The organism is Clostridium sp. D46t1_190503_E9 (assembly GCF_015555225.1).
Lineage (GTDB): Bacteria > Bacillota > Clostridia > Clostridiales > Clostridiaceae > Clostridium.
This window is the reverse complement of record NZ_JADNKB010000003.1, coordinates 243,835-301,505: the sequence shown is the minus strand read 5'-3', so window position 1 is coordinate 301,505 and position 57,671 is coordinate 243,835. Positions and strand designations below refer to the sequence as shown.

The following is a 57,671-nucleotide window of genomic DNA, read 5'->3' as shown; positions in this document are numbered from 1 at the left end:
AATTATTTTAAGGATAAGGAATTACCTTATTATAGAGTTATGAAAAGAGAAGGCTACTTAAGACACTTAGTTATAAGAAAAGCAATAAATACTGGTGAATTAATGGTTAATATAGTCACTACGACGCAAATAGATTTTGACTTATCAGAGTATGTAGATTTACTAAAATCACAAACTTATAAAGGAAATTTAGTATCTATATTACACACTGAAAATAATTCCTTTTCAGATGCTGTAATACCTGAAAAAGTAAATTTATTGTTTGGAAAAGACTATATAACAGAAAATTTATTAGGTTTACAATTTAAGATATCACCATTTTCATTCTTCCAAACTAATACTAAGGGGGCTGAAAGCCTTTATAGTATAGTTAGAGATTTTATGGGAGAATCAAATGATAAGGTTGTTTTTGACCTTTATTGTGGAACAGGAACTATAGGTCAAATTGCAGCTTCGAACGCTAAAAAAGTAGTTGGAATAGAACTTATAGAAGAAGCTGTAGAAGCAGCAAAAGAAAATGCAAAGTTAAACAATTTAAATAACTGCGAGTTCCTAGCAGGTGATGTTGCAGAAATAATAAAAACTGTTAAAGATAAGCCGGATATCATAATCCTAGATCCACCAAGAAGTGGAGTACATCCAAAAGCATTAGAATATGTAATTAAATTCAATGCTAAGGAAATAATTTATGTATCATGCAATCCAAAAACTTTAGTAGAAAACCTAAAGGATTTAATAGATGCAGGATACAAAGTTGTCCAAAGTACAGTTAAGGATATGTTCCCTAACACTCCTCATGCGGAGGTTGTTGTTAAGTTAGTGAAATAAATACAAGAGTTAAGCAAGATAATTGCTTAACTCTTTTTTTTATAGTGTATTTGACTAGACTAAAGTTTCTTCAGTAATTCCACAATTCCACAATTCCACAATTCCGCAAGCCCTCCTAAAGATATATAAAAAATTACATTTTCTACTTTTGTACGTATACCTGATTCATGACTAGCATCGTGAATCAAAGATTCAATTGTAATATCATTTCTAATGTATAGAGATCCAATGTTTTTAGGAGCATAAAGTTTATGTTCTGCCTAATGGATTTAAAGCTGTAAGTTTAGAGGGAATTGCATATGAGTGGATTGATCAGTATGGAGATGAGTAGATATATATTTTTTAGGTATATATAAATTAAGAATACTTATTGAATGATAACTTTAAAAATTAATTTAGTTCCGTGGAAACGAATTATGATGAATAAAATAAATGAATATATAATATAAATATTTTGTGATTGTAAATAACAAATTTGAATTTGTTATTTTATTATATGACGATAGAAAACTTTTATTTTTTACTGAGAGTATCATTGTTAGTAGACAAAGAAAATTTTTTAGAAAGGATGTGATCTAGAAGTTCATGTAATAACATAGGAAAAGCAATTTACTGAAAAGAAAATGACGTAAAATATAAAAAAAGTAATTATAAAAGGTAATATTCAAGTAGTATGTAGGTGAGTAGCAACAAATAGAAATATTTTGGTTTTTAAAGTAACTAAATAAATATAATTAGGGGGAAATTTAATAATGAAAAAAAGAGGATTAAAATTATTTTTATCATCATTGATGTGTTGCACACTTGCGCTTTCAGTTGTAAACGTAAAAACAACACAGGCAGCTACAGACTACTGGCAAAATTGGACTGATGGCGGTGGAACAGTAAATCCTGTTAATGGTTCAGGCGGTAATTATAGTGTTACATGGTCAAATTGCGGTAATTTTGTTGTTGGTAAAGGATGGAATTCGGGATCATACACTAGAGTAGCAAATTATAATGCTGGTCAGTTTCAACCTTCTGGCAATGCATATTTGACTCTATATGGATGGACAAGAAACTCACTTATAGAATATTATGTTGTTGATAACTGGGGAACTTATAGACCTACAGGAAATTATAAGGGTACTGTAACTAGTGATGGAGGCACATATGATATATACCAAACTACTAGATATAATGCACCTTCAATAGATGGTACTGCAACTTTCCAACAATTCTGGAGTGTTAGGCAATCAAAAAGATCACTTGGTACTAATAATTCTATAACTATGAAAAATCATGCTGATGCATGGGGAAGTAAGGGAATGAGTCTAGGCTCTAATTGGTCTTACCAAGTAATAGCAACAGAAGGATACCAAAGTAGCGGAAGTGCTAATGTAACAGTGTGGTAATGGCCTTTCTAGAAATAGGAAATTTATTGTTAACAAACTATTTTTAGAGTTACTAAGAATGCTTTTTATTGATTGCTACGGCTAATTAATATTATAAGCAAAAGTTATTAATTAAGGTAAAATCAAAAAAATAACGAATCAAATTACAACTCTATTTTCCGAAATATTGCACTAATACATTCATATAATAAGCCTTTTTATTAGGCTAATATAGATTCTTATCGTACGAAATATATATGATAAATTTGAATTGTTATTCTATATACCTAAAAGAAATACTTATCTGCATATTACTTAAATATTATCTAAAGGAAAATTTAAAGGAGATATATCAATGAAAAAATTATTGATTATATTTACAATTACAATAATGGTTGTTTTGGGAGTGAAATCACAAGCAAAACCTAATGACCTTGTATTAGTTAAAGGTGGAACTTTCATTAATACAAAGTCTAATTATTATGGGAAGGATGTAACAATATCGAACTTTTATATTGGGAAATACGAAGTAACTCAAAAAGAATGGATTGATGTAATGAGAAGTAATCCATCACAATTTAAAGGAAAGAATTCGCCTGTAGAAATGGTGAGCTGGTATGACTGCATTGAGTACTGCAATAAAAGGAGCATAAAAGAAGGATTGAAGCCATATTACAATATAGATAAGAATAAAAAAGATCCGAATAATAAGAATAATAATGATGATATAAAGTGGACAGTATCAATTAATGAAGGAGCTAACGGTTATAGATTGCCAACAGAAGAGGAATGGGAATATGCAGCGGGCGGAGGGCAACTTAGTAAGAGTTACACATATAGCGGAAGTAATGATTCAGATGAAGTAGCATGGAATTGGAGAAATGCTGGAGATGAATATCTAGCAGGAGACTGGAACTGGCCTGCTATAGAAAAAAACAATAATAAAACTAAATCAATTGGAAAGAAGAATTCAAATGAATTAGGTCTTTATGATATGTCAGGTAATGTAAGGGAATGGTGCTGGGATTGGTATAAAAGCTTTGATATTACTAGTATCTCAACCCGAGTTTGTAAAGGGGGCGGATGGATTGGTGATGTCATCTGTTGCGAGTCTTCTTTCATAGGAAAGTACGATGCAAATGGTAAGGGGCCAGATCAAGGATTTCGTGTATGTCGTAGCGAGTAGAGGTGAAATTACTTATATTATAAATTGATCATATGTTACTAGACTTAAATAAAAGATAAATCCTTTTTATTTTACATTAGCTTCTCCAAGGGGAGGTTATATAGGTGTATAGAATTCCTTCGTTCTCTATTTAAGTATGAAGGAATTCCATACAAGCGTTATCATAAATATAATTTCCGATATTTAATATATCTTATTAATGTAGAAATATATTATTTAGTTGTATATAATTAAATAATATATTTGAAAGTTTATAGTATATGAGATTGCTGTCAAGTTTGAAAAAAATATACTAGAAATTGCAATTTCTAGTAACATAAAATAATAAATATGTAAATTTGTTATTCTCTCGTATAAGTAAGAAGAATATATTTTGAATGCTATGTAATATAGATATAAATATAGTTACTGTAGATTATATTTAAGAATTCACATCATAAGAATCAGAAGCAATTTCTATAAAATACTCTTCATCTAATATTTTATAATACTTACCTGTTTTACTTAACTTACCATTATTACAAAAAGCATTGAGAACTCTTAATAAATGCCTATAACTAGTACATAAAAGTTCAGCACATTCAGTTAAATTATAGTGAAAAATATTATCTTTAGAGTTTTTTAGTATAAATGAAGCTAAACGATTTTCCAATGAATCAAACATAGTGATACAAGTATTACTATTCATATAGCTAAGCCTCTCGCCAAGGTTCATACAAGTATATCTTAAAAATTTCACATCATTTAAAAGAATTTCTCTATATCTTATAAGAGATATTCCTATACAGTATCCATTAGTGGTAGCTTGAACTGAAGCAGTAGGTGCTTTTTGCCATAGGCTGCAGGTTTCTCCTAAAATTTGTAGGGATTTAAAATGAGAAACAAACATTACTTTTCCAGAGCTAGAATGAGAAAAGACTTTCATTTTCCCGCTGACCAAAAAAAACAAATAATCCGAACATTCACCTTCATTTATTAATATATCACCTTTATTGAAATGGAAAAAATCCATTTTATCAATCATATCATTTGAAAATATATCTAAAATGTTAGTTTCACTCACATATTTATTAAAAAGAGAGTTACTTTCAATTTTTTCCATAAGACCTCCAAATATATAATATTATTAAGTAATAAATATTTTATCATAAGGTTCTTTAGCATTCAATTAGTCTAAAGGTTTTAATTAGATAATTAAATAATAAAGCAAAGTGTAAAAAATATCCTGTTGAAAATCACGAACGTTTTTGATAAAAATAATATGAATATATAGTTTTTTCGAAAAATATGACCTATGTCATATTTTTTATGTTCAACAATTATTATAATAAAGGCATAAGTTGAATACGGAGGATGAGTTATGAAAAAAATCATGAAGAAATTTACTATTTGTTTATTATTTATTATGTCAACTCTTGTTTTTGCAGGATGCTCTACATCAGCTAATGGTACATCAGTTGAAAACGCATTTTCTAACGGAGATTATTCAAAATTAAGAGTAGCATTGATTTCAGACACAATTGGAACAGAGCAATTTATTCTTCAAGCTTATAATGCATTAAAAGATGCAGCAGATAAGTATGGATTCCAATGGACATCAATTGAATGTACAGACACAGCTGCTTGGGAAGAAAATACAAGAGCAGCATCAAATGAAGGTTATGATTTAATAATAGGTATTGGTTGGCAAGCAGCAGATCCATTTAGTGAAGCAGCAGATGAATTTGAAAATACTAAATATGCGGTTATAGATACAACAGCTTCTAATGAGAAGGTTACAAGTATAGGATTTAATGAAGCAGAAGGTAGTTATGTACTTGGAACTATGATTGCAACAGCTTTTCCAAATGAAAGTTTATATGGATATGTCTCATCATTCCAATCACAAGCTACATATAAATATAGATATGGTTTTGCAGAAGGCGTAAAATCTGTTAATCCAAATGCAAAGTTTATGTATAACTATACAAACTCTTATAATGATACAAGCTTAGCATATGAATATGCATTACAACAAAAAGCAGCAGGAGCAAATTTCATATTTGGGGGAGTTTCTGCTAGTGCAAATTCAGGTATATATCAAGCAGCTCTTGAATTAGAAAAGAAAGGTACACCTATTTATACAACAGGATTAAGCATTGACCAAACAACAGCTGATAATAAACATATTATTGGTGGATTAATAAAGAATACAGCAGCATGTGTAAATACTGTAGTTGATGAATTCTTAGCAGGAGAATTAAAAGGTGGAGCACAAATACTTGGATTAAAAGAAGGTGCTTTTGGAGTTGTAGGAGTTTCTCCAGAAAATATGAATTACAGAAATACTGATGTTATAACAGATGAAGTTATTTCAGTAGGAAAAGAAACAGCTGACAAATTTATATCAGGAGAGCTTTCAATTGAAGTTCCTGAAGAAGCTTCAAGATAATAAAATAATAGATATATTATATTTAGTTAAGGGCTTTAGCAGTTTGCTTTGCCCTTGTTTTATGCTTGAAACCACTTAGAAAGGAAGAGATTTATTATGCTTTTAGAAATGAAAAATATTGTTAAAAAATATGGAAATGTATTAGCTAATAATGGGATAAATATAAATCTTAACAAGGGTGAAATTCTGGCTATAGTAGGTGAAAATGGAGCTGGAAAATCGACAATAATGAAAATACTCTATGGATTAGAAAGACCAGATTCAGGTGAAATATATATTAATGGAAAAAAGATGGACTTTCATAATCCTTCAGATGCTATGGAACAAGGGATTGGAATGGTTCAACAACATTTCATGCTTTTTAATTCAATGACAATTGCAGAAAATATAGTTTATAAGAATGAAATTAAAAATGGAGTGTTCTTTGATTACAAGAAGAATATTGAAGTAGTAGAAGAACTTTCTAAGAAATATATGTTAAAGGTTGATCCAAAGGCTATTATAGAAGATTGTCCTGTTGGACTTCAACAACGTGTTGAAATTTTAAAAATTCTATATCAAAATGCAGATATTATTATATTTGATGAGCCATCAGCAGTTCTAACTCCTATTGAGGTAGACGAGCTTTTAAAAACAATGAAACAATTAGCTAAGCTAGGAAAAAGTATAATTATTATTACTCATAAATTAAATGAAGTTATGGAAGTTTCAGATAGAGTTGTAGTAATGAGATCTGGGGAAGTAGTAGCAGAAAAACTTAAAAAGGATACAAACATAGAAGAATTATCTTATCTAATGGTTGGAAGACAAATATTAACAAGAGTAATTCCAGATAAAGAGACAAATGAATTAGTATTAGAAGTTAAAGATTTAACTTTAAATGGAGAACACCAAAAGAAAATATTAAATAAGATTAATTTACATATAAAAAAGGGCGAGATTGTAGGTATCGCAGGTGTATCAGGAAATGGTCAATCAGAGCTTATAAGATGTATAACTGGTCTTGATCACGTGGATTCAGGAGAAGTAATACTTAATGAAAAGAATATTACAAATAAAAAGGTAATGGAAATTAGGGATGCAGGAATTGCACATATTCCAGAAGATAGATATTTCTGGGGAAGTGCACCAGAAGCTACTTTATCAGAAAATGCTTTAATGGGATTTGAAGATAAAGATGGGTTCTCAAAAAGAGGAATATTAAATATTAAAAAGGTTACAAGCCACGCAACAGAATTAATTTCTAAATTCCTTGTGAAAGCTGATTCGCCTAATCAAAAGATTAAAGAACTTTCAGGTGGTAATGCACAAAAACTTATTGTAGCAAGAGAAATTGCTATGGACACACCGCTTCTTATTGCATGTGAACCAACAAGAGGAATAGATATTGGAGCTATGGAGTTTATTCATGACCAACTTGTGGAAAAAAGAAATAATGGAGATAGTGTTTTACTAGTTTCTTCAGAATTAAGCGAAATAATGAGCTTAAGTGATAGAATTTATGTTATTTATGAAGGCGAAATTGCTGGAGAATTTAAAAGAGGAAGTATCGATGAAAAAAGACTTGGTCTTTTAATGGTAGGAGGAAAAACAAATGAAAAGTAAAAGTTCATTAGCAAAAAGTAAATTTATTACTTTATTTGAACCATTAAAACATCCATTACAAGCAATAGTTGTTGGATTAATATTAGGTGGAGTAATTATTGCTTTTTCAGGATTTAATCCTTTTGAAGCAATTATAGGAATGTTTAAAGGTGGATTCGGTTCACTGTACTATTTAACAACTACTTTAACACGTTCAGTTCCTATTATTTTTGCTGGTCTTGCAGGAGCCTTAGCTTGGGGATCTGGATACTCAAGTCTTGGTGCAGCAGGACAAATGGTTTTAGGAGCATTTACATCAGCAGTTGTGGCTGCTAATTGCCCAGGACCAGCAGTATTTGTTGTAATTGTAGCTCTTATTACAGGGGCAGTGGTAGGGATATTATATTCAATGCTTTCTGCTTATTTAAGTGAGAGATTTAAGCTTGATTTACTTATAATAACTCTTATGCTTAATTATGTTGCAGATTATATTGCATCATATTTTACAACATATGTAGTAAAAGATCCATTAGCAGTAGATTCTTCTGCTATTCAAACACAAAAGTTAACAGATACAATACTACCCAAGATATTTAAGGGTTATTCATTACATTGGGGATTTGTAATTGCATTAATTGTAGTATTATTAATACTATTTATCATGAAGAAGACAAGCTTTGGATACAAGGCCAAAATGGGAGGATTAAATTCAAACTTTGCAAATTATGGTGGAATTAATAGTACAAAGATGATGTACTTTGTATTAATGTTAAGTGGAGCTATAGCAGGTCTTGGAGGCGCTTGTGAGGTTTTAGGTTCAAGATATCGTTATGTAGACTCTATGATAACATCTCCAGGATATGCATGGACAGGTATTATAGCCTCATTAATGTCTAGCAATCATCCTATTGGTATTTTAATTAGTGCTATATTCTTGGCTGGGATTACAACAGGTGGTAGCACAATAGAAAGAAGTATGGGAGTGCCATCAGAAGTAACTACAATTATTCAAGGAATTATAACTTTATTAATTACTGCAAAGTTTGTGGTTAAGTGGTATAAGAAAAAGAAAAATATATCAACTAAGGAAGGAGTTCAATAAAAATGGAATTGAATATAGATTATTTAGCAGTAGTAGTAAACTCTACTATTCGTATGATGACACCTATTTTATTAGTAACTCTTGCAGCAGCAATATGTACTAAAGTTCGTATTTTTAATATTGCAATGGAAGGAACTATGCTAACAGGAGCATTTTTTAGTATTGTTGCTAATTACTATACTCATAATGTATTTTTATCTATCCTTGCAGGAGCAATAAGTGGAATGATTGTTTCAGCAATAGTTGGTTTTTGTATCATTAAGCTAGAGGCTTCTCCAGTTGTTGTTGGTATGGCGACTAATACGATGATGGGTGGCGTAACTACATATTTACTTTATATAATATTTAAGACTAAAGGAGTATTTACTGATCCAAGCTTAGTTAGTCTTACAAAGATAGACATACCTTTTGTTAAGGATATACCAGTACTTGGAACGATGCTTTCAGGTTTAACAATAATTGATTATTTAGCATTTATACTAGCGATTGGAATGCATATATTTTTATATAAAACAGTTTTAGGATATAGATTAAGAGCAATAGGAATAAATAAAGAAGCAGCAAGAAGTCTTGGAACTCCAGTAGAAAAATATCAATTCCTTACAATAAGTTTATCAGGTTTATTATGTGGTCTAGGCGGAGTTTTACTATCAATGGGAAGTGTAACTTTATTTATACAAAATATAACTTCAGGACGTGGATATATAGCCATGGCCGCAAATAATTTAGGAAGATCAAATCCGATAGGAGTATTATTATCAAGTTTATTCTTTGGATTTTCACAAGCAGCAGGAAATGTACTTCAAAATACATCTTTAAAAACACAAATAACAGCATCTATTCCGTATGTAGCTACAGTAGTTGCTTTGGTTATATTTAGCATAAGGAATAGAAAAAAGAAGGTTAAAAAGGTGTAGCATGATATTTTTACACTTATCAGATGTTCATTTCTTAAGAGAATATAAAAAAGAGGATTCTGGATATAATTCAATTTTTAATAATATGACTAACCCAATTATTCAAATAAAAAGAGTATTAGAAAAAGTAGATAAAAGTACTTTAGATTTTATTATGATTACTGGGGATCTAGTTGAATCGGGAAAAAGTGATGATTACAGATGTCTAAAAGAAAACTTAGATAGTTTATTTGGAGAAATTCCTTATATCGTTACATTGGGAAATCATGATAATAAAAAGGAGTTTTATAAAGGATGGTTTAATGAAGAATCAAAGGATGAGCCTTATAATACTACTATGGAAATAGGAGATCTTAAGATAATAAGCTTTGATAATTCTGAATATCATAATAGTAATGGAATTATAAATTTAGACAGATGTAAATGGCTAAAGAATGAATTAGAGAAATCTTCAAAACAGGATGTAATTCTCATGCTTCATCATCATCTTTTAAAAGAACAATTTAATTTACCATCTGTTAGTTTTAATAGAGAGTTTGAAGAAATTATTAATAAAAGTAAGATTAAGGGTATATTTTCTGGACATACACATCATCCTTACAAAGGAATTTTTGCTGGAAAACCTTACTTTACATCAGGGAGTCTTTCTTTCGTTGGATATGATGAATATGATGGAAGTGTTAGATTTGAAGAGGAAACTAGATGTAATCTTTGTAGATATGAAAATGGTGAAATGTTTGTAGAAGTTATAGATGCTTTAGAGAAAAGTGAATTTTTAACATACGTTAAGTTTTAATATAATATTTAAATTTATATTTTAAAGGATTTTTAAATTCAAAATTTTAAGAGTATTAATCATGCATTAAGTATATGGAGCTGTTTGTAACAGCTCCATATTTTTGTATTTAGAATACCATAGGTTCGACCTGTGGTTCCGGAAAGCTTCTAGCGGTGAGTAGAAATAGAAAAAACTCCGTTGTAAAATTATAAGAGTGTTCTTATAAAGTTATTTTGCCACCTTTACCCAGGTCTAAAACTACAGTAGCTTCATTAAAACTAATTTCATAAACATCTAACATTTCTCCAAATTTTTCTATTATATCATCATAGCCTGGTAGTTTTTTTGTAAACTCATCCTTTAATTCATATATTGTTAAATTACTTTTTTTGACTGTAGCATTCTTTACTCTAATATGCTCACTGCTTTCAAGTGATAAAGGGATTGTTGTAAATGTTACTATATTATTTTGTGAAAGTTCCAATGTCTTTGGATGGCTTCTAAAGGATGAAAAGTATACAACACCTTTATTTTGAGGGTTATTACAAAAGTTTACTATTCTAACATTTGGTATATTATCTACACTAGTTGCTAAGGCAATCCTATTCGTTTCATTTATTACTCTAATGAATTCTTGTATTAATTCCATTTTAATTCTCCTTTTTAAGTTATTTTTATTATCAATACTCATTGATCAATGTAAATTTATTTTATCATATAACCATGACATCATTATGTCATGGTTATATGATAAAATAAATTTAAATATGGGATGATAAATAAGAGGTGATTTCAATTGAAGATAGATAGGCTTGTATCAATTATAATGATATTACTAGAACGTAAAAAGATAAGTGCATCAGAGCTTGCAGAAATGTTTGAAGTAACACCAAGAACTATATATAGAGATATAGAAGCGATAAGTTTAGCCGGGGTTCCTATAGTCACATATCCTGGAGTTAATGGTGGGATTGGAATTATGGATGAGTATAAGATAGATAAAAAGATTTTTACCAAATCGGATATAGCAACGCTTTTAATAGGTCTTAGTAGTATATCATCTACCTTTTCAAAGGAGGAAATTAGAGGCACTTTAGCAAAGATAAAAGCATTACTTCCAGAGGAGCATATGAAAGAGGTAGAGTTAAAATCAAATCAAGTTTCTATTGATCTTACTCCATGGATAGGAAATAAAGATTTCAAAACTAATCTTGAAGAGATTAAAAAGGCTATGAATGATAAAAAGATTTTAATCTTCAATTATTTTGATAGTAATGGCAAAAAGAGTAACAGAAAAGTTGAGCCTTATCAGTTGATATTAAAGGAATTAAATTGGTATTTACAAGGGTATTGTATTTCAAAACAAGATTTTCGTGTGTTTAAGCTATCTCGTATTTCAGAACTTAAGGTTATTGAAGAAAGCTTTATTACAAGGGAATTTAATTTAAGATCATTAGGTTCTTGGGACTACATAGAAAAAAATATTATTATGATAAAACTTTTAGTGGACGAATCCCTTAGAGAAAAAATGATAGAGCATTGTGGTGAGGAAAATATTAAGACCTATAAAAATAATAAATTACTTATAGATTTTCCATTTATTAATGATGATTTTGGATACAATCTTTTGCTTGGTTTTGGTAATAAATGTGAATGCTTAGAACCTATTAGTATACGACAAGAACTTATTAAAAGAATAAAAAATATGTTAGATATATATAATTAGTTTAAGCGCCAGTTAGGTGCTTTTTTTATTTTATAATATTAATATAATAATAAAGAATTTTATGTGTTAAATTTATATACACTTATAGAATATTATTTGTATAATAAAAAGATATTTGATAAGATTTATTTGTATAAAAATATATATATTGGAAGATGTATATATAATTGAAAAGTTTAATACTAGGAATATTATGGGGGAAATTCAAGGAGTTTAATATGATAAAGAATATATAAAATAAGTATAATTATTATATAAATTTATAAGTAAGGAGAAGGCAATGAAGAAAAAATACATTAGTATTCTTATAGGAGCATTAATACTTAGCACTTTTATAGGAGTTTATATATACAAAAATTACAACATAGATACTAATGGAGTAATTCCGAATATTGTTAAAAAAAATAGATATGATGCATCAAAGGAAATTAGTGATGCATTAAAAAATTTTGATATTACAAAAAAATCAGAAGTTATAACAAATATAGATACTAAATCAAATATAATTTCTTTATCATTTGAAGGAATTAATAATAAAGAAACTATGCAACAAATAGTAGATTTACTAGATAAATATAATGTTAAGGCTACTTTTTTTATTCCTGGAATAAAAGCTGCTGAAGATTCTAGTATAGTTGAAAGTATTAAAGAAGGTGGACATGATATAGGAAGTGGAACGCTTTCAGAAATTAATAATATGGAAAACTTGCCAAAAGAAGATTTAATTTCAGATTTTTCTACTACTAATAAAATTTTAAAGACTATTACATATACAACTCCTGAATTATTGAAATGTAATTCAACAATTTATAATGATAATATACTAGCTTCTGCTTTTGCAGCGGGAAATAAATATGTTGTTAATACAGATCATTATTTAAGTTATCAAAGCTTTAAGAATTATGAACAAGCTTATGGGTATATAAAAGGTTTATTAAATGGAACTATTTTATCTATAAAATTAGATGGGGTTCTTAATGATTTTGAATATAATAAAGAAATTTTAGAAGAAAAGCCAGCTATAGATAAGGAAGCAGGTATAAAAGAAAACACAGTAGATAAAGAAGAGGAAAGAAATATTACTGAAATAGTAGAATGGGTATTAAAAGCTATTAAGGAGCAAGAAAAATTAGCAGTTAAGATAAAAGAATTTCCAAGTATTAAAAAACACAATGAATTATTAAATAATAACAAGCTGAATGATACAACAATAGGAAATATGAATGATAACAATAGTATTAATAATGATAATTATGAAGAGAATAAAAATAATGTGGATGAGATTAATTTTAAAGAGTTAATAGATAAAAATAATGGGATGATTTCCCCTATAGTTTCAAGATTTTATACGACTCAAGAAGCTTTATCATATACCTTTAGAGGAGTAAGCAATGAGATGGTGTTAGATAAGGTATTAGCAAGTCTTGATAAGTATAATGCAAAAGGAACATTTTTTGTTACTAAAAATGAAATAATAAACTATCCAGATAGAATAGAAAAGATCTTAAGACATGGACATGAAATTGGAAATGGCGGAATAACAGTTAACTCTAATTTATTAGATAAGACTTCTGAAGAAATATGTAAAGAAATATATGAAGTGGATAAGTTATTAAAAGAGAGAGGTATATTAACTAATTCATATATGCCTGGATATGGCTATTCGAATTCTAAAGTTCAAGAAGCAATATCTGCAATAAGTAGTATTAAAGGTTTTGAAAATTATGAATTAATTACTTATACAAAGGCGCCGATTATACACAAATACAAAGATATGAATGCAGAGCAAATTATAAAAGACTATTTTAATGTAAATTCATATCTTTCATTAAGTAAAGGTGAAATAGTATATTTTAGATTAGATTCTGATTTGTTTAAAGATGATAATGTAGTTCCAAATTTGATTGAGTTACTAACAGAGAACTATGTAAAAAATGGTTATGCTCATAGATATAGTAATGAACTGCAGACATATTTATTAGATAAAAAGCCTTTAAATTACTCAGTAGTTCCATTGAAGAATATACAAAGTAATTTTGAAGGTCAATCAAATTTTGGAAGATATAATATTGTAACTAACATTAGATCTATGAAAATGAGATCTTATGAGGAAGCTTTAAAGATGATAAATACTAACTATATAGGAAATAAAGATGTTAGTTTAGAAGATTTTAGTGATGATGAGAAGCTAAATATTGATAGGACTGGAACTATAGACACTAATGGTGAAAGTGTTATATTTTTTACATTTGATGATTGGGGCGGAGATCCGATAGTAAATGAAATATTGGATGTTTTAAATAAGCATAATGTTAAAGCAACATTTTTTACTATTGCAAAGTATTCAGATGTTAATAGTGGTATATCTAACATTAATCCAAATTTGCTTAGAACTATTGCATTAAATGGTCATGATATAGGAAGTCATAACTATAATCATGAGCTGTTAGATACTAATAAGGCAGAGTTAAAAAAATCATTAATAAAGTCTTATGAGGTTATGTCAAATGTTATAGGTGATTTAGATTCATTAAGACAGTATTTTAGACCACCAACATTATTAGTAAGAAAAGCAGGATTAGAAGCAGTATTTGAAAGTGGATACAATTATTCAGTCGGTGCCAATATTTCTACACACGACTATGAAAGTGCTTCTTCACAAGAAATTTTAGATGCAATTGAACCTAAGTTAGTAGAAGGAAAGGGTAACATAGTTATAATGCATTTTAATAATCAAAGCTATTATACTGCAGAAGCTTTAGATAAATTTCTTACCAATAATGAAAATGGAGTGTATGGAACGAAGTATAAAATTGCGAAGCTAAGTGATTATTTAGAAAAGTAAAAGTACAAGAAGAGGAGTTTGAAGAGTGAGGTTTAACTACAGAAGAAAAAAAAGTAACACAGAAATAACCAATGATATTCTTTTAAGACCTCGAAGAGATAGAAGATTATTATCTAATGTTCCAGATAAGGAAAAAATAAGGAATGGGACTGATCGTAGAGGGAAAAAAATATTAGGTGATAGAAAAGATAATTCAACTGCATTTATTGATGGTAATAAAGCAGGAATAAGATATCTAATGCAAACTGATATTAAGATTAGATGCAAAAGTTCGAAAGGTGATATAACATTTATAGCAAAGTCCATAGATATATCTACTACAGGAATGCTATTAGAATTACAAGACAAAGAACAATTAAATATAATTAGTGAAGCAGATAAAGTAAAATTACAGTTTAAAATATTACCTGGAGCCATGCCTGAAGGATATGAAATGAAGGTAAATATAGAGGCTAAAAAAGTTAGAGATACAATTGATGAGAATGGAAATATACTTTGTGGACTAGAGTTTTTAGAAACACTATCAGAATATTCGAATAGAAAAAAAGATAAATATTTTTTATTTACATCAAGTTTAATATTATTTTTTATAAGCATCTTTATAATTCTGATGAGGGCAGAAAGTATAATTTACTTTAAATTTAACAGGTGGATTTATTTATATAGTATTATAGCTGCTGTATTTTTATTAAGTAGATATTTATTCGGTGCCTTATATAAACCGGTACCTATAGATACTAGTTATACTCCAGGAGTAACGATAATAATTCCTTGTTTTAATGAAGAGGAATGGATACAAAGAACAATCTTAAGTTGCATTAATCAAGATTATCCTATTGATAAATTAGAGGTAATAGTGGTAGATGATTGTTCACATGATAGGTCAGTAGAAAAGATCAAAGAAATAGTAGAAGAATTAAAAAAAGAAGAAAGATTTGATGTTAAAGAAAGATTAAAATACATTGTACAAGAAAAGAATATGGGAAAAAGAGAAGCACTATGCACAGGAGTATTAAATGCAAAACATGAATTAGTAGTATTTGTTGATTCAGACAGCTTTTTAGATCCATTTGCAATTATTAATTTAGTACAGCCATTTAAAGACCCTAAAATGGGAGGAGTGTCTGGTAGAACTGATGTTGCCAACACATATACTAATACTTTAACTAAGATGCAATCAGTTAGATATTATATTGCTTTTAGAATAATGAAGGCAGCGGAAGCTTATTTTGATGCAGTTACATGTTTATCAGGGCCGCTTTCATGTTACAAGAAACAAATAATAATTGACAATATGGAATCTTGGAGAAATCAAAAGTTCTTAGGTCAAAGAGCTACATTTGGTGATGATAGGGCAATGACTAATTTTGTCCTTAGCAAGCATAGAACTAGCTATCAAGATACGGCTATTTGTTCAACGATAGTACCTAATAAGTATAAAGTATTTTTAAAGCAACAAATGAGATGGAAAAGATCTTGGCTTAGAGAATCTATTATAGGTGGAAAGTTTATGTGGAAGAAGGAGCCATTTATGTCACTATTCTTTTATATTGGCCTACTTGTTCCTTTAGCAGCTCCAATAGTAGTAGTATATAACCTTATTTATGTTCCGATATTTCAAAAGGTGTTTCCAACAACTTTTCTTGTTGGTGTGTTAATGATGGCTTTGATGATGAGCTTTGCACAAATGTTCTTTAGAAAAAGTACTACTTGGATATTTGGGCTACTATTTTGTTTATACTATGAAGTTGTATTACTTTGGCAAATGCCTATAGCTTGGGTAACATTTTGGAAATCAACATGGGGAACAAGAATGACTCCGAGTGATATAGAAGCTAAAAGAAAAAAAGAGCAAAAAAAAGCTATAAAGAAATTTAATAAAAAGGGAGGAATTGAAAGTGAAAAATAAAAGATTTTCTCCTGAGAAAAAAGATAGAATAAAGATTTTAAGAGGAACATTTCAAGGAATAATATTATTTGTATTATTGATAATAATTATAAAGGCGGTTTTTACATTTTCAGAATATAAGCCTTATGATTATAATGAAGTAGTAAGTAGTGAGGATAATGGGTTTATTGCTGTATCATATTTTGGAGTAGATAGAACAGGAAATGATACATTAATAAGCACTGGAGCTTTAGAGAAACAAATAAAGGCTTTACGGGATAATGGTTATGTGACAATAACACAACAAGATATTTTAGATTATTATATTGAGGGAAAAAGCCTACCAAATAAAGCATTATTTTTATTATTTGAAGATGGTAGAAGAGATACTGCTATTTTCTCACAAAAGATTATGGAAAAATATAATTATAAGGCTACAATGCTTACTTATGCAGATAAGTTTGCAAAAAATGATCCTAAGTTTTTAATGCCAAAGGATTTATTAGAATTAGTTGATAGTTCTTATTGGGAACTAGGCACCAATGGTTATAGACTTGAGTATATAAATGTTTTTGATAAAGATAATAAATATTTAGGTCAATTAACTTCACTGGAGTTTTCAAAGCTATCAGATACAATCAATAGAAACTATAACCATTATTTAATGGACTTTATAAGAGATGAATATAATATTCCAATGGAAACTTATAGTGAAATGGAAGATCGTATTAATAGTGATTATGAAGAGTTATCAAAAATTTATACTAAAGAGATTGGAAATGTACCAAATTTATATTCTCTTATGCATTCAAATACAGGACAATTTGGAACAAATGATAAGGTTAGTTTAATAAATGGCAAATGGATTAAAGAATTATTTAACATGAATTTCAACAGAGAAGGTTATTCTTTAAATACAAGAGAGAGCTCCATTTACGATTTAACAAGAATACAGCCGCAAGCATATTGGTCAACTAATCATTTATTAATGAGAATATGGGATGATACTAAAGAAAATATAGATTTTATTGTTGGGGATGAAGAAAAAGCAAAAGATTTTCAAGAAATAAAAGGAGAAGCAGAATTTATTGATGATACTATAATATTAACATCATTGCCAAAAGATACTGGGCTTATTAAATTATTAGGTAGTGATAAGTATAAAGATTTTAAAATTTCATCAGAGTTAAATGGAAATGTTATAGGTTCTCAAGCTATATATTTTAGAACAAGTGATGATTTAAAAAATAGTTTGTGCGTTAAGCTTGTTAATAATAATATTGAGGTTATAGAAACCTTAAATGGAAATGAAGAAATACTATATTCTCTAGATTTAAATGATGACAAGAGTATTGATGATATTGATATAAAAGAGTTAGGTAGTAAAAAAATAGATATAAATATAAATGATAATAAGCTTAATTTGACTTTAGATGGAAATCTTATAGTAGAGGGATTAGAAGTCAGAAATACAAATGAAGGTGGTATTTATCTAGAATCAGAATGGGGAGAATATGGATATAGTCAAAGAAATATAGCTGACGATGTATATGATGGAGTATTTAAAAAGCTTAAGATATCTGACATAAATGATACAATATTATACGATTCATCTTTAAAAGGAGTGGATCTGATAAAATACAATGTAAAGAAATACTTTAATAAGGTTATAAATTGGTTTATAAAATATTTATAAACAAGAGGTAAAAATGAATATTAACAAACATAAAGGAAAATTTATTTTAATAGGAATTGTTATCTTATTAGTTGGAGCTATCTTCTTAAAAAAGACATTAAATAAAGATAGTACTATTAAGAGTCCAAATATAATTTCTCAGGAGAAAAATAATGATATTTTTCAAAGTATAGATAATTTATCTTCATGGATAGTTTATTGGGACTTAAATGTAGATAGCGAAATAAATATGCTAAATGATAAGTTGAGTAGTATTTCATACTTTGCTGTTAATTTTAATCAAAACAACGATTTAATTATTCCTGAAAAATTAAAAGTATATTATGATAAGACAAAGTCATATAACTATGAAAAATATATAACTATTGTAAATGACGTAGTTAATGATGATGGTACATCTTCACTAAAGGACAAAGAGATATTAAATATTTTGCTTAGTGATAAATTATCTAGAGAAAAGCATATTAGTGATATAATTGATTTAGCTAAAGAATATGAATTTGATGGTATTGAAATTGATTATGAGCAAATTAAAGATGATTTGGGATTATGGGAAAATTATATATTATTTATAAATCAATTATATAATAAAGCTTTAAATAATAATTTGAAATTAAGAGTAGTTTTAGAGCCGAATGCGCCTATAGATAAGCTTAACTTTACTGAGGGACCTACATATGTAATGATGTGTTATAATTTGCATGGAGGCTTTAGTGCAGCTGGAGAAAAAACAAACCAAAAGTTTATTAAAGAGTTAATAGATAAGATGAAAGTAGTTCCTGGTGAAAAAAGTTTTGCAATTCCAACTGGCGGGTTTGATTGGAAAGATAATGGCGACACTAAATCAGTATCAGAAATTGAAGCTAAACAAATATTAATTGAAAATAACATAGAAGCTAAGCGAGATGATAAAAGCAAATATTTATATTTTAATTATAGGGATAAAGAAAATATTAAACATGAAGTATGGTATGCAGATCAAGTTACATTAGAATATTTATCTGAAATTATTAAAGAAGAGGGCTATGATGTTAGCTTGTGGAGATTAGGTGGAAATTTATTTGATAATTAAAATATAGAAAATGGAGAGTTATAAAATTCTATAACTCTCTTTTTTATTAACTAATTACATTAAAATATTTTAAGTATACTTGGGGTGGTTTAGGTAATATTTATAAATATATATTATTTTATATTTAATGTATAAAGTATATATTTATAAATTTGATTAAGTTTCATAAAATTAAGAGTATATTTTTATGGAAAATGTTGCTACAATGAATATAACAATATGTTACAAAAATAAAACAAATTATAAAAAATGATATTTGTTTTATTAATTTATAAAAATAAGTTTTATTAAAAAAAATATTGTAAAATTAGTTTATAAAAAGAATAATGTAGGGGGACAAGGATATGTATAAAGTAGAAATAAACGGAGTTCAAATGAAATTTATAAGAGAATTCTTTGATAATTTTGAAGATGATAAGGTTAAGCTTACAGTGCTTGATGATAGTAATAGAATAAAAATAGTTTATTCAGCAGAAACAGGTTTAACAGCTAATGAATTAGAATCTTATTTAAAATCAGAATTTAAAACAAAATCAAAGTATGGAATGAGTCTTTATTATACACTTCACGTAAAATAACATATTGAAATAAAATTAAGCTTATTTTTATAAATGGGAGGAAGAAATAAATGAAGTTTGCAAAGGATTTCTTATTTGGAGCAGCATCTGCATCATATCAAGTAGAAGGAGCATGGAATGAAGATGGAAAGGGGCTTTCAAATTGGGACGTATTTTCTAAGATTCCAGGAAAAACTTTTGAAGGTACTAATGGTGATATTGCAATAGATCACTATCATAGATATAAAGAAGATATAAAGCTAATGGCAGAAATGGGATTAGAATCATATAGATTTTCAATTTCATGGCCTAGAATATTACCAAATGGTGTTGGAGAAGTAAATCCAAAAGGCATAGAATTTTATAACAATATAATAAATGAATGTCTAAAATATGGAATAGTTCCATTTGTAACTTTATATCATTGGGATTTACCACAAGTTCTAGAAGAAAAGGGTGGATGGACAAATAAAGAAACTATAGATGCATTTTTAAATTATGCTGAAATTTGTTATAAAGCTTTTGGAGATAGAGTTAAGCACTGGATTACATTTAATGAAACAGTTGTATTTTGTGGATTAGGATACTTGGCAGGAGCACATCCACCAGCTATAGTTGGAGATTTAAATAAATATTTCCAAGCTACCCACAATGTATTTTTAGCTCATGCGAAATCAGTTGATTTATATAAAAAGTTAAAACAATATGGTGAGATAGGAATTACTCATGTATTTTCTCCAGCATTTAGTATAGATGATAAGGAAGAAAATATATTGGCAGCTAAGCATGCAAATGAAATCGATACACATTGGTTCTATGATCCTATATTAAAAGGTGAATATCCTAAATATGTTGTAGATATAATTAGTAAGCACGGCGTTAAAATTGATTGGAATGAGGAAGAATTAGAGATAATTAAAAATGCTTCAGATAAAAATGATTTTATAGGACTAAATTATTATCAGCCTCAAAGGGTAATGAAAAATAATATAGATGAAGAAGTTGAAAGAAATAGAGAAAATTCAACAGGAGCACCAGGAAACCCTTCATTTGATGGTTTTTATAGAACAGTTAAAATGGAGGATAAAAAATATACTAAGTGGGGATGGGAGATATCTCCTGAAGCATTTTTAGATGGACTAAGAATGCTTAAAGAAAGATATGGAGATGTAAAAATATATATAACTGAAAATGGATTAGGAGATGAAGATCCTATTATAGAGGATGAAATAGTAGATATACCTAGAATTAAATTTATTGAAGCACATTTAAAAGCTGTAAAAAATGCAATTAAAGAAGGAATAAATTTAAAAGGATATTATGCATGGTCAGTTATCGATTTATTAAGCTGGTTGAATGGTTATAAAAAACAATATGGATTTATATATGTAGACCATAAAAATAACCTAGAGAGAAAGAAAAAGGCATCTTTCCATTGGTATAAAAATATAATAGAAACTAGAGGAGAAGATATTTAAGTATAATAAAATATACTTATATTTACATGGCTGAAGTCTTAAATAGATAGATTTCAGCCTTTTGAAAATAAAAAATATAAATATTTAATGTATATTAATATATGTAGAAATAATTAAAAGATTATTTCTAGGAAAAGGAGATGAGCAATGTTTAGCTATAATAAAATACAAAATTTAAATGAGTTAGAATTATCACTTTATAATTATATAATGAAAAATAGTGAAAAAGTAATTTACATGAGAATAAGAGAATTAGCAAACGAAGCTCATGTATCTACAACTACAATTTTAAGGTTTTGTAAAAAGCTAGATTGTGAAGGCTTTTCAGAATTTAAATTAAAATTTAAGATGTATATAGAAGAAGGAAAAGAAAAGCATTTAACTGATAATACATCAATGATAATAGATTTCTTAAAAAAAGCACAAACTAAGGATTATAGAGATAAGATAGATAGAGTTTGTGATGTATTAGATAAAGCAAGTAATATAATTTTTGTTGGAATAGGTTTTTCAGGTATACTATCAAAGTATGCTGCAAGATATATTTCTGCAATAGGACGAAATGCTATATATATAGATGATCCGTTTTATCCAATTAATATTAAATGTACAGAAAATTATGTTGCTATTGCATTTTCTGTATCTGGTGAAACACCAACAGTAATAGAGCATATGAATAACTTAAAGCGAAAAGGATGTAAATCGATAAGCATTACTAATAATGAAGATTCGACTTTAGCCAAAATATGCGATATAAATATTGGATATTATGTTCAAGAAGAAAAGAATGGAGAACATGATATAACGACACAAATTCCAGCATTATACATTATTGAAACTATCGGCAGGAAGCTGTATAGAAATTATAAAGGATAGATGTAAAGCATCTATCCTTTATAATTTTAAAAATAAATTTTATATATTTATGTTTTATAGAACTTTGATAGTAAATTGTAAGAAATATGGTGTTATTTAATAGTTCTATTTCATAGATACAAACATTAAAATAGTATATTAAATACTTATTTTAGTTAAAACAATTTGTTATATTTATGGAACAAATTATATAAGCTGGAAGTGTGTTTTTTTAAGGTATGCAAATGATTACAAAGAGTATTTTTTAAGATATAATATAATCAACAAGCAAGAAGGGAGGAGGGAATCTTGATTCATAAAAAGCTAGATAAATTTAAAGAGGGTTTTTTATGGGGAAGTGCTTCAGCAGCATATCAAGTTGAAGGGGCTTATAATATTGATGGAAAAGGATTAAGTATTTGGGATACCTTCACTGAATTGCCCGGGACAACCTATAAAGGAACTAATGGAAAGGTCGCCGTAGATCATTATAAAAGGTTTAAAGAGGACATAGCTTTAATGAAAGAGATGGGATTAAAAGCCTATAGGTTTTCAATATCATGGAGCAGGATTTATCCAGAAGGAAGAGGTAAGGTAAATGAAAAAGGCTTAGAGTTTTATGATAACCTTATAAATGAGCTTATTGCTAACGATATAAAACCAATTATTACAATATATCACTGGGATTTACCACAACATCTCCAGGATTTATATGGAGGATGGGAATCTAGAGAGATAATAGATGATTTCAATAATTATTGCATAACACTTTATAAGAGATATGGAGATAGAGTTAAGTACTGGATAACTTTAAATGAGCAAAATGTATTTATACTTTTAGGATATAAGATAGGAATACATCCACCAAAGATACAAGATGATAAAAGGATGCTTAAAGCAAATCATATTGCAAGTTTAGCAAATGCAAAGGCAATAGAATCTTTTAGGCAATATGTATCTAATGGAATGATTGGTCCAAGCTTTGCATTTACTCCTAATTATGCTTATACATGTAAGCCAGAAGATGTTTTAGCAAGAGAAAATGCTGAGGATATGAACTGTCACTGGTGGCTAGATGTATATTGCTTTGGTAACTATCCAGCTTTTGCTTTAAGTAGGTATGAAAAAGAAGGAATAGCTCCAGAGATTGAAGATGGAGATTTAGAGCTTTTAGAAAGAGGAAAGCCTGATTTTATAGGAATAAACTATTATAGAAGTGAAACAGTAGAGGCAAATTCCATAGATGGAATAAGTAATTTTGAAGAAATAAATACATCAGGAAAAAAAGGAACATCTAAGGATTATGGAATTCCAGGAAATTTTAAAACTATAAAAAATCCTAATTTAGAAAGAACAAATTGGGATTGGGAAATCGATCCAACTGGTCTTAGAATAGGGATAAGAAGAATAAATAGCAGGTATAGGCTACCAATATTAGTAACTGAAAATGGGTTAGGTGAATTTGATAAGCTTGAAGATAACGATATTATAAATGATGACTATAGAATAGAATTTATAAGAAATCATATTTTAGCTTGCAAAGAATCTATAACAGATGGAGTAGAGTTACTAGGATATTGTACATGGTCATTTACAGATTTATTAAGCTGGCTTAATGGCTATCAAAAGAGATATGGCTTTGTTTATGTAGATAGAGATGAAAAAGATGAAAAGGATTTAAGACGTATTAAAAAGAAGAGTTTCTATTGGTATAAAAATGTAATAGCAACTAATGGAGAAGAACTTTAATTATATTAAAAATAAATTTTAGGAGGAATTATTATGAAAAATATTTTATTAGTATGTGCAGCGGGAATGTCTACAAGTCTTTTAGTAAATAAGATGAAGGCAGCAGCAAAGGAAAAAGGAATAGAAATTAATATTGATGCCTTACCAGTTTCAGAATGTTCAAGGGTAATTGATAATGTTGATATAGTTTTATTAGGACCACAAGTAAGGTTCCAAAAACCACAAGTAGATGCTTTAGTTAAGGGTAGAATACCTGTAGAAGTTATAGATATGAGATTATATGGAACAATGAATGGAAAAGCAATATTAGATCAAGTATTAAAAACTCTTGGAATTTAACAAGAGGTTTAATAAATAAAAAAATATAAGGGGGAAAAACAATGAGCGTTATGACGAAATTAGAAAACAGCATGGAAAAAATACTTGTTCCAATTGCAACAAAGTTAAATGCACAAAGACATATTGTTGCAATTAGGGATGCATTTATCTTAACCTTCCCATTAACAATGGCAGGTTCATTAATGGTATTAATAAATAATGTTTTACTTCATCCAGATGGGTTTATAGCTAAACTTATTCACTTAGGAGATTTAATTCCTAATTTAGCAGACTATCAAGCAATATTTGCACCTGTATTAAATGGATCTTTAAACATTTTAGCAATCTTTATAGCATTTTTAATAGCAAGGAATCTTGCAAGATCTTTAGGTGCAGATGACTTATTAACTGGACTTACTTCAGTATCAGTATTCTTTATAATGTATCCATCAGCAGTAGATGGAAGTATTACAATGCAATACATGGGACCTCAAGGTCTATTCGTTGCAATAATAGTTGGATTATTAGTAGGTGAATTTTTATCAAGGCTTTCTAAGAGTCCTAAACTTGAAATTAAGATGCCAGAACAAGTACCTCCAGCAGTATCTAGAACATTTAAAATATTATTACCTATAATAATAGTAACAGTTGGTTTCTCAATTCTTAACTTTATATTAGGTAAAATTACTAATGGTGGCGGAATTCATACTATGATTTATAATGTATTACAAGCCCCATTAACTAAACTTGGAGATAATATCTTCTCAGTAGTAATTATGGTTTTAGTATCAAATTTATTATGGATAATGGGTATTCATGGACCTAATACTATAGCAGCAGTAAGAGAAACTATGTTTGCTGAACCAAATGCAGCTAACCTAGCTTTCGCACAAGCAAATGGAACAGCATGGGGTGCACCATACCCAACAACTTGGGTTTTAACTGATGCTTTTGCTAACTATGGTGGTTCAGGTATGACACTTGGATTACTTATAGCAATATTCATATTCTCTAAAGCAAAGGATCAAAGAGATATTGCTAAATTATCTATAGGACCTGGATTATTCAATATTAATGAATCAGTAATATTTGGTTTACCAATAGTTTTAAATCCAATATATATAATACCATTCATATTAGTACCTATAGTAAATGTTCTTATTGGATATGGGGCAATAGTGCTTAAGATTATTCCACCTATAGCTTATGGTGCTGTTTGGACTACTCCAGGACCACTTATTCCGTTTATAGGAACTGGTGGAGTATTTATGGGACTTGTAGTAGGATTTGTGTGTCTAGCAGTCAGTGTATTAATTTATGCACCTTTCGTTATAGCATCTAATAAGGCAGCTATGAAAGCACAAGAAGAATTAAATTCAAATACAGAAACTATGTAACAGTTAGGAGAATAAGAAATGAATGAACTAGAATTAGTTGCATTTGAAATTATAAGCAATGTAGGTATGGCTAAATCTTTAGCTATGGAAGCAATAAGAGAAGCTAGAAATGGTAATTATGATGAAGCAGAAAAGAAAATAGAAGAGGCTAAAGGGTTTTTATTAGAGGGGCATCATGCACATTCTGGATTGATTCATAAGGAAGCAAATGGTGAAAAGCTTGAGTTTTCTTTAATAATAATGCACGCTGAAGATCAACTAATAAGTGCAGAAACTATAAAAGATATAGCAATAGAGCTTATAGAAATGAATAAGGAATTCAAAAAGAATTAAATATTCGTGTAAAATATATATTAAGGTAGCATCAGAAATAAATTGATGCTACCTTAATTATTTTTAGTGAATACAAAAGTAATTATGCATATAATATGGTGATTATTAGCAAAGTAAGAGTTAAAAATTAACCCTCTTAATTAGTATATTTAGCTGTAAATTGATAAAAATAGTATTGAGACAGCTAGTAGGAGGGATAAAATGAAAAGTAAATGGAAAAATGTATTAATTATTGTTGTGTTAACTTTAATATTATGTAATTGGAGCTATAGTTATTGGGCTACTAAACTTAACAATGAAGTTAAAATAACAACTGATAATTATTATGTAGGTGAAGTTGAATATGAAAATTTTAATATTAAAGCAAAAATGATAAGGGAAGTAGAAACAAATCAAATAGGATATTGCTTGGAGATAGATAAGTCTTATCCAAAGGGAGAAACATTTAAGGAAAATGGATATGCAACAAAGCAACTAGCAGGAATACTAGCTTCAGGCTATCCAAGCAAAAGTTATAGTGAATTAAAGCTTTATTCAGAAGAAGAAGCATATTTTGCAACTCAAATTGCTGTATGGAGTTTTGTTGAAGGATATGATGTAAATGGATTTAAAGGTGATACTAGAGTTGTAGAAGCTATAAAAAAGATCTATAATGAAGGAATAAGAAAAGATGAGCAATCATATAGTAATGAATATATGTTATACTACTCTAATGATAGTATACAAGATATAGCTTTAATCAAAAATGAACAAAGTAAGCTAAGAGAAGAAAATATGAGGAATGCAGAAAGAAAAAATATAGAGGGAAGTTCTATATATGGAAAGTAAATTATAGGTTCAAAAATAATGGGGGAAATATGTGGGAGTATATAAATTTAATAGATATAAGTATATTACGATTTATTAGAAATTATTTTTCAAGTCCTCTAATGGATTCCATGATGATATTTATAACTAAACTAGGAGATAGAGGATTTGTATGGATAGTAATAGGTATAATTTTATTAATAAGTAAAAAATACAGAAAAATTGGATTCACAATGTTAATTGCTTTAGCTGTAACAAGTATTATTGGTGAAGGAATTATAAAAAATATTATACAAAGGCCAAGAGCCTTTATAACTTTTCCAGATATAGAAATAATAATTAAGGCGCCTTTATCATATTCATTTCCATCAGGACATACTGCATCTTCATTTGCTGCAGCTGTGGTACTTGGATACTACATAAAGAAGTGTAGATACTTATTTTATTTTTTTGCGGCTCTTGTTGCATTTTCAAGATTATATTTATTTGTACATTACCCATCAGATATAATTGGAGGAATAGTACTAGGAATTTCATGTAGCTTAGCTACTATAGAAGTTATAAATAATATAAAAATAAAAAAACTATCATGAACATGGTAGTTTTTTATTTATTAATAATTATGTAATATATGCATTCGTTATGAATTATATAATTAGATTGTTAATAAAAATTTAAGAGAGAGGGTAACGATATGAACTTAATATTAAAATTTGTAGATATCATATTACATTTAGATAAATATTTAAGTGTAATAACTGCAAATTATGGAATATGGATATATGCAGTATTGTTTATAATAATATTTCTTGAAACTGGATTAGTGGTAACTCCATTTTTACCTGGAGATTCAATAATTTTTGCTTCAGGAGCTCTTGCAGCAATAGGTGCAATGAATGTAGGTAGTTTACTTATCATATTTTACGTAGCAGCTGTATTAGGTGATACTGCTAATTATTACATAGGTAAAAAAATTGGAAGTGGAATAATGGAAAAGGAAAAGGTGAAATTCATAAATAAAAATTATTTAATAAAGGCAAATAATTATTATGAGAAACATGGAGCTATAACAATAGTTCTATCTAGATTTATACCAATAATAAGAACATTTGCTCCTTTTGTTGCTGGAGTAACTAAGATGAATTATAAAAGTTTTATAAAGTATAATCTAATTGGTGGGGCTTTATGGGTGCTATTATTTTTAATCGGAGGGTTTGCATTAGGAAACTTACCAATAGTAAAAAGTAATTTTTCAATAATAGTAATTGCAATTATAATAATTTCAATTATACCTGCAATAGTTACATTTATAAAAGATAGAAAAGAAGAGTCAATAGAGCTACAATAATTAAATCCTCTTAATGAGTATAAATTTAATTTTAAAGCAAAATATAATAATATATTCATTTAGGAGGTATAAATTATGGTTATGGAAGAAATAGAAAATAAAATGAAAAGACTATATAAACAAGTAAAGTCAGGAAAGATGACTCAGGAAATAGCAGAAGAAATATCAGAGTTAGCAGATAAAGTTGGGGACATGGGTGAGAATGCTAAGGAAAGTATGAAAAATATGATGAATGATATGAAAAAAGCTATGAAAAAAATGAAATAGAGTAAAAGGCTAACTAAAAATATTAATTTTGGAATTTTTTTAGTTAGCCTTTTATATTGATATATAAAGGATGGGTAATAGATTTTGTGAAAAATTACAAAAAATATGCATCTAATTGTGATAAAATACTATTGAATAAAAACGATTGCAAGAGTATAATCAAGTTAAGATAAAGAATAAAGATAAAACAATTTATTATTTTCTGGAAACGTTACCTGTTTCATGGAGAAATAAGAAAATATAAATTTGTTTTATAATGGGGGAAGCTTATGTATGGGTTAAAAAACTCTTTCCAAAAAATAAGTGAAGAAATTCAAATTCCCTTCAAGATAAGTGAAAAAGATGGATCTGTAATAGCTAATTTCTTACAAGGAAATAATTCGAAAATTGTAAGTAGTATTTTGAAAATGCCAACAGAAGAGTTGCTGTTAGAAACATATGAAAATTACAGTAACTGTATTAGTTTGCTAAAATACTGTTTAGAACAGGAGTTAAGCAATGCAGTGAAATCGAAAGAAGAAATAATAGCAGATATAATAAAGGGAAAAGAATTTTCTAATGATATTCTAAAAGAAGTGATAAAAGACAAGCCTTTTAAATTAATACTTATTTATTTAAAGGACAAGCAGTCTAAGGCTATAAAGTTAATAGAGAAAAAACATTTAGAAGATGAGAGTATAATAGTCATTCAAGATGAATATATTCTTGTAATAAGTAAAAATGATATCAGTGATGATAGCATTAAAGAAATTCTTCTAGGAATAAAAAAGAATATAACTGAGAAATGTTATATAAGTTATTGTAATATTGATGAGTATAATGAATTAAAAGAAAAGTTTGAGTATCTTAAAGCAAACTTAGAAATTTGCTTAAAATATGAATTGCCATCAAAAATATATACCGAAAATTCATTGCTTCTAGAAAAAATGATAAAAAACGTAGAAGAAAAAGAAATTAATAGAATATATAGGCAATTTAATGATACTTTCTCTAAATTAGATGACGATCTTATAAAGACTATAGAAATATTCTTTAGTGAAGGTCTAAAAATAAGTGAGTCTGCAGATAAGTTATACATTCATAGAAATACTTTATTTTATAGGATAGATAAAATAAAGAAAATAGTCAATTATGATATATCGAATTTCAATGAGGCAGTAGAATTTAAAATTTTATTTCTATTGTGGAAGGAATCATGGCATAGGAGTAACTTATAAAATTTTATGGTAACGGTACCGGTAAGGTTGCCTGTAAACATTAACATCAAATTAGTTAATAAACCTAAAAGGGTTTATAAATATAAAAATCTAAAATTAGATTTTGGGAGGAATTTATTATGGTAAAACGTTCAAAATTATTAGCAGTTTTAATTGCTGGTGTAATTGCTGCAACTTCTTTAGTTGGTTGTGGCGGAAAAGATGAAAAAGGAGCTACTACTGATGGTGAAAAGAAAACTTTAACAGTTTGGTCACACTTTACTACTAATGAAGTTAAAGAATTTGAAAAGGTAGCTAAGGCTTGGGGAGAAGAAAATAACGTTGAAATTAATGTTGTTGAAGACCAAGGAAAGTTCCAAGACATGATTCAAGCTCTTCAAAGTGATAATGGTCCAGACCTTGTATTAGGTGTTCCACATGATAATTTAGGAACATTCCAAAAAGCAGGTGTAATTGCTGAGGTTCCAGAAGGAATGGTTTCAGCTGATAAATATACTTCTCAAGGTATAGTTGATGCAGTTACTATAGGTGGTAAAATTTATGCAGTTCCATTTGCTCAAGAAACAACAGCAATGTTCTATAATAAAGATAAAGTTAAAGAAGTTCCAAAGACTATGGAAGATTTAGTTGCAATGGCAAAAGAAGTTGGATTTGAATATAACGTTAACGATTTCTTCTTCTCATATGCATTCTTATCAGCTGGCGGCGGATATGTTTATAAAAATAATAATGGAACATTAGATCCAAATGATATAGGTCTTGGAAATGAAGGAGCAGTAGCAGGACTTCAATTTATTTCAGATTTAGTTAATAAGGATAAATTAATGGCAGCAGATATCACTGGAGATATAGCTAAGGGTGACTTTACATCAGGTAAAGCTGGGTTCTACTTCTCAGGTCCATGGGATGTTTCAGGTGCTAAAGAAGCTGGATTAAACTTTGGGGTAGTTCCAATGCCAACTTTAAATGGTAAAGCTCCACAAACATTCTTAGGTGTTCAAACTTCATTTGTTAATGAAAATTCCAAAAATAAAGATACTGCTTGGAAACTTATGGAAGAATTCGTTAATAAAGGACAAGATGTAGTATATAAAACTGGTAGCAGAATTCCTGTAGCTAAAGATTACGTAATTGATGATGAATATACTAAGGCATTTATGGAACAAGCAAAAGTTGCTATGCCAATGCCAAACATAGTAGAAGTTCAAGCTATGTGGGAACCAGCAGCAAACAACTTAAAGTTATTAACAGCAGGATCAATAGATGCTAAAACAGCTGGGGAAAATATAGTAAATCAAGTAAAAGAAGGTATAAAACAAATAAAATAATATATGTAGCTAAATAGAGATAGGTGTATTAACCTATCTCTATATAAGATAAAGGGGGATTTTAAATGGGCATGAAGAGTAAAAGTCGTAAAGCTTATTATTTTTTAGCACCAGCACTTATTTCAATATTTATATTCACACTACTTCCAGTACTATCAACAGTATACTATGCTTTTACTGATTATACTCAGTTTTCAAAAGGTGAAATTAATTTTGTAGGTTTTTCTAACTTTATAGAGGTTCTGACAGGACCTTTTAAAGAAACATTTTTACCTGTATTTGCATGGACATTGATTTTTGCAATAATATCTACTCTTGGATGTTTCTTCTTAGGATTAGTTATAGCATTAGTTTTAAATAATCCTAACATAAGAGAAAGAGGAATATATAAGGGAATATTAATACTTCCTTGGGCATTACCAGTATCAGTTGCAATTTTATCATTCCAAGGTTTATTTAATGGAAGTTATGGACAAATAAACAACTTATTAATGCAATTACACATAATCCAAGAGCCTATAAAGTGGTTAACAGATCCAAATTTAGCTAGGCTAAGTATAATAATAGTTAATATATGGCTTGGATTTCCGTATATGATGAATGTTTGTTTAGGTTCATTATCTGCAATACCAGAAGTTTATTATGAAGCAGCAATGGTTGATGGAGCAAGTAAGTGGAAACAGTTCACAAATATAACTTTACCATCAATAGCTAAGACAGCTTATCCACTTATAATCTCATCATTTGCATTTAATTTTAATAATTTCAGTTCAGCTTTCTTAATAACAGGAGGTGGCCCTCCAAGATTGACAACACAATTTGCAGGTTATACAGATATACTAGCATCAGTAAACTACAAGCTTTCAATTCAATTCGGAAGATTTGATATTGCATCAGCACTTAGTATAATTATATTTATAATAATTGCATCAATTTCATTTGTTCAAATGAAAGCATCTGGTCAGTTTAAGGAGGTTGATTAATATGCAAACAGAGGTAAATTTAAAGAGTCTATCAATAAAAAAGGATAAAGTAGTATATAAAAAGAAATTAAGATCTGATGAAATTAGAACGGCTTGGCTTGGGAGAATTTTCCTATGGTTAATGATAGCAATAACATTAATCCCTATAGTGGCAGTTATCTCTGCGTCAATGGCAAAAGGTCAAGCGTTTAGTCAAACAACTTTCTTCCCTGCGGAATGGACTTTAGAAAATTATAGAAGAGTATTTGAAAAGACAAATTTCTTATTATGGCTTAAGAATTCATTAATTATCTGTACAGCTGTAGCATTGGTTCAATTGCTTTTATCAGTACCAGCTGCATTTGCTTTTTCAAAGCTAAGATTTTGGGGAAGAAAAAATGGACTTATGAGTTTACTAATACTTCAAATGTTCCCAGCAGCTATGGCATTGCCAGCAATAATTGGAATAGTTTTTACTTATAATTTAACTAATAAACCATGGGTATTAATATTAATATTAGCTGGTGGTAGTGCATATAATATATGGCTTTTAAAAGGGGCAGTAGATGGAATCCCTGATGAATTAGTTGAAGCAGCTTATATAGATGGAGCATCAACTTGGAAGGTATTCTCAGCAATAATATTACCTTTACTTAGAAATATGTTAATAGTTATATTCTTATTTGCATTCATAGGTGCTTATGGTGAGTTTATGATATCATCAGCAATATTAAAGAATGCAGAAGCGCAAACTATAATAACAGGATTACAAAAATTTATTAAAGATCAATTCTCTGCAAACTGGACAATGTATTCAGCTGCAGCAGTAATGGCATCATTACCAATAGTATTTATATTTATGCTTTTACAAAAATATATAGCAACAGGATTAGTTTCAGGTTCAGTAAAAGAATAATGATTTTACCCTTAAATTAAATCTTATGGTATAATAAATGTAGAAATTAATGGAAACGATACCGAATAATTTGTCGGAATTTGGAGGGAGTTATGATAAACATAAGAGATATTGCAAAAATTGCTGGGGTAGGAGTTAGTACAGTTTCGAGAGTTATAAATAATCATCCAGATGTGAAAGAACAAACTAGAGAAAGAGTATTAGAGGTAATAAGAGAAAATAATTATGTACCTAATAATAGTGCTAGGAACCTAAAAAAAAATAATACAAATAATATTGGAGTATTAATAAAAGGGGTTTTTAATCCATTCTTCTCAGAAATGTTAGACTCAATAAGTAAAAGGATTTCTAAAGCTGGATATTCTATGATTTTAGAGCATCATGATTATTTAAGTGATGATGAAATGAATAACTTAATATCCATGATAAAGGAAAAGAGGCTACAAGGGGTAATTTGTTTAGGAGGAAACTTTACAGATGTAAAAAATGATGATTTTAATGATATAAATGTACCGGTTGTATTAACTTCAATAAATCATAAATATGGAAAAGAGTTTTCTAATTTCTCATCAGTGTCTATAGATAATGAAAAATCTGCTTATTCAGCTACACAGTATTTAATAAATAATGGACATAAAAATATAGCTATAATGCTAGGCGATGAAAATGACTTTGGAATTGGATATCTAAGAGAAGCTGGTTATAAAAAGGCATTAAGTGAAAATAACATTGAATTTAATAGAAATTATAAAATTCTAGGACATTATGATTATAGAGGAGCATATGAAGAAACAGATAAGTTATTGAAGAACAATAAAGACGTTACAGCTATATTTGCTATATCAGATATAATGGCTGTAGGGTGTGCAAAGGCTATAAAGGATAATGGGTTAGAAGTAGGAAAAGATGTTGCAATAATTGGATTTGATGGTATGGACATTAGTGAATTTTATAATCCTGCAATTACAACAGTAATACAACCTAAAGTAGAAATGGCGAAGATAAGCGTAGATTTATTACTAGATTTAATAGCTAATAAAACTGATAATAAACACGTTATACTGAATACAGAGCTGATTGAAAGAGAATCAACAAATTTCAAGATAAGTAAATGAAAATTAATCTATTCATGATATTATGAAAACTTTTATCATGAATAGATTATATATAATATATAGATTTAAAATAAATTGTTTATAGCCCTCAGGCATATAAGTAAATCTCTCTTATGTATTAATATAATAGATTAATAATTTATTATAAATAATTCTCAATATATAATAATAATTATAATATAGAAATAGGTTTTATGAGAAATGAGGTAAAATTTATGAAAAGAAGTAGTGGTATATTGATGCATATTTCATCATTACCAGGTAAATATGGAATAGGCACATTTGGAATGGAAGCGTTTGCCTTCGTTGATTTTTTGAAAAAAAGCGGACAAATGTATTGGCAGATATTGCCGTTAGGACAAACTAGTTATGGAGATTCACCATATCAATGTTTTTCAGCATTTGCTGGTAATCCATATTTTATAGATTTTGAATTGTTAGAGAATGACGGGTTATTAGCTAAGGAAGATTATTCAACCTTAGACTATGGTTCAGATGAAAATAGTGTAGATTATGCTAAATTGTTTATAAATAAAAATAAAGTATTAAGAATAGCATATAAAAACTCTAAAAATAAGTATGATAAAGAAATAAACAAATTTATAGAGGAAAATAAATTTTGGTTAGAAGATTATGCTTTATATATGGCTGTTAAGAATCATTTTAATTTAGTTAGTTGGCAAAATTGGGATGATGATATAAGACTTAGAAAAAAAGAAGCTATAGATTCTTATAAATCATTGTTAAAGGATGAAATTGATTATTGGATATTTGTTCAATATATGTTCTTTAAGCAATGGTATAGTTTGAAAAAGTATGCTAACGATAATGGAATTGAAATAATAGGCGATATTCCAATTTATGTAGCAGAAGATAGTGCAGATATATGGAGTAATCCAGAGTATTTTAATGTTGATGAAAATATGATGCCAATAACGGTAGCAGGATGTCCACCAGATACGTTTTCAGCTACTGGACAACTTTGGGGAAATCCAATATATAATTGGGTCAACTTAGATAAAGATGGGTATAGCTGGTGGATAGATAGGGTTAGAGAAAGTTTTAAATTATATGACGTAGTAAGAATAGACCATTTTAGAGGATTTGAAGCATATTGGGAAATACCATATGGTAATAAGACAGCAGAATTTGGACAGTGGACAAAGGGACCTGGAATAAAGTTATTTGATGCAATAAAAGATAAACTTGGAGATGTTAATATAATAGCAGAAGATTTAGGAATGATGACTGATGATGTCATAAAACTTAGAGATACAACAGGTTTTCCAGGTATGAAAATATTACAATTTGGATTTGGTGATGGAGATAGCAGAGACTTACCTCATAATTATCCAGTTAACTGTATAGCTTATACAGGTACTCACGATAATGATACTGTTTGTGGATGGTACAATGTTACAGGAAGCAAAGAGGAGATAGAAAAAGCCAAGAAGTATTTAAACTTAACTTATGAAGAAGGAATTGCAAGAGGATTAATAAGAGGAGCATGGGGAAGCCCAGCTTACTTAGCAATAACAACTATGCAAGACTTCTTGGGGTTAGGAAATGATGCAAGAATGAATATGCCTTCTACATTAGGTGGTAACTGGGTATGGAGAGCTTCGTCAAAGGATTTAAATGATAAACTAGCAAAAGAAATTTATTATTTAACAAAATTATATGGCAGAATAAAATAATTTTAACTAGATTATTAAAGTAATCCCCTATAAAAATTATAAATAAAGCTCATAGAGAATATTCTCTATGAGCTTTATTCATAATAATGTTAAGATATATAATATCTAAAAATTGTAATGTAGGTGGTTGAAAATGAGAGTTCTAGTAATGAGCGTTAAATTAAGAGCAAGCTGGGTACATTCTTTAAAAGAAAAGAGGATGGTGGTTAAAAGTATAACTCAAAAATTAAAAAATAAATTCAATATTTCAGTAAATGAAGTAGAAGATCAAGATATTCATCAAAGTATAGTAATTGCTATTTCAGGAATATGCTCAAGTAGTTCACAAGTGGATTCTACAATGGAGAATATAATTAATTTTATTGAGTCAAATACAGATGCGGAGATTATTAACATAGAAAAGGATGTTATTATGTTTAAATTTTTATAGGAATAAATACATAAAATTTAAAGTAGTGGGTTGACAATCCAATCCAATAAATGTATATTAATATCAATAGAAAAATTAAATAATTAGATTACGTTTCTTATCAAGAGTGGTGGAGGGACTGGCCCTGTGAAACCCAGCAACCTGTAATAGGATTAAATGATAAGTCTAATTTGTATTAGATAAAATTTTATTCTTATTAAGTTTGGTGCTAAATCCTGCAGCTTTTTTGCTGATAGATGAGAGAATAGATTAATATGTGAATTTACGCGCACTAGAGATTTATTCTCCGGTGCGCTTTTTGTTTTACTTTAAGTTTCATAAAAGGGGGAATGACTTGTGATTAAAATTAATAACTTAAGTAAAAGATTCAATGATGTTGAAGTTATAAAGGGAGTTTCACTTAAGATAGAAGAAGGAGAAATATACGGAATTATAGGGCATAGTGGGGCAGGAAAATCTACATTACTTAGATGCATAAATGGCCTAGAGAGTTATGAAAATGGATCAATTACAGTAATGGGAAGAGAAGTTAAAAAACTGAATGGACTAGAGCTTAGGGAGTTTAGAAAAAAGCTAGGAATGATATTTCAAGGATTCAATTTGCTCAATAGAAAAACAGTATCTGAAAATATAGCATTACCATTAGATGTATGGGGATATGAAGAAGAATATAAAAAATATAAGATTGAAAATAAAGAAAAAGGAATAAAGTCTTGTAGCTATAATAAATTTAAGAAAGAAAGAATAAAGGACAGAGTAGCTGAACTTCTAGATTTAGTAGGACTTTCAGAAAAAGCAGATGTAAAACCAGCAAGCTTAAGTGGCGGACAAAAGCAAAGAGTAGCAATAGCAAGAGCTTTAGCATTAGAGCCTAAGATTTTACTTTGTGATGAAGCTACTTCAGCTCTAGATCCTAAAATAACAAAAGATATACTATCACTTTTATCAAAGATAAATAAAGAATTAGGTATAACAATTGTAATTGTTACCCATCAAATGGAGGTAGTTAAAGAGGTTTGTGAAAAAGTTGCTTTAATAGAAGGGGGCATTTTAAAAGAAGAAGGTAATTCAGAGGACTTATTTTTAAAACCAGAAATCTCTCTTAAGAAATTTTTAGGAGAGCAGGATGATGAGTTACTACCTACAAATGGGATTAACATAAAGCTATTTTTTCCAAGTACATCATCAGAAAATGCTATTATTACAAAAATGGCTAGAGAGTTAGATATAGATTTTTCAATAGTTTGGGGGAAATTAGAAAAATTTAGAGAAGATGTGCTTGGTAACTTAGTAATAAATGTAGATCTAAATGATAAAGAAAGAGTAATAGAATATTTAGAAAGTAAAAATGTGGTATTGGAGGTGCTTAATTAATGTCAGAAATATTAATACCAGCGTTTAATAAAACAATTGCAATGGTTTTTTTCTCAACATTATTTTCGCTTATATTAGGATTTATACCAGCAATTATATTAGTAGTTACAGCTCCAAATGGATTAAATCCTAATAAGATTATATATAGAGTTTTAGATACAATAATAAATATATTAAGAGGGTTCCCATTTTTAATTTTAATGGTAGCAATAATACCACTTACAAAGTTAATAGTAGGAAAGTCAATTGGTACACCAGCAGCTATAGTTCCACTAACAATAGCAGCAGCACCTTTTGTAGCAAGAATAATAGAATCATCCTTAAAAGAAGTAGATCCAGGAGTTGTAGAAGCAGCCAAATCATTTGGGGCATCTAATACACAAATAATTTTTAAGGTTATGCTAAAAGAGGCAGTTCCATCAATAATATCAGGATTAACATTAACTGTAATAAGTATAATAGGATATTCAGCTATGGCTGGAACAGTAGGTGGTGGCGGACTTGGTGATGTAGCAATAAGATATGGATATCAAAGATATCAAACAGATGTTATGATTGTGACAGTAATAATTCTAATAATAATCGTACAAGCATTACAGTCGCTAGGAAACTATCTATATAAAAAATTATCAAAATAAAGTTTATAAAAATTAAATTAATATATAGAAGATAAATGTATGAAAGACATTTAACTAAAAGAACTCTATAAGAGTTATATCCTAAATTATCAATTGTCAATTATGCATTATCAATTATTTCGAGGGGGTTAAAGAAATGAAAAAAAAATCAATTTTATCATTATTATTAACAGGGGCTTTAGCAATAAGTTTAATAGGTTGTGGAAATGCAAATAAGGAAAATGAAACAGGGGCAAAGAGTGAAGATAAAACAATAACAATAGGGGTTACTCCAGTTCCTCATAAGGAAATAGTAGAAGAGATAAAACCTGATCTTGAGGCAGAAGGATATACAGTAAAAATAGTAGAGTTTACAGATTATGTAACACCTAACACAGCTTTATCAGAAAGTGAATTAGATGCAAACTACTTCCAAACAATTGCATATTTAGATGAAACTAATGAAGGAAAAGGCTTAGATTTAACTTATACAAAAGGTATTCACTTAGAACCTTTAGGGGTTTATTCTTCTAATATTAAGGATTTAAATGAATTAGAAGAAGGAGCGACAGTTGCAGTACCAAATGATCCATCAAATGAAGCAAGAGCTTTAAGAGTACTAGAAGGTGCAGGGTTAATAAAGTTAAAAGACGGTGAATTAGTTACACCAAATGATATAACAGAGAATCCTAAGAAACTTAAATTTGAAGAGCTTGAAGCGGCTCAATTACCAAGAGTTTTAGAAGAAGTAGGTATTGCCGTTATTAATGGAAACTATGCCCTTGAAGCAGGATTGAATCCAGCTGAAAATGCTATTTATTTAGAAGATGCAACTAACGATGCTTCAAAAAAATATTATAATGTATTGGCTGTAAAAAAAGGAAACGAAGATAGTGATAAAATACAAGCTTTAACAAAGGCTTTAACATCAGATAAAGTTAAGAAATTTATTGAAGAGAAATATAATGGATCAGTAATTCCAGCTTTCTAGAAATTAATTAAAATATAAAGAATTTAAGAGATTTATTGAAAAGAAATATAGTAAAATATAAAAATTAAAATGGAAGAGTAAGTAAGAAAATAAGCTTTTACTTGCTCTTTTAATTTGCATTTAGAATTATAAGAATTTATATATGATATAATAATTATAAAAATATAATTAAAATAATGCTTTGAAATAGGGGGCATAGATGAAAAAAGTACATGTTTTATCAATTATTATACTCATATTATTTTTACAAGGATGTACTAAAAAAGAGGAAGTTATAGAGTGTGATAAAAGTAATTTTATAACAAATAGCATAAAAGACGAAAATATGGATGAGAAGATAGGTTCAAATATAGATAAAAAGATAGATGAAATAGTAGGAGATTATAAGGATAATATATCTATATACTATAAGAATCTAAATACAAATGAGGAATATATATTAAATGCAGATAAATATTATGTAGCAGCAAGTACAACGAAAGTACCTTTATGTATGATGATTTTAGATCAAGTTTTTGAAGGTACAATATCATTAGAAGATACTATTTATTATGAAGAAGCAGATAGTGAAGGTGGAAGTGGAGTTTTATACTACTTGCCAGAAGTGCCGGACATAACTATTGGAGAAGCTGTTTATTTATCTATTGTTGAATCAGATAATGTTGCTAAAAATATGTTACATAGAATAAGCGATATATCATTAACAGATTATTTAAGAGGTATAACGGAAGATGATAGTATTCCTTATGAAAATTATATTACAGCAGAGCAGCTATATATAGTATTAAAAAGATTATATGAAAATCCAGATAATAATCCTTACTATGAAAAACTTATAGAATACATGAAAGAAACTGTATTTCATGATAGAATAGATAAATATGTGCCTTATGATATAGTATCGCATAAAATTGGAGATTATTATAGATATTATCATGATTTTGGAATAGTATATGCTAAAGATCCTTATATAATAGTAATATTAACAAAGGACATAGGTGATTTAAGTGAGGAGCCTTATGAAAATGGAAGTGAAGATGAAAGATACCTTTTAGATTGGGGTAATGAAGCCTATGAAATGATAGCAAATATATCAAAAGAAATATACTTAATGGTTGAGGAAGATTATTAATAGGTGAAAAATATGGAAAAATTATATTACATAGATCAATATTTAAAAGACTTTGAAGCAAAAATTGTAGGTATTAAAAAAATAGATAGTAAATTTCATTTAGCCTTAGATAGAACAGCATTTTTCCCAGGTGGTGGAGGCCAAGTTTGTGATTTAGGTGAGTTAAATGGAGTAAAGGTATTAGATGTATATGAAGAAAATAGGGAAATATATCATGTTGTTTCAGAAGATATATCAGACCAAATTAACGTTAAAGGTAAGATTGATTGGGATAGAAGAGAAGATGGAATGCATCAGCATTTAGCTCAACATGTATTATCAGGATGCTTTTTTAAACTTTTTAATAGAAATACATTAAGTATTCATTTAGGAAAAGATATTAGCACAGTAGATATTATTGGGTATTTAACTGAAGATCAAATAAGAAAAGCTGAAAAAATGGCAAATGAGATAATAAGAGAAAATATTTTAGTAGAGAGCTTAGTACCTAGCGAAAAAGAGCTGGAAAATATGAATTTAAGAAGAGATTTGCCTAATACAGAAGAAGAAATAAGAGTTGTTAAAATTGGTGATTTAGATATTAATGCTTGTTGTGGGGTTCATCCAAAGAAAACTTTAGATTTAAAATTAATTAAAATTAGAAAACACGAAAAAAATAAAGATAATACTAGAATTGAGTTTTTAGCTGGAGAAAGAGCAATTAAAGATTCTTTATTTAAAGATAAAGTATTAAAAGATATATGTAATTATTTAAGTAGTAATGAGGAAGAGGCATTAAATAGTATTAAAAATTTAAAAAATAATATAGACGGTTTGAATAATTTAAAAAGAAAACTAGAAGAAGATCTTATAGAATATGAAATAGAAAATATGATCCTTAATTCAAGTAAAGAAACTGATTTGACAATTATAACAAAGATATTTAATGAAAGAAGTATTGATTATATAAGAAAATTAGCTAATAGATTAGTTGATAGAGGTAATATTATTTGTTTATTTGCAACTATAAATAATAATAAATCCAATATATTATTTTCATGCTCTAAAGAGTTGGAGAAAGTTAATATGGGGCAACTTTTAAAAGAATCAATTAAGGAAATAAAGGGAAAAGGTGGAGGAAATAAAATATTGGCTCAAGGATCAGGAGAAAATATAGATATTGAAAATTATATTAATAGTATCAAAAATAAAGTAAAAGAAAATGAAATTTAATGGAAAGCTACTCCTAGATTTGAGAATTTGGAGTAGCTTTTATGTTTTTCTAATAATTAATGAAGATATTAGGACTATAAGATGATTAATTTTTCTATTTGTCAAAAATGAAGATGGAGATATTAATTTTGTAACCAAGTGTTGAAGTTATAAGTATACTAAATTATGAATTAATACAATATTTATATTCTTATATATAAATAATAGGAGGGACAGAATTGGCAAAATGGGTGTTAGATGCAGCACATGGAGGCAATGACCCAGGGGCAATAGGAAAACATGGTAGAAGAGAAGCTGATATAGTCTTAGAAGCAGTATATGAAGCTAAAAGATTGTTAGAAAGAAATGGAGAAATAGTATTACTGACTAGAGCATCAGATGCAAATTTAGATGCAAAAGACAGGGTAAATATAGCCAATAACTGGAATGCAGATTATTTTGTTAGCTTCCATATGAATTCCTTTGTTGATGATTCAATAAAAGGAAGTGAAATAGTAATCTTTGAAAAAGGAGGTAAATCAGAAGATTTAGCAAAATTTATTAAAGATGAGCTATTAGCAAATTTAAAGTCTAATGATAGAGGAATAAAAGAAGCAAGTTATACTGTGCTAAGAGAAACTAATATGCCTGCGGTCATAATTGAAGCAGAATTTATATCTAACGAAGACATAGAGAAAAACTTTAGTAGTATTAAATATGGGTACATGGTAGCCAAAGCTTGTTTAGCTATGGTTGATAAGGTTTTAATTGATATTCCAATAAAAAAACCTAAAACTCCAGCAAGAGAAGGATGGAGAATTTGTTTAGGATATTATCGGGATTATGAAGAAGCAGAAGAAGAGTTAATTAAATTAAATAAAAATGGGCTTAAAGGAGCTTATATTGTTCCATACCCTGAGGAAAATGGGAAAAGTGAAAATGTGAAAGAGTAAAGAGTTAAGGAAATAACTTAGAGTAGCCGAGTTATGAAAAGAGAAAAAGTTGAAGCTATGAAAAAGTAAAATAATGAAGGAAAACTATTCTAAGGCAGTAAAATCAAGGACTTCAAAGGGGCTAACGTTTCGTTAGCCCATTTGAAATTGTGTAGTAAACCTCTTGAATGGATTGAAACATTTAGATAAAATATATCAAAGTAAGTAGGACGGTGTTACTTTTGAAGAAGATACCTACTTTTATGTTGCTAATAGGAACTGTTTTATCATTAAATTTCCTCGCAAATAATCAGACTAATGTAGTTGGTGATTACGATAAGAAATAGGTGTAGAAATAACAGTATTATTTGACATATATGAAAATAGCTTTGAGTAGAATAGTATTTATGAAATATATTGGAGTTACTAAAATAAAGAATTAAAAAGGAAGTCGCGTTTCGCGACTCCCATGTAAAATAGGTAATTAAAATTTTGAATTTATGTATATTAATTAAAAATAAAATAAATTAAAAATAGAATAAATTAAAAATAGAATAAATTAAAAATAGAATAAATTAAATTTGTTACCAAGTAAATATATGCTTGGTTTTTTTGTTATGAAAAATATTTCTTGGTGTCTCGGAACAATTTATAAGAAAAGTAGTATAATATAATTAAGTAGTAAAAAATATTTTAGTAATAAATAATTATGGATCAATAAAAATAAGAGGAGAATGAGAATGAATTATTTAGATTTATATCTGCAAAGGAATAACAGTAAGAGATATGATGTATATAAAAAAACTGGAGTTAGTCAACAATTGCTTGCAACTCATACAAATAAGAAAATAGAAAAGTATTCAAATAAGGTAATAATGGCTTTAGCTGAAACTTTAAATAAAACTCCAGGTACTGTATTGGATGAACTTATAGCTTTAGAACAAGAAAATCCAGCATTTGAAGCTTTTAATCCATCAGAATTATTAATTGGATTAGAGTATAAATATGACATTATAATTATAAAAGGGGCTTATTGTAATGAGATATATAAGCTGATGAAAGGACAACTTTCAGAGACAGAGAGTATGGGGTTTGAGCTAGGTAGTGCAGGAGTAGCAAGTGTTCTTGCTTATGCAATTAATATGGTAAGGGACTTATTTAGTAATTCGGATAAACTTCAAAAAGAAATAGAAAGAAAAATAATATTATATAAATTAGTAGAAGCAAGTCATGAGCAATTAATCTTAAGATTAAAACAACTTGATTATTAGGGAAAATTCACAAAAGGTTTCATTAGGTCAAGAGACATATATGAAAATATTAGAATTAACTTTTGAGGCTGAGCCAATTTTTAAAACATTCATTTATCAAAATACTCTTTATAGGATACAAATTGATGGACTAAATACTAGCAATCCATATAAAAGAAGGATTGTAGGAAATAGATTAATTGAAAGAGAAGAATTAGATAGAGTCTCATACGACTTATATTATAATGATAGTTTTATGGAAACTGTTTTTTGGTATAGAAAAGTACAATAGAAAAATAGGGGGCTGTGCATAATTAGAAATGTAAAATTTAGAATGTAGAGTTAAGGTGAATACTACTGAAAGTAGTTTTTAAATAATATAAATTTAAGTATTTCAGGATGAAATACTACCTTAATTTTAAATTTTACATTGGTATAACTTTATGCAACAGCTCCTTTTAAATTTTTATTTATTAAATTTTTTCATTAAATAAGCTGTATATTTCTTTTTCGTCCAAAGTTTCTTCTTCTATAAGATTCATAGCTATTTTATTTAGAATTTTTTTATTCTCTTTAAGCAATTCTAAAGTTTCTTCATATAGTGAATTAACAAGTTCCCTACATTCTTCAACTATTGGATTTCCATAACTATTTGAAAGAGGTCCGAGGCTAGATAGTTTTAATAAACCTAATGTTTTTCCCATGCCATATTCTGAAATCATGGACATTGCCATTTCTGTTGTTTGACTTAGGTCACCTTGAGCTCCAGTTGAAATTTTATCTTTTCCGAATATAATTTCTTCTGCTGCTCTTCCGCCAAGGAGTACCATAATTCTATTTTTTAGATAATCTAATCTTTGATAAGAACTATCTTTAGGTATAGTTAATGTATAACCACCAGCACCTTTAGTTGTTGGAATTATAGTTATTTTTGAAACTTTATCGTCAGGTGTTTTTAATAATGAAACAAGAGCATGTCCAGCTTCATGGTATGAAGTTAATAGCTTATCTTCTTCAAGATAATGACTTCTTTCCTTTTTCTCATAACCAGCAAGAACAATAGAGTATGCTTTATTTATATGATCTTGAGTCAGCGAGACAGAATTTTCTTTGGCTGCTATAATTGCAGCTTCATTAATTAAGCTTTCTAGTTTTGCACCTGAAAAGTATGCAGTTTTTTTAGCGATATCTTTTAAATCAATGATATCGTGAGGCTTGTTTTCTAAATGTAATGATATTATTTTTTCTCTAGCACTTATATCAGGTAATGAAACCTCTATATGTCTATCAAATCTACCAGGTCTTAATAATGCTGAATCAAGAGTATCTAATCTATTAGTTGCAGCAATAACAACTATTCCTTCTTGTTCACCAAAGCCTGACATTTCGGTTAATAGAGCATTTAAGGTTTGATCTCTTTCATCATTTCCACTAGATGCACTAGAGCCACCTCTTTTTTTACCTATTGCATCTATTTCATCTATAAATATAACAGCTTTACCTTGAACTTTTGCCTTTTTAAATAAATTTCTTATCCTAGCAGCACCAACCCCTACATATACTTGTACGAAGTCTGATCCACTTAATGCATAGAAAGGAACTTTAGCCTCACCAGCAACTGCTTTAGCAAGTAAGGTTTTACCTGTACCTGGAGAACCATAAAGGATAACTCCTTTTGGCATTCTAGCACCATAATCTTTATATTTTTGAGGGTTCTTAAGAAAATCTACTATATCCATAAGGCTTTCTTTTGCTTCTTCATTACCAGCTACAGAATCAAAGTTTAGAGCATTTTGATCTTCTGAAAAATCTTTAACATCTAAATTAGTCATGCTTGATGATCCAAGTTTTCTTTTATTAATAGTTACAAAAACAATTGAAACAATTGATATCAAAAGAATACTTGAAGCAACTGTTTTAGGAGTACTTGTACTATTTTGATCTAATACTTCTATATTATGTGTTAATAACTCTTCTTTCAAAGTAGGACTATCAGGATCATTTGTTGAATATTTTGTTCCATCTTTTAAGAATACAGTTAAATTAGAGTTATTATTAAAAATAACCTTGGAAATATTATTACTAGTTATATCTTCTAAAAAACCTGAATATTGTTTATTATGATTAGCTTTGGAGCCAAAACTTGTATATCCCAAAACTAATGTAGAAAAAATAGCAGTAACTATTGGTATCCAAATTATATTTTTCTTTATTTTATTCATCATTACCTCCTAAATAGAAGATGGATTTCTAAGAATATTGTAACATTTAAAAATATTTAGTCTAATTAAAATCATATATTTTTCCAATGTAAGTATTGGTGAATCTGTAAAATTGAAAAGATATCTTTTAAAAGTCTTACAAATAGAGTATACTTTAAGTTAAATTATTGACTAATTAGACTAATATCTTTAACAAGTAATATAGCAAGGAGAGGTTTTAAAAATGCTTAACTCAACTGTATTAACGTCAGAAGATATTACTGAGATAATCAATTTAAAAGGAAAAGAAAAAGGAATAGAGGTAACCCATATAGAAATTACTAATGGAGTAGCATTTTCAGGGAAAATTAGGGCGAAAATAAATGCTAGCTTTAAAGGAGTTATATATATAAAAAGTTTTTGTAATAATAAAATAATATTAGAAGCACAAAATTTAAATATAACTAGCTTAGGGTTATTGAAGGGAGCAAGCAATGTAATATTAAAGGCCATTGTAAAAATGCTTGGAGAAGATTATATAAATATAAAAGATAATAATATAATAATTGATTTAAATAAGGTAAAGAGTGATGGTACTTTATATAACACATCCATAAGTGACGTATATATTAAGGACAAGGCTTTATATATAATTGGGACAAATTTGGACATGTATTTAAATGCATAAATAACTTGTATTATAGGAGGTAATTATGAATATATCAGGGGTTAAGGTTTCGTTAACAGGAGAGGACTTATTAAGTATTATAAATGATTTTGTAAAGGTAGAAGGATTAAATTTATCTAAGATTGAAATTGGTGAGGAAATAAAATTATTTGGAAGCTACGTTAAAGGTTTTAAAATAGATTTTATTGCTGGAGTAAAAATTAAAAGAGTTGAAAATGGAATTATTCATGGGGAAGTTTCTTCATTTAAAATAGCTAAAATTAAGGTGTTTTCTTTATTAAGAAAAATGGCATTAAAATATACGCTTAAGTCATTAGAAGAAAAAGGAATAAATTATGAAGACGGAAAAATTGTTATAAATTTAAAAAGCTTACTAAAAGAAGTGCCTTATGTAGACCTAGATATTGCAGATATACATATTAAACAAAATATATTAAATGTGGATGTAGCAAATATAAATATTTCTTTAGATGGAAACTTAAAAAAGGAAGAAACTGAAGCTTTTGAAGATGAAGATGAAGAAGTCATTGAAGAAATTGATGAAAATATAGAAAAAGTAAAAGATTGTTATAGTAGTGGAAGAGGATATTTAGAAAATAAATTACCACAAAAAATAAAGACATATAGTGATTATTTATTTATAATACCAGATATGGCGGCTTTATTATATAGATTATTAAAAGATAAGAGAGTACCAGTTAAGACTAAGTTAATAATATCAGGAGCAATTGCATATATCGCATTTCCAACGGATATAATACCAGATAATATTCCCTTTATAGGTAAAGTAGATGAAATAGCAGTGGCGTTTTTTGCTATTGATAGGATTATAGCTGATGTTTCAACTAACATAATATTAGAAAACTGGGAAGGGAAAAATGATATAGTTCTAGTTATTAAAAATATAATAGAATATGTTACTAACTTTACTGGTGCAAGAAATGTGGAAAAAGTTTATAATTTTGTGGAAGAAGTCATGTCATTATAAAATAATGTACAATATTTGAAGATAATTTTAAGGAGCATAGAGTATGGGTAAAAAAGTTTATGCAATAAAAGAAGGATTTAATTCTACTACTAATGAAAAAGTAGAAAATATAATCGTTAATACATGGGCAGAATGTTTGAAATATGTAAAGGGTGTTAAGGGGGCAAAATATAAGAGCTTTGAAGATATAAATGAAGCTAAAAAGTTCTTAGAAGAAGGTAGTAAGTTATTAAAAAAGGGGATAGATAAATATCCAGAAGATTGTTTGCATATATATGTTGATGGAAGTTATAGTATAAGTTCTGAAAAGTATTCTTATGGATTAGTTGCAGTTAGAGATAATGTTATAGAATATATAGAATCATCAGCAGCAAAGGATAATACTAAAAGTAATATCAGACAAATTGCAGGAGAATTGGAAGCATCAATAAAAGGTGTTGAATATGCAATAAGGAATAAGGATAAAAAAGTTGTTATATTCCATGATTATGAAGGTATAGCCCATCATGCTACTGGATTTTGGGAAAGAAGAGAAGAATCATCTATTAATTACTATAATAAAATGAATGAATTAATTAATAGTGGCATAGAAGTTATTTTTGTAAAAGTTGATAGCCATACAGGTGATTTATTTAATGAAATTGCTGATGAAAAATGCAAACAAGAATTATCAATTGTTTCAGATAGAGTAGTTGATAAATGGCTAGATAAAAATGAATTATATGTAGCTAGTAACAAAATTAAAAAAGAAATACTAGAAATTGTTAGTGGAAAAGAAGAGAAAATAATAGTTGTAGGAAATAGTGAAGAGGATGTAGCCATATCACTTGATTCATATAATAATGAAGATTCTTCTAATGAAAATCCTACTAATATAGAAAATGAAAGTGTGAAAATAATAAATCAGTTAAATGTATTTATGAAAAAAATATCTTTAGAAAATCAGCTAGATGTATTAAAGTACGCTGAATATTTATATAATAAACAAAAATAATATAAATTCCATAATTTTCATAGAGTAAAGAAGATAATATTACTAATAATAAGTATATCTAATCAAGAATATTTATAGAGGTGATAATTATGGCAAAGATGATGAGAAGTATGGCAGCTGGTGCAATGCTAGGAATGGCAGTAAGCGCTATGGTTTTACCACAACTAGATAGAAGGACACAAAGAAATATAAGAAGAGCTAGTAAGAGAGCAATTAATATGGCTGGCGATGCTTATGATACAATAATGGGTTATATGAAGTAAAAGAGTAGGAAATCTACTCTTTTTTTGTTGTTATTATTAAAATAGCACTATAATTTATATAAATTCAATAACAATATTTACAATTTTTATAGTATTTTAGATATATTTAATGATATAATAAATAAAAAATGAAAAAATATTCTAAATTTGATTATAAAATTTATAATTTGACGAAAAAAATCTAATCTATAAAGTAGTTCAGTAACAATTACTATTTAAATTTGTTAAATTATGATATAATTGAATAAAAACAAAAAATTTGAAAAATTATTAATTTATAGTAATGAAAAGGAAGAGTATTGATGGAAATTCTTGCATTAGGGGAAAAAATAAAGAGAAGAAGAAAAGAATTAGATATGACCCTTAAAGATTTAGCTGGAGATAGGATAACCCCTGGACAAATAAGTTTGGTAGAATCAGGAAGATCTAATCCTTCTATGGATTTATTAGAATACTTAGCAGGTGCATTACAAACTTCAGTTGAGTACTTAATGGAGTCTGAAGAAACTCAGGCTGAAAAGATTAGTATTTATTATGAACAAGTTGCTGAATCTTATATTTTATCAGGAGATTATATAACAGGAGAAAAATATATAGAAAATGCTTTATATTATGTAGAAAAATATAATTTGGAATATAGAAAGGCAAAAATACTATATCTAAGGGCTGAAATATACATGGCTAAGGGCGAACTAACTTTAGCACAGCAATTTTTCTTATCATCAAACGTAATATTTATTAAAAATAATAATTATGAGGAAATTATAAATACTTTTTTAAATTTGGGTAAAATAACATTGAAGTTAAAAGCATATCATTCTGCTAATAGTTATTTAAGACAAGCTGAAAAGGTCTACTTAGATAATAGTATTGGCGATGATTCATTGCTTGGGGAAATATATTATTATATGGCTAGATCCTATTTTAAAACTGAAAATATAGGAAAGGCAATAGATTATTCATTTTTAGCAAAAAGTAAATTTGAGCAAGTTCAGAATAGAGAAGAGTATGCTAAAACTTTACTATTAATATCTGAAGAATATAATAAAAAGGGAGATCTAACTAATGCTATTAAGTACTCTCAAAAAACTTTGGAAGTATATAAAGAATTAGAAGAACTGAATAATATATCTGAAATAGAGAATAATTTAGGTAAGTTATTTTATGAGTTTGAAAATATAGAGGAATCCTTTAAACATTATGAAATATCTAAAGATATAAGAATGAGGAGAAAAGACTACAAGATAATAGATACTTTAATAAATATATGTGAGAATTATATTAAGTTAAAGAATATTTCTAAGTGTGAGGAAGTATTAGAAGAAATTGCTTCATATATGGAAGAAGATGATATGGAGAAATTAATAGATTTAAATATATTATGGTATAGAATTTATACAATAAAAGAAATGTCTAAAGAAGCGGAATATATTTTATTAGATACTTATAAGTTAGCTAGAACGAGCAATTTAAAGAAGCAATCTGCTCAGTTAGCAATTATGATAGGAAAATTTTATATAGATAATAAAAGAGATTTTGAAGCAGCTAAATATTTAGATGAAGGAGTTAATATTTTTAAGGAAATAGGAATACTTAAAAATTAACTCAAGCGGGGGTTTAAATGGAAATATTATCAACTGGAGAAAAAATTAAAAGAGCAAGGGTATATCAAGGGATAACTTTAAAAGAATTATGTGGAGATAAAGTATCCATATCAAAAATGAGCTGCATTGAGAATGGAAAAATAAAGGCAGATAAAGATATTCTAGAATATATATCTAACAAGCTTAAAATTGATTATGATTATTTAGTTAGAGATGTTGAAGAACAAATAGTTAGTAATCTTGAATTAATTAGAAATAATTCAATACCAGAAGATGAAATAGATGATGTGATAAACCATAATTTAAATTATGCTTTAGAATATTCCTATGATGATTTAGCGTTTGAGCTTATGCATATACTGTTTAATTTTTATGTGGAAAAAAATAAGGTTGAAAATATACAAATTATAATATCTCAATATTATGATTTGTACCAAAAAAATAATACTCGTGAGAATACAATAACTTACTACATAGATATGGCTACATTTTTTTATAGTATTAAAGAGTATAATGAAGCAGTAAATTATTATAGTAGAGCAAAGGATCTTATAAAGGATTCTGAGAAGTTCGATAAAGAAAAATATTCATATATTTGCTATAAAGAAGGAAAGTCTTATGAAAAATTAGGATTATTACAAGAAACTTATAATTCTATAAAAGAAGCAATAGATTACATAACTTATATTGATGGTGATATTGAAAAAGGAGATATATACCATTGTTTTGCTACTGCATGTATTAAATTAAGAAAAAGTGATGCGGATAAATATATAAAATTAGCGTATGAATGCCAAAAGGAAAATACAATGATTTTAGCTTTAGCAAAAGGAAAAAATGGTGAGAGTTATTTTTATGTAAATGAAAGAGAAAAAGCCATTAAAGAGATTAAAGATGGAATAGACTTATTTCCACCTGATAATAAGGCGAAGTATGTTAAATTTTTAAATAAGTGTATAAAAACTCTTTATAATAATGAAGAGTACGATGTTGCATATGAAATTACTGATACAACATTAAATTTAGCTATTGATACGAATGATATAGTATTAATAGAAGAAGCTTATTATTTAAAAGGAATGATACTTCAAAAGAAGGGGCTATATATTCAAGCAGAAATGTATATGAATTTATCTTTGGATTCTTTATTTAAGTTTGCTAATAAAGAAAAAAGATATGAAAGATATTTAGACATGGCAGAAATGTATTATAAGCTAGGCGAAGTGAAGGATTCCCTAAAGTATTTTACTTTAGCTATGAAATTAGAAAAAGAATAAATAAAAGGTAGATTAGCCACCTTTTATTTATTCTTTTTCTAATTAAATATATAATAAATACTATAAACTTCAAGTTTCTATAGAATTTTTATTTTATCTATGCAGTTATTTAGATGGATGTAAAATTGCAGTTAACATGCTTAATATTGAGTATTTTGATAATATACCAGGCATAAAGAATAAGCCTCTCATTAAATAATCAATCCTTTCTAAACTTTTTTAGTTTATTATTATGATTAAATTATAGTTTAATCTAAGTATAAAAGCATTGACTTAAGTGTTGATATTTAAGTACATTTAAGTTATTAAAATTAAAATAAATAAATTAAAAAAGTACAAAGAAACCATAAAATTTGGTTTCTTTGTACTTTATTTAATACTTTTTATTAAAATTAGCTTAGCAGCATAACCCCTAAGTTCAGTAATTATATTTAGTATTACATTTTTCTTTGAATATTTAAATTCTATCTTAGGAAAAGATGCTTTGTGCAGAATTTCCTTTTCCTCTTTATTAAGTCTATCTGGTGAACCCATGGATAACCAATAATTATATGAAGATCCAACTCTTTCACTAATCTCGTAAGTAATGATTCTAGAAGATTTTTTTATATTTTCAATGTTTAAGGAAATTTTTCTTTTATATATTTTTCTTTTACCACGCTTAGTAAAAATATCTTCGAAGTTTTGCATTTCATTCAATTCATCATTATATGAATATAGCAAAATACAATATTCATCGTCCTTTTTAGTTACAATATATCCATTTTCCATTGCAACTATTTCATTTCCTAATTTGCTAAGCAAGTAATATGCGTAATAGGATGGTTTTCTAATTCCCATATCATTAACAAGTCCAGGGGCTCCTATAAATACTTCATTTGTTAGACTTATTTCTTTTTCTAAAACATCAAAAGCTCTTAAGAAGCTTAATGAGTTTTTATTAAAAATAGTATTATGAATTATATATGGAAGCATATAAGCAGTATCATAAATTTTATTTAAGCTTTTATCACATATAAAATCATTTTCAATGACATCTAAATTATACTCTTCAATTAAAAATGCACTTAATGACTTTTTGGTGTTTTTAGATATAGCTGGTGTAAATTGAAATTTAAATTGCGATACATCAATATAATCTATCTCTGAAAAATATTCAAAGAAGCTAGTTAGAACTTGTTTATATTTATCAAAAGTAAAATTAGAGTTATCAATTAATATAAGTGGTTTTAAATCTATATAATCTAAAAATTCTATTACACTTTTGGCTTTATTCCAATTATAAAAATCGGCTTTAGGAAATACTCCCATATCACTATTAAACATATTTTCGAGCCTTACATAATTAAAATGAAGTTCTTCTTGAATTTCTTCAAGAATATCTTTATTATCTTCTAATAATAAATCAAAGGCATCATCTAAATTTATAACTTCACTATAATCCTTGTTGAATTCTCCAAGACTATTATCCATATTTACATGAATTTTCCACAATTTATTTTCATAGTTAAAACGTTCATAATCATCTAATTCAGAAGATAAATATTCTAAAGCTTCTTCAAGTTTTAATATATCTATTTTTTTAATTTCTTCAAGTTCTTTTTCAGTTAATTTATTTTTCTTTCTATACTGAAGTGGAGTACAACCATAATAATTTTTAAAGTTTTTATTTAAATATCTTACATGAGAAAAACCAACTTCATCAGATATATCTGAAATACTCAAATCACTATCTAATAAAAGCTTAACAGATTCTTCAACTCTAGTTTGGTTAACTAAATCAGTAAAGCTATTTCCAGTTGCGTATTTAATCTCATGAGATAGATAATGAGGACTTAAGAATTCTTTTTTCGCAATTTCTTGTAAAGTTATATTGCTATCATAATTATTAAATATATATTTAGAAATTCTATGATATCGAGCTAATTGCTCAGTTTTTTCTTTTAGCTCTTCTTTTTCATAAGTTAAGTAGTGGAAGTTATTTATAAGGTGATATAATAAATCTATTAAAATTGATTCAATTTCCTTATCATAATCATCAAGTTTTTGAATAGCTTCACATAAGAGTTTGGCTAAAAAATTTCTAAGAAGATCATATTCTTCACCTTCTTGAGCACCATCATCAGTAGAATTTGTATAGAAGAATATATTGTTTATATCTTTATAATATTTTTCAAAAAAGTAAGGATCTATATGAAATATTAATACCTTATTATCTTCATTACTATAAATTCTGTGAGCCTCATCAACATTTATTATTTCTAATTCTTTCTCAAGTAACTCAAATGAGTCAGTATCTATATTAATGTTAACACTCCCACGTAAAACATATAATATTTCAATAGAATTATGCCAGTGAATAGGGTATTCTTGTATATTTGCATAAGTTATTTTAATTGGAGCATCTTCCTGGTAACTCACATATTCTCTTCTCATAAAATCCCCTCTTTTCTAATAGAATTAAGTTATAATTTAATTATAGCTTATTTATTAATAAATATAAAATTTTCAAAAAAATAAGCAAAATAAACTTTGACTTTCTTTGACTTTTGTATTATTATATGAATATAAGGATATATTAAATATGTTTGAGGTTGTAAATGTGAGGAGGAGTTAAGCATGAATATAGATAAAATGACCTTAAGAGTACAAGAAGCATTAAACAATGCTAGTTTAGTAGCGGTTAAATATAACCATCAACAAGTAGAGTTAATTCATCTATTTTGTGCATTAGTGGAACAAGAGGATGGATTAATACCAAATATTTTAACTAAGATGGGAGTTAGAGTTAAATCATTAGATGAAGATTTAAATAAAGTACTAGATAATAAGCCAAAGGTTTTGGGAGAAGGTGCTAACTCCTCTGGAGTTTATGCTACAAGACAAATCGAAGAAGTTTTAGTCAAGGCTGAAGATATAGCTAAAAAATTTGAGGATTCTTATATAAGCGTAGAGCATTTAATGCTTGCAATAATTGAAGTAGATAAAAATGGAGAAGTTAAAAGGTTATTAGATAAATATAATATAAACAAGAAGAATTTCATGGAAATTCTAAAAGAAGTAAGAGGAAATCAAAGAGTAGAAACACAAGATCCAGAAGGAACATATGATGCGCTTAGCAAGTATGGAACTAATCTTACAGACTTAGCTAAAAAACATAAGCTTGACCCAGTTATAGGAAGAGATGATGAAATTAGAAGAACAATTAGAATACTTTCAAGAAGAACAAAAAATAATCCAGTGCTAATTGGAGAACCTGGTGTTGGTAAAACTGCAATTGTAGAAGGATTGGCAGAGAGAATAGTTAGAGGGGATGTACCAGAAGGTTTAAAAGATAAAGTAATTTTCTCGTTAGATATGGGTTCCCTTATTGCGGGAGCTAAATATAGGGGTGAATTTGAAGAAAGATTAAAAGCTGTATTAAAAGAAGTTCAAAGTAGTGAAGGTAGAATAATCTTATTTATAGATGAAATTCATACTATAGTTGGAGCAGGAAAAACTGATGGCGCCATGGATGCAGGTAATTTAATAAAACCATTACTAGCAAGAGGAGAGCTTCATTGTATAGGTGCTACAACTTTTGATGAATACAGACAATATATAGAAAAGGATAAAGCGTTAGAAAGAAGATTTCAACCTGTAGTTGTAGAAGAACCTACAGTAGAAGATGCTATATCTATACTAAGAGGGTTAAAAGAAAGATTTGAAATTCACCATGGTGTGAGAATACATGATACTGCTTTAATAGCAGCAGCAAAATTATCTCATAGATATATTCAAGATAGATATTTACCAGATAAAGCTATAGATTTAATAGATGAAGCTGGAGCTATGATAAGAACAGAAATAGATTCATTACCAACAGAATTAGATAATATAAGAAGAAAGCAATTCCAATTAGAAATTGAAAAAGAAGCTTTAACTAAGGAAAGTGATGAAGGTTCTAAGAAAAAGCTAGTAGCTTTAGAAAAAGAAATAGCAGAATTAAAAACTAAAAATGATGAAATGACTGCAAAATTTGAAAAGGAAAAAGATGCAATAGTTAATTTAAGAGATTTAAAATCTAAATTAGATGATGCAAGAGGAGATCTAGAAGCAGCTCAAAGAAGCTATGACTATAATAAGGCAGCAGAAATTCAATATAGTGTTATTCCAGCATTAGAAGAAGAAATTAGACAAAAGGAAGTGGACGTAAAAGAAAATTACGAAGGAGCTCTTTTAAAAGAAGAAGTAACCGAGGAGGAAGTTTCTAAAATTCTTTCTAAGTGGACTGGAATCCCAGTTACAAATTTATTAGAAGGAGAAAGAGAAAAACTTCTAAGATTAGAAAATGAAATGCAAAGAAGAGTAATTGGTCAAGAAGAAGCTATAACAGCTGTTTCTAATGCAATATTAAGAGCAAGGGCAGGATTAAAAGATGTAAATAAGCCAATTGGTTCATTTATATTCTTAGGACCTACAGGAGTTGGTAAAACAGAACTTGCAAAAACTTTAGCAAGAAATCTATTTGATTCAGAAGAAAATATAATAAGAATTGATATGTCTGAATATATGGAAAAACATTCAGTATCTAGATTAGTTGGAGCGCCTCCAGGATATGTAGGATATGATGAAGGTGGGCAACTTACTGAAGCTGTAAGAAGAAATCCATATAGTGTGATACTATTTGATGAAATTGAAAAAGCACATGAAGATGTATTTAATATGTTCTTACAAATTCTGGATGATGGAAGATTAACTGATAATAAAGGTAAAACTGTTGATTTTAGAAATACTATAATAATTATGACATCTAATATAGGAAGTAGCTATCTTCTAGAAAATAAAAATGAAGATATAGTTGATGAAAATATAAAAACTCAAGTTATGAATGAAATGAAATTAAGATTTAAACCAGAGTTCTTAAATAGAGTAGATGATATAATTATGTTTAAGCCATTATCAGAAACTGGAATTAAGAAGATAATAGATATATTCTTGAAAGAAGTTTCAAGTAGATTGAAAGATAAGAATATTACTTTAGAAGTAACAGATGAAGCAAAGACAATTATGGCAAGAGAGGGATATGATCCAGTATATGGAGCAAGACCATTAAAAAGATATATACAAAATAGCCTAGAAAATAATTTAGCAAGAAAGATTATAAAAGGTGAAATTGGATATGGATCAAATGTAGTTGTTGATGCAAAGGAAGAAGAAATAGTAATTAAATAATTGAACTTAATGATATGTATTAGCTTTCCTATTTTTATATAATGTCGAATACAATTCTAGATTTAATACATATCATTAATGAGGCTAATTTTTTATTTAATTATCTTAATTTATGAAATATAAGTTGGCTAAGAAAAATAGACTGTAAAATAAGCCTAGCACTTTTTTCGTAGCTATTTAGCTTATGGAACATATTCTACTTATCTTTGACAACTTATATTTCTTAATTTAATTTTTTCATTATTTCACTAAAAAAGTTGTTGACAAAATCCGACCTTTTGGGTTATTATATACAACGTAGCAAATATGCGTGTTTAGCTCAGCTGGATAGAGCAACGCCCTTCTAAGGCGTGGGCCAGGAGTTCGAATCTCTTAACACGCACCAAGCTTATGGTTTACTAGCTCAATCGGTAGAGCACTTGACTTTTAATCAAGGTGTACCGGGTTCGATTCCCGGGTAAGCCACCATATTAAGTTCATTGATAAAATGAGCTTTTTTGTGCGGAAGTGGCTCAATGGTAGAGCGTCACCTTGCCAAGGTGAATGTTGCGGGTTCGAGTCCCGTCTTTCGCTCCATAAGGAAAAGAGAAGTGGATAAACACTTCTCTTTTTTATTTTAACTACTTAATTTTTGATTCGTATTGTTCAACCATTCTCTTAACCATTTCTCCACCAACGCTACCGCATTGTTTTGAAGTAAGGTCTCCATTATAGTCTGAGAAAGGTACTCCCATTTCATTAGCTACTTCATTTTT

Annotated in this window: 51 protein-coding genes, 3 tRNA genes and 1 riboswitch (1 of these 55 running past the window's edge); of the genes, 49 read left to right on the top strand and 5 right to left on the bottom strand. The window is 28.1% G+C overall.

What is annotated here, in order from left to right:
• The 3 genes from rlmD to I2E83_RS05165 form a co-directional block, all read left to right on the top strand.
• Positions 1-828, top strand: partial view of a 23S rRNA (uracil(1939)-C(5))-methyltransferase RlmD gene (gene rlmD / locus I2E83_RS05175; protein ID WP_195262679.1) — the 3' portion only. Its footprint begins 525 nt before the window's first position; 828 of the gene's 1,353 nt are visible here — the last part of the coding sequence; the start codon falls outside the window, past its left edge; it ends in the stop codon at positions 826-828.
• A gap of 752 nt (positions 829-1,580) precedes the next feature.
• On the top strand, positions 1,581-2,222 hold the full coding sequence (locus tag I2E83_RS05170) for a glycoside hydrolase family 11 protein (RefSeq protein WP_195262678.1): 642 nt from the start codon (positions 1,581-1,583) through the stop codon (positions 2,220-2,222).
• Between the two features lie 334 nt (positions 2,223-2,556).
• Positions 2,557-3,387: an SUMF1/EgtB/PvdO family nonheme iron enzyme gene (locus I2E83_RS05165; protein ID WP_195262677.1), complete on the top strand. Its 831-nt coding sequence runs from the start codon at positions 2,557-2,559 to the stop codon at positions 3,385-3,387.
• A 421-nt stretch (positions 3,388-3,808) separates the two neighbouring features.
• Here the strand turns inward: I2E83_RS05165 and I2E83_RS05160 are convergent, their stop codons facing one another.
• Positions 3,809-4,489 carry a cyclic nucleotide-binding domain-containing protein gene (locus tag I2E83_RS05160; protein WP_195262676.1) on the bottom strand — a complete coding sequence of 227 codons (681 nt, stop codon included), beginning with the start codon at positions 4,487-4,489 and terminating at the stop codon, positions 3,809-3,811.
• Positions 4,490-4,747: 258 nt separating this feature from the next.
• Between I2E83_RS05160 and I2E83_RS05155 the strand changes: the two genes are divergently transcribed.
• The 5 genes from I2E83_RS05155 (at position 4,748) to I2E83_RS05135 (ending at position 10,217) form a co-directional block, all read left to right on the top strand.
• Entirely contained in the window at positions 4,748-5,818 is a 1,071-nt protein-coding gene (locus I2E83_RS05155; protein ID WP_195262675.1) for a BMP family ABC transporter substrate-binding protein, read from the top strand.
• Positions 5,819-5,914: 96 nt separating this feature from the next.
• Positions 5,915-7,423 (top strand): ABC transporter ATP-binding protein, encoded by a 1,509-nt coding sequence (locus tag I2E83_RS05150; protein WP_195262674.1) that lies wholly within the window; start codon positions 5,915-5,917, stop codon positions 7,421-7,423.
• Entirely contained in the window at positions 7,413-8,504 is a 1,092-nt protein-coding gene (locus tag I2E83_RS05145) for an ABC transporter permease (protein ID WP_195262673.1), read from the top strand. The genes I2E83_RS05150 and I2E83_RS05145 overlap by 11 nt, the downstream gene beginning before the upstream one ends.
• A 2-nt stretch (positions 8,505-8,506) precedes the next feature.
• Complete coding sequence (locus I2E83_RS05140) at positions 8,507-9,421, top strand: ABC transporter permease (protein WP_243241910.1); 915 nt, start codon at positions 8,507-8,509, stop codon at positions 9,419-9,421.
• Position 9,422: 1 nt separating this feature from the next.
• Complete coding sequence (locus tag I2E83_RS05135; protein WP_195262672.1) at positions 9,423-10,217, top strand: metallophosphoesterase; 795 nt, start codon at positions 9,423-9,425, stop codon at positions 10,215-10,217.
• A 202-nt stretch (positions 10,218-10,419) separates the two neighbouring features.
• Here I2E83_RS05135 and I2E83_RS05130 read toward each other — a convergent pair whose 3' ends face one another.
• The gene (locus tag I2E83_RS05130) at positions 10,420-10,848 is read right to left on the bottom strand and encodes a pyridoxamine 5'-phosphate oxidase family protein (RefSeq protein WP_195262671.1); all 429 of its coding nucleotides are present in this window, start codon (positions 10,846-10,848) and stop codon (positions 10,420-10,422) included.
• A gap of 147 nt (positions 10,849-10,995) precedes the next feature.
• On the opposite strand from I2E83_RS05130, the gene I2E83_RS05125 reads away from it, so the two are divergent.
• The 31 genes from I2E83_RS05125 (at position 10,996) to I2E83_RS04975 (ending at position 43,979) form a co-directional block, all read left to right on the top strand.
• Positions 10,996-11,925 (top strand): YafY family protein, encoded by a 930-nt coding sequence (locus tag I2E83_RS05125; RefSeq protein ID WP_195262670.1) that lies wholly within the window; start codon positions 10,996-10,998, stop codon positions 11,923-11,925.
• A 280-nt stretch (positions 11,926-12,205) separates the two neighbouring features.
• Positions 12,206-14,770: a polysaccharide deacetylase family protein gene (locus I2E83_RS05120; protein WP_195262669.1), complete on the top strand. Its 2,565-nt coding sequence runs from the start codon at positions 12,206-12,208 to the stop codon at positions 14,768-14,770.
• 25 nt (positions 14,771-14,795) lie between these two features.
• The gene (locus I2E83_RS05115; protein ID WP_195262668.1) at positions 14,796-16,679 is read left to right on the top strand and encodes a glycosyltransferase; all 1,884 of its coding nucleotides are present in this window, start codon (positions 14,796-14,798) and stop codon (positions 16,677-16,679) included.
• Entirely contained in the window at positions 16,669-18,354 is a 1,686-nt protein-coding gene (locus I2E83_RS05110; RefSeq protein WP_195262667.1) for a glycoside hydrolase, read from the top strand. The genes I2E83_RS05115 and I2E83_RS05110 overlap by 11 nt, the downstream gene beginning before the upstream one ends.
• 13 nt (positions 18,355-18,367) lie before the next feature.
• Positions 18,368-19,426, top strand: a complete 1,059-nt coding sequence (locus tag I2E83_RS05105) for a glycosyl hydrolase family 18 protein (protein ID WP_195262666.1) — start codon at positions 18,368-18,370, stop codon at positions 19,424-19,426.
• Positions 19,427-19,770: 344 nt separating this feature from the next.
• A complete protein-coding gene (locus tag I2E83_RS05100) occupies positions 19,771-20,004 on the top strand; it encodes a hypothetical protein (protein ID WP_195262665.1) in 234 nt (77 codons plus the stop codon).
• Between the two features lie 50 nt (positions 20,005-20,054).
• The gene (locus I2E83_RS05095) at positions 20,055-21,461 is read left to right on the top strand and encodes a GH1 family beta-glucosidase (RefSeq protein WP_195262664.1); all 1,407 of its coding nucleotides are present in this window, start codon (positions 20,055-20,057) and stop codon (positions 21,459-21,461) included.
• 147 nt (positions 21,462-21,608) lie between these two features.
• A complete protein-coding gene (locus I2E83_RS05090) occupies positions 21,609-22,337 on the top strand; it encodes a MurR/RpiR family transcriptional regulator (protein WP_195262663.1) in 729 nt (242 codons plus the stop codon).
• A 288-nt stretch (positions 22,338-22,625) separates the two neighbouring features.
• Positions 22,626-24,065: a glycoside hydrolase family 1 protein gene (locus I2E83_RS05085; RefSeq protein WP_195262662.1), complete on the top strand. Its 1,440-nt coding sequence runs from the start codon at positions 22,626-22,628 to the stop codon at positions 24,063-24,065.
• Positions 24,066-24,098: 33 nt separating this feature from the next.
• Positions 24,099-24,404, top strand: coding sequence for a PTS sugar transporter subunit IIB (locus I2E83_RS05080; protein WP_195262661.1), 306 nt, complete (start codon positions 24,099-24,101; stop codon positions 24,402-24,404).
• Between the two features lie 41 nt (positions 24,405-24,445).
• Entirely contained in the window at positions 24,446-25,780 is a 1,335-nt protein-coding gene (locus I2E83_RS05075; protein WP_195262660.1) for a PTS sugar transporter subunit IIC, read from the top strand.
• Between the two features lie 18 nt (positions 25,781-25,798).
• Positions 25,799-26,113 carry a PTS lactose/cellobiose transporter subunit IIA gene (locus I2E83_RS05070; RefSeq protein WP_195262659.1) on the top strand — a complete coding sequence of 105 codons (315 nt, stop codon included), beginning with the start codon at positions 25,799-25,801 and terminating at the stop codon, positions 26,111-26,113.
• Positions 26,114-26,314: 201 nt separating this feature from the next.
• Positions 26,315-26,941, top strand: a complete 627-nt coding sequence (locus tag I2E83_RS05065) for a thioester domain-containing protein (RefSeq protein ID WP_195428850.1) — start codon at positions 26,315-26,317, stop codon at positions 26,939-26,941.
• Positions 26,942-26,970: 29 nt separating this feature from the next.
• Positions 26,971-27,513 carry a phosphatase PAP2 family protein gene (locus I2E83_RS05060; RefSeq protein ID WP_195428848.1) on the top strand — a complete coding sequence of 181 codons (543 nt, stop codon included), beginning with the start codon at positions 26,971-26,973 and terminating at the stop codon, positions 27,511-27,513.
• Positions 27,514-27,614: 101 nt separating this feature from the next.
• Positions 27,615-28,268 (top strand): DedA family protein, encoded by a 654-nt coding sequence (locus I2E83_RS05055; RefSeq protein WP_195428846.1) that lies wholly within the window; start codon positions 27,615-27,617, stop codon positions 28,266-28,268.
• A gap of 75 nt (positions 28,269-28,343) precedes the next feature.
• Positions 28,344-28,535, top strand: coding sequence for a peptidylprolyl isomerase (locus tag I2E83_RS05050; RefSeq protein ID WP_195262656.1), 192 nt, complete (start codon positions 28,344-28,346; stop codon positions 28,533-28,535).
• Between the two features lie 269 nt (positions 28,536-28,804).
• Complete coding sequence (locus I2E83_RS05045) at positions 28,805-29,752, top strand: helix-turn-helix domain-containing protein (protein WP_195428844.1); 948 nt, start codon at positions 28,805-28,807, stop codon at positions 29,750-29,752.
• A gap of 119 nt (positions 29,753-29,871) precedes the next feature.
• Positions 29,872-31,080, top strand: a complete 1,209-nt coding sequence (locus I2E83_RS05040; RefSeq protein WP_195428843.1) for a maltose ABC transporter substrate-binding protein — start codon at positions 29,872-29,874, stop codon at positions 31,078-31,080.
• 65 nt (positions 31,081-31,145) lie between these two features.
• Positions 31,146-32,063, top strand: coding sequence for an ABC transporter permease subunit (locus tag I2E83_RS05035; protein ID WP_195428841.1), 918 nt, complete (start codon positions 31,146-31,148; stop codon positions 32,061-32,063).
• A gap of 1 nt (position 32,064) precedes the next feature.
• Positions 32,065-32,958 carry an ABC transporter permease subunit gene (locus I2E83_RS05030; RefSeq protein WP_195428839.1) on the top strand — a complete coding sequence of 298 codons (894 nt, stop codon included), beginning with the start codon at positions 32,065-32,067 and terminating at the stop codon, positions 32,956-32,958.
• 95 nt (positions 32,959-33,053) lie between these two features.
• Positions 33,054-34,073 (top strand): LacI family DNA-binding transcriptional regulator, encoded by a 1,020-nt coding sequence (locus tag I2E83_RS05025; protein ID WP_195428909.1) that lies wholly within the window; start codon positions 33,054-33,056, stop codon positions 34,071-34,073.
• Between the two features lie 215 nt (positions 34,074-34,288).
• Positions 34,289-35,770 (top strand): 4-alpha-glucanotransferase, encoded by a 1,482-nt coding sequence (malQ, locus tag I2E83_RS05020; protein WP_195428837.1) that lies wholly within the window; start codon positions 34,289-34,291, stop codon positions 35,768-35,770.
• Between the two features lie 133 nt (positions 35,771-35,903).
• Positions 35,904-36,200, top strand: coding sequence for a DUF503 domain-containing protein (locus tag I2E83_RS05015; RefSeq protein WP_195262650.1), 297 nt, complete (start codon positions 35,904-35,906; stop codon positions 36,198-36,200).
• Between the two features lie 94 nt (positions 36,201-36,294).
• Positions 36,295-36,443: riboswitch (SAM riboswitch) on the top strand.
• A 93-nt stretch (positions 36,444-36,536) separates the two neighbouring features.
• Positions 36,537-37,574, top strand: a complete 1,038-nt coding sequence (locus tag I2E83_RS05010; protein WP_195428835.1) for a methionine ABC transporter ATP-binding protein — start codon at positions 36,537-36,539, stop codon at positions 37,572-37,574.
• Positions 37,574-38,212: a methionine ABC transporter permease gene (locus I2E83_RS05005; protein WP_195262648.1), complete on the top strand. Its 639-nt coding sequence runs from the start codon at positions 37,574-37,576 to the stop codon at positions 38,210-38,212. The genes I2E83_RS05010 and I2E83_RS05005 overlap by 1 nt, the downstream gene beginning before the upstream one ends.
• Before the next feature lie 136 nt (positions 38,213-38,348).
• Positions 38,349-39,182 (top strand): MetQ/NlpA family ABC transporter substrate-binding protein, encoded by an 834-nt coding sequence (locus I2E83_RS05000; protein WP_195262647.1) that lies wholly within the window; start codon positions 38,349-38,351, stop codon positions 39,180-39,182.
• 199 nt (positions 39,183-39,381) lie between these two features.
• A complete protein-coding gene (locus I2E83_RS04995; RefSeq protein ID WP_195262646.1) occupies positions 39,382-40,314 on the top strand; it encodes a serine hydrolase in 933 nt (310 codons plus the stop codon).
• Between the two features lie 12 nt (positions 40,315-40,326).
• Positions 40,327-41,526: a DHHA1 domain-containing protein gene (locus I2E83_RS04990; protein ID WP_195262645.1), complete on the top strand. Its 1,200-nt coding sequence runs from the start codon at positions 40,327-40,329 to the stop codon at positions 41,524-41,526.
• A 218-nt stretch (positions 41,527-41,744) separates the two neighbouring features.
• The gene (locus tag I2E83_RS04985; protein WP_195262644.1) at positions 41,745-42,458 is read left to right on the top strand and encodes an N-acetylmuramoyl-L-alanine amidase; all 714 of its coding nucleotides are present in this window, start codon (positions 41,745-41,747) and stop codon (positions 42,456-42,458) included.
• A gap of 719 nt (positions 42,459-43,177) precedes the next feature.
• Positions 43,178-43,708, top strand: a complete 531-nt coding sequence (locus I2E83_RS04980) for a helix-turn-helix domain-containing protein (RefSeq protein WP_195262643.1) — start codon at positions 43,178-43,180, stop codon at positions 43,706-43,708.
• A gap of 40 nt (positions 43,709-43,748) precedes the next feature.
• Positions 43,749-43,979 carry a hypothetical protein gene (locus I2E83_RS04975; protein WP_195262642.1) on the top strand — a complete coding sequence of 77 codons (231 nt, stop codon included), beginning with the start codon at positions 43,749-43,751 and terminating at the stop codon, positions 43,977-43,979.
• A 181-nt stretch (positions 43,980-44,160) separates the two neighbouring features.
• Here I2E83_RS04975 and I2E83_RS04970 read toward each other — a convergent pair whose 3' ends face one another.
• A complete protein-coding gene (locus I2E83_RS04970) occupies positions 44,161-45,909 on the bottom strand; it encodes an FtsH/Yme1/Tma family ATP-dependent metallopeptidase (RefSeq protein ID WP_195262641.1) in 1,749 nt (582 codons plus the stop codon).
• Positions 45,910-46,132: 223 nt separating this feature from the next.
• Here I2E83_RS04970 and I2E83_RS04965 point away from each other — a divergent pair, with 223 nt between their 5' ends.
• The 6 genes from I2E83_RS04965 (at position 46,133) to I2E83_RS04940 (ending at position 51,702) form a co-directional block, all read left to right on the top strand.
• A complete protein-coding gene (locus tag I2E83_RS04965; RefSeq protein WP_195262640.1) occupies positions 46,133-46,576 on the top strand; it encodes a hypothetical protein in 444 nt (147 codons plus the stop codon).
• A 25-nt stretch (positions 46,577-46,601) separates the two neighbouring features.
• Positions 46,602-47,564, top strand: coding sequence for a YkvA family protein (locus tag I2E83_RS04960; RefSeq protein ID WP_195262639.1), 963 nt, complete (start codon positions 46,602-46,604; stop codon positions 47,562-47,564).
• A 43-nt stretch (positions 47,565-47,607) separates the two neighbouring features.
• Positions 47,608-48,558 (top strand): ribonuclease H family protein, encoded by a 951-nt coding sequence (locus tag I2E83_RS04955; protein ID WP_195262638.1) that lies wholly within the window; start codon positions 47,608-47,610, stop codon positions 48,556-48,558.
• Between the two features lie 89 nt (positions 48,559-48,647).
• Positions 48,648-48,821: a YtxH domain-containing protein gene (locus tag I2E83_RS04950; protein ID WP_195262637.1), complete on the top strand. Its 174-nt coding sequence runs from the start codon at positions 48,648-48,650 to the stop codon at positions 48,819-48,821.
• A 302-nt stretch (positions 48,822-49,123) separates the two neighbouring features.
• Entirely contained in the window at positions 49,124-50,425 is a 1,302-nt protein-coding gene (locus tag I2E83_RS04945; protein WP_195262787.1) for a helix-turn-helix domain-containing protein, read from the top strand.
• A 17-nt stretch (positions 50,426-50,442) separates the two neighbouring features.
• Positions 50,443-51,702 (top strand): helix-turn-helix transcriptional regulator, encoded by a 1,260-nt coding sequence (locus I2E83_RS04940; protein ID WP_195262636.1) that lies wholly within the window; start codon positions 50,443-50,445, stop codon positions 51,700-51,702.
• A gap of 369 nt (positions 51,703-52,071) precedes the next feature.
• On the opposite strand, the gene I2E83_RS04935 is transcribed toward I2E83_RS04940, so the two are convergent.
• On the bottom strand, positions 52,072-54,138 hold the full coding sequence (locus tag I2E83_RS04935; RefSeq protein ID WP_195262635.1) for a helix-turn-helix domain-containing protein: 2,067 nt from the start codon (positions 54,136-54,138) through the stop codon (positions 52,072-52,074).
• A 183-nt stretch (positions 54,139-54,321) separates the two neighbouring features.
• Between I2E83_RS04935 and clpB the strand changes: the two genes are divergently transcribed.
• From clpB to I2E83_RS04915, 4 genes are all read left to right on the top strand, one after another.
• On the top strand, positions 54,322-56,916 hold the full coding sequence (gene clpB, locus I2E83_RS04930; RefSeq protein WP_195262634.1) for an ATP-dependent chaperone ClpB: 2,595 nt from the start codon (positions 54,322-54,324) through the stop codon (positions 56,914-56,916).
• A gap of 308 nt (positions 56,917-57,224) precedes the next feature.
• A tRNA-Arg gene (locus tag I2E83_RS04925) sits at positions 57,225-57,301 on the top strand.
• 7 nt (positions 57,302-57,308) lie between these two features.
• A tRNA-Lys gene (locus tag I2E83_RS04920) sits at positions 57,309-57,384 on the top strand.
• A gap of 33 nt (positions 57,385-57,417) precedes the next feature.
• Positions 57,418-57,492 (top strand) — tRNA-Gly (locus I2E83_RS04915).
• Positions 57,493-57,536: 44 nt separating this feature from the next.
• Here I2E83_RS04915 and I2E83_RS04910 read toward each other — a convergent pair.
• The coding region (locus tag I2E83_RS04910; RefSeq protein ID WP_195428833.1) for an alpha/beta-type small acid-soluble spore protein at positions 57,537-57,671 on the bottom strand (135 nt) is incomplete at its 5' end.

Bases quoted from the DNA above. Each gene is read 5' to 3' on its own strand.
- I2E83_RS05170 (WP_195262678.1), top strand. From the start codon at position 1,581: ATGAAAAAAAGAGGATTAAAATTATTTTTATCATCATTGATGTGTTGC.
- I2E83_RS05165 (WP_195262677.1), top strand. From the start codon at position 2,557: ATGAAAAAATTATTGATTATATTTACAATTACAATAATGGTTGTTTTG.
- I2E83_RS05160 (WP_195262676.1), bottom strand. From the start codon at position 4,489: ATGGAAAAAATTGAAAGTAACTCTCTTTTTAATAAATATGTGAGTGAA.
- I2E83_RS05155 (WP_195262675.1), top strand. From the start codon at position 4,748: ATGAAAAAAATCATGAAGAAATTTACTATTTGTTTATTATTTATTATG.
- I2E83_RS05150 (WP_195262674.1), top strand. From the start codon at position 5,915: ATGCTTTTAGAAATGAAAAATATTGTTAAAAAATATGGAAATGTATTA.
- I2E83_RS05145 (WP_195262673.1), top strand. From the start codon at position 7,413: ATGAAAAGTAAAAGTTCATTAGCAAAAAGTAAATTTATTACTTTATTT.
- I2E83_RS05140 (WP_243241910.1), top strand. From the start codon at position 8,507: ATGGAATTGAATATAGATTATTTAGCAGTAGTAGTAAACTCTACTATT.
- I2E83_RS05135 (WP_195262672.1), top strand. From the start codon at position 9,423: ATGATATTTTTACACTTATCAGATGTTCATTTCTTAAGAGAATATAAA.
- I2E83_RS05130 (WP_195262671.1), bottom strand. From the start codon at position 10,848: ATGGAATTAATACAAGAATTCATTAGAGTAATAAATGAAACGAATAGG.
- I2E83_RS05120 (WP_195262669.1), top strand. From the start codon at position 12,206: ATGAAGAAAAAATACATTAGTATTCTTATAGGAGCATTAATACTTAGC.
- I2E83_RS05105 (WP_195262666.1), top strand. From the start codon at position 18,368: ATGAATATTAACAAACATAAAGGAAAATTTATTTTAATAGGAATTGTT.
- I2E83_RS05100 (WP_195262665.1), top strand. From the start codon at position 19,771: ATGTATAAAGTAGAAATAAACGGAGTTCAAATGAAATTTATAAGAGAA.
- I2E83_RS05095 (WP_195262664.1), top strand. From the start codon at position 20,055: ATGAAGTTTGCAAAGGATTTCTTATTTGGAGCAGCATCTGCATCATAT.
- I2E83_RS05090 (WP_195262663.1), top strand. From the start codon at position 21,609: ATGTTTAGCTATAATAAAATACAAAATTTAAATGAGTTAGAATTATCA.
- I2E83_RS05080 (WP_195262661.1), top strand. From the start codon at position 24,099: ATGAAAAATATTTTATTAGTATGTGCAGCGGGAATGTCTACAAGTCTT.
- I2E83_RS05075 (WP_195262660.1), top strand. From the start codon at position 24,446: ATGAGCGTTATGACGAAATTAGAAAACAGCATGGAAAAAATACTTGTT.
- I2E83_RS05070 (WP_195262659.1), top strand. From the start codon at position 25,799: ATGAATGAACTAGAATTAGTTGCATTTGAAATTATAAGCAATGTAGGT.
- I2E83_RS05065 (WP_195428850.1), top strand. From the start codon at position 26,315: ATGAAAAGTAAATGGAAAAATGTATTAATTATTGTTGTGTTAACTTTA.
- I2E83_RS05060 (WP_195428848.1), top strand. From the start codon at position 26,971: ATGTGGGAGTATATAAATTTAATAGATATAAGTATATTACGATTTATT.
- I2E83_RS05055 (WP_195428846.1), top strand. From the start codon at position 27,615: ATGAACTTAATATTAAAATTTGTAGATATCATATTACATTTAGATAAA.
- I2E83_RS05050 (WP_195262656.1), top strand. From the start codon at position 28,344: ATGGTTATGGAAGAAATAGAAAATAAAATGAAAAGACTATATAAACAA.
- I2E83_RS05045 (WP_195428844.1), top strand. From the start codon at position 28,805: ATGTATGGGTTAAAAAACTCTTTCCAAAAAATAAGTGAAGAAATTCAA.
- I2E83_RS05040 (WP_195428843.1), top strand. From the start codon at position 29,872: ATGGTAAAACGTTCAAAATTATTAGCAGTTTTAATTGCTGGTGTAATT.
- I2E83_RS05035 (WP_195428841.1), top strand. From the start codon at position 31,146: ATGGGCATGAAGAGTAAAAGTCGTAAAGCTTATTATTTTTTAGCACCA.
- I2E83_RS05030 (WP_195428839.1), top strand. From the start codon at position 32,065: ATGCAAACAGAGGTAAATTTAAAGAGTCTATCAATAAAAAAGGATAAA.
- malQ (WP_195428837.1), top strand. From the start codon at position 34,289: ATGAAAAGAAGTAGTGGTATATTGATGCATATTTCATCATTACCAGGT.
- I2E83_RS05015 (WP_195262650.1), top strand. From the start codon at position 35,904: ATGAGAGTTCTAGTAATGAGCGTTAAATTAAGAGCAAGCTGGGTACAT.
- I2E83_RS05005 (WP_195262648.1), top strand. From the start codon at position 37,574: ATGTCAGAAATATTAATACCAGCGTTTAATAAAACAATTGCAATGGTT.
- I2E83_RS05000 (WP_195262647.1), top strand. From the start codon at position 38,349: ATGAAAAAAAAATCAATTTTATCATTATTATTAACAGGGGCTTTAGCA.
- I2E83_RS04995 (WP_195262646.1), top strand. From the start codon at position 39,382: ATGAAAAAAGTACATGTTTTATCAATTATTATACTCATATTATTTTTA.
- I2E83_RS04990 (WP_195262645.1), top strand. From the start codon at position 40,327: ATGGAAAAATTATATTACATAGATCAATATTTAAAAGACTTTGAAGCA.
- I2E83_RS04980 (WP_195262643.1), top strand. From the start codon at position 43,178: ATGAATTATTTAGATTTATATCTGCAAAGGAATAACAGTAAGAGATAT.
- I2E83_RS04975 (WP_195262642.1), top strand. From the start codon at position 43,749: ATGAAAATATTAGAATTAACTTTTGAGGCTGAGCCAATTTTTAAAACA.
- I2E83_RS04970 (WP_195262641.1), bottom strand. From the start codon at position 45,909: ATGAATAAAATAAAGAAAAATATAATTTGGATACCAATAGTTACTGCT.
- I2E83_RS04965 (WP_195262640.1), top strand. From the start codon at position 46,133: ATGCTTAACTCAACTGTATTAACGTCAGAAGATATTACTGAGATAATC.
- I2E83_RS04960 (WP_195262639.1), top strand. From the start codon at position 46,602: ATGAATATATCAGGGGTTAAGGTTTCGTTAACAGGAGAGGACTTATTA.
- I2E83_RS04955 (WP_195262638.1), top strand. From the start codon at position 47,608: ATGGGTAAAAAAGTTTATGCAATAAAAGAAGGATTTAATTCTACTACT.
- I2E83_RS04950 (WP_195262637.1), top strand. From the start codon at position 48,648: ATGGCAAAGATGATGAGAAGTATGGCAGCTGGTGCAATGCTAGGAATG.
- I2E83_RS04945 (WP_195262787.1), top strand. From the start codon at position 49,124: ATGGAAATTCTTGCATTAGGGGAAAAAATAAAGAGAAGAAGAAAAGAA.
- I2E83_RS04940 (WP_195262636.1), top strand. From the start codon at position 50,443: ATGGAAATATTATCAACTGGAGAAAAAATTAAAAGAGCAAGGGTATAT.
- I2E83_RS04935 (WP_195262635.1), bottom strand. From the start codon at position 54,138: ATGAGAAGAGAATATGTGAGTTACCAGGAAGATGCTCCAATTAAAATA.
- clpB (WP_195262634.1), top strand. From the start codon at position 54,322: ATGAATATAGATAAAATGACCTTAAGAGTACAAGAAGCATTAAACAAT.